Source organism: Pseudomonas sp. sp1636, assembly GCF_030376615.1.
In the GTDB taxonomy this organism is placed as follows: Bacteria; Pseudomonadota; Gammaproteobacteria; order Pseudomonadales; family Pseudomonadaceae; genus Aquipseudomonas.
Genome location: NZ_JARRAB010000011.1, coordinates 112,359 through 164,998, shown reverse-complemented (window position 1 = coordinate 164,998; position 52,640 = coordinate 112,359). Strand labels below are relative to the sequence as shown.

45 protein-coding genes and 3 pseudogenes (1 of these 48 only partly in view) are annotated in these 52,640 nt (G+C 56.2%); 36 read left to right on the top strand and 12 right to left on the bottom strand.

Annotated elements, in window-relative coordinates:
• Together P8H27_RS13050 and P8H27_RS13045 are read left to right on the top strand one after the other, a co-directional pair.
• Positions 1-558: calcium-binding protein (locus tag P8H27_RS13050; protein WP_289638003.1), on the top strand; the 558-nt coding region annotated here is incomplete at its 5' end.
• A 423-nt stretch (positions 559-981) separates the two neighbouring features.
• Positions 982-2,253 (top strand): Wzz/FepE/Etk N-terminal domain-containing protein, encoded by a 1,272-nt coding sequence (locus P8H27_RS13045; RefSeq protein WP_289638002.1) that lies wholly within the window; start codon positions 982-984, stop codon positions 2,251-2,253.
• Between the two features lie 279 nt (positions 2,254-2,532).
• On the opposite strand, the gene P8H27_RS13040 is transcribed toward P8H27_RS13045, so the two are convergent.
• Both P8H27_RS13040 and P8H27_RS20685 read right to left on the bottom strand, forming a co-directional pair.
• Positions 2,533-2,811: a helix-turn-helix domain-containing protein gene (locus P8H27_RS13040; protein ID WP_289638001.1), complete on the bottom strand. Its 279-nt coding sequence runs from the start codon at positions 2,809-2,811 to the stop codon at positions 2,533-2,535.
• Complete coding sequence (locus P8H27_RS20685) at positions 2,808-3,008, bottom strand: type II toxin-antitoxin system RelE/ParE family toxin (RefSeq protein ID WP_374761350.1); 201 nt, start codon at positions 3,006-3,008, stop codon at positions 2,808-2,810. Before P8H27_RS20685 ends, P8H27_RS13040 begins: the two co-directional genes overlap by 4 nt.
• A gap of 579 nt (positions 3,009-3,587) precedes the next feature.
• On the opposite strand from P8H27_RS20685, the gene P8H27_RS13030 reads away from it, so the two are divergent.
• From P8H27_RS13030 to P8H27_RS12895, 29 genes and pseudogenes are all read left to right on the top strand, one after another.
• A complete protein-coding gene (locus P8H27_RS13030; RefSeq protein ID WP_289638000.1) occupies positions 3,588-4,121 on the top strand; it encodes a transposase in 534 nt (177 codons plus the stop codon).
• Positions 4,122-4,800: 679 nt separating this feature from the next.
• A complete protein-coding gene (locus P8H27_RS13025) occupies positions 4,801-6,102 on the top strand; it encodes a Wzz/FepE/Etk N-terminal domain-containing protein (RefSeq protein ID WP_289637999.1) in 1,302 nt (433 codons plus the stop codon).
• A 220-nt stretch (positions 6,103-6,322) separates the two neighbouring features.
• Positions 6,323-6,745 (top strand): nucleotidyltransferase substrate binding protein, encoded by a 423-nt coding sequence (locus P8H27_RS13020; protein WP_289637998.1) that lies wholly within the window; start codon positions 6,323-6,325, stop codon positions 6,743-6,745.
• The gene (locus tag P8H27_RS13015; RefSeq protein ID WP_289637997.1) at positions 6,742-7,062 is read left to right on the top strand and encodes a nucleotidyltransferase domain-containing protein; all 321 of its coding nucleotides are present in this window, start codon (positions 6,742-6,744) and stop codon (positions 7,060-7,062) included. Before P8H27_RS13020 ends, P8H27_RS13015 begins: the two co-directional genes overlap by 4 nt.
• A 117-nt stretch (positions 7,063-7,179) precedes the next feature.
• The gene (locus P8H27_RS13010) at positions 7,180-8,643 is read left to right on the top strand and encodes an MBL fold metallo-hydrolase RNA specificity domain-containing protein (RefSeq protein ID WP_289637996.1); all 1,464 of its coding nucleotides are present in this window, start codon (positions 7,180-7,182) and stop codon (positions 8,641-8,643) included.
• Between the two features lie 269 nt (positions 8,644-8,912).
• Positions 8,913-9,434 carry a transcription/translation regulatory transformer protein RfaH gene (gene rfaH / locus P8H27_RS13005; RefSeq protein ID WP_289637995.1) on the top strand — a complete coding sequence of 174 codons (522 nt, stop codon included), beginning with the start codon at positions 8,913-8,915 and terminating at the stop codon, positions 9,432-9,434.
• Positions 9,435-9,698: 264 nt separating this feature from the next.
• On the top strand, positions 9,699-11,246 hold the full coding sequence (locus P8H27_RS13000) for a hypothetical protein (protein WP_289637994.1): 1,548 nt from the start codon (positions 9,699-9,701) through the stop codon (positions 11,244-11,246).
• A gap of 30 nt (positions 11,247-11,276) precedes the next feature.
• Positions 11,277-11,720, top strand: a complete 444-nt coding sequence (locus P8H27_RS12995) for a hypothetical protein (protein WP_289637993.1) — start codon at positions 11,277-11,279, stop codon at positions 11,718-11,720.
• 110 nt (positions 11,721-11,830) lie between these two features.
• Entirely contained in the window at positions 11,831-13,108 is a 1,278-nt protein-coding gene (gene tviB / locus P8H27_RS12990; protein WP_289637992.1) for a Vi polysaccharide biosynthesis UDP-N-acetylglucosamine C-6 dehydrogenase TviB, read from the top strand.
• Between the two features lie 133 nt (positions 13,109-13,241).
• Positions 13,242-14,267 (top strand): NAD-dependent epimerase/dehydratase family protein, encoded by a 1,026-nt coding sequence (locus P8H27_RS12985; RefSeq protein ID WP_289637991.1) that lies wholly within the window; start codon positions 13,242-13,244, stop codon positions 14,265-14,267.
• A gap of 14 nt (positions 14,268-14,281) precedes the next feature.
• Positions 14,282-15,424 carry a dTDP-glucose 4,6-dehydratase gene (rfbB, locus tag P8H27_RS12980; protein WP_289637990.1) on the top strand — a complete coding sequence of 381 codons (1,143 nt, stop codon included), beginning with the start codon at positions 14,282-14,284 and terminating at the stop codon, positions 15,422-15,424.
• The gene (rfbA, locus tag P8H27_RS12975; protein WP_289637989.1) at positions 15,421-16,293 is read left to right on the top strand and encodes a glucose-1-phosphate thymidylyltransferase RfbA; all 873 of its coding nucleotides are present in this window, start codon (positions 15,421-15,423) and stop codon (positions 16,291-16,293) included. The genes rfbB and rfbA overlap by 4 nt, the downstream gene beginning before the upstream one ends.
• Positions 16,290-16,688 (top strand): FdtA/QdtA family cupin domain-containing protein, encoded by a 399-nt coding sequence (locus P8H27_RS12970; RefSeq protein ID WP_289637988.1) that lies wholly within the window; start codon positions 16,290-16,292, stop codon positions 16,686-16,688. The genes rfbA and P8H27_RS12970 overlap by 4 nt, the downstream gene beginning before the upstream one ends.
• Positions 16,685-17,863 carry a formyltransferase family protein gene (locus P8H27_RS12965; protein ID WP_289637987.1) on the top strand — a complete coding sequence of 393 codons (1,179 nt, stop codon included), beginning with the start codon at positions 16,685-16,687 and terminating at the stop codon, positions 17,861-17,863. Before P8H27_RS12970 ends, P8H27_RS12965 begins: the two co-directional genes overlap by 4 nt.
• A 2-nt stretch (positions 17,864-17,865) precedes the next feature.
• Positions 17,866-18,999 carry a DegT/DnrJ/EryC1/StrS aminotransferase family protein gene (locus P8H27_RS12960; RefSeq protein ID WP_289637986.1) on the top strand — a complete coding sequence of 378 codons (1,134 nt, stop codon included), beginning with the start codon at positions 17,866-17,868 and terminating at the stop codon, positions 18,997-18,999.
• Entirely contained in the window at positions 18,996-20,243 is a 1,248-nt protein-coding gene (locus tag P8H27_RS12955; RefSeq protein WP_289637985.1) for an O-antigen translocase, read from the top strand. The genes P8H27_RS12960 and P8H27_RS12955 overlap by 4 nt, the downstream gene beginning before the upstream one ends.
• A 446-nt stretch (positions 20,244-20,689) precedes the next feature.
• A pseudogene (locus P8H27_RS20680) lies at positions 20,690-20,842 on the top strand (DapH/DapD/GlmU-related protein); the annotation flags it as partial.
• 155 nt (positions 20,843-20,997) lie between these two features.
• Positions 20,998-21,516, top strand: a pseudogene (locus P8H27_RS12945) (transposase); the annotation flags it as partial.
• Positions 21,517-21,983: 467 nt separating this feature from the next.
• A pseudogene (locus P8H27_RS20675) lies at positions 21,984-22,415 on the top strand (transposase); the annotation flags it as partial.
• Between the two features lie 281 nt (positions 22,416-22,696).
• Positions 22,697-23,596, top strand: coding sequence for a glycosyltransferase (locus tag P8H27_RS12940; RefSeq protein ID WP_289637983.1), 900 nt, complete (start codon positions 22,697-22,699; stop codon positions 23,594-23,596).
• 336 nt (positions 23,597-23,932) lie between these two features.
• Positions 23,933-25,204 carry a hypothetical protein gene (locus P8H27_RS12935; protein ID WP_289637982.1) on the top strand — a complete coding sequence of 424 codons (1,272 nt, stop codon included), beginning with the start codon at positions 23,933-23,935 and terminating at the stop codon, positions 25,202-25,204.
• Entirely contained in the window at positions 25,204-27,090 is a 1,887-nt protein-coding gene (asnB, locus tag P8H27_RS12930; RefSeq protein ID WP_289637981.1) for an asparagine synthase (glutamine-hydrolyzing), read from the top strand. The genes P8H27_RS12935 and asnB overlap by 1 nt, the downstream gene beginning before the upstream one ends.
• A complete protein-coding gene (locus P8H27_RS12925; RefSeq protein ID WP_289637980.1) occupies positions 27,087-28,244 on the top strand; it encodes a glycosyltransferase in 1,158 nt (385 codons plus the stop codon). Before asnB ends, P8H27_RS12925 begins: the two co-directional genes overlap by 4 nt.
• 6 nt (positions 28,245-28,250) lie before the next feature.
• Positions 28,251-29,459 (top strand): glycosyltransferase family 4 protein, encoded by a 1,209-nt coding sequence (locus P8H27_RS12920; RefSeq protein WP_289637979.1) that lies wholly within the window; start codon positions 28,251-28,253, stop codon positions 29,457-29,459.
• Positions 29,456-30,052, top strand: a complete 597-nt coding sequence (locus tag P8H27_RS12915; protein ID WP_289637978.1) for a sugar transferase — start codon at positions 29,456-29,458, stop codon at positions 30,050-30,052. The genes P8H27_RS12920 and P8H27_RS12915 overlap by 4 nt, the downstream gene beginning before the upstream one ends.
• On the top strand, positions 30,049-30,669 hold the full coding sequence (locus tag P8H27_RS12910) for an acetyltransferase (RefSeq protein WP_289637977.1): 621 nt from the start codon (positions 30,049-30,051) through the stop codon (positions 30,667-30,669). The genes P8H27_RS12915 and P8H27_RS12910 overlap by 4 nt, the downstream gene beginning before the upstream one ends.
• Positions 30,670-30,680: 11 nt before the next feature.
• Entirely contained in the window at positions 30,681-31,853 is a 1,173-nt protein-coding gene (locus tag P8H27_RS12905; protein WP_289637976.1) for a DegT/DnrJ/EryC1/StrS aminotransferase family protein, read from the top strand.
• A gap of 447 nt (positions 31,854-32,300) precedes the next feature.
• Entirely contained in the window at positions 32,301-34,229 is a 1,929-nt protein-coding gene (locus P8H27_RS12900) for a polysaccharide biosynthesis protein (RefSeq protein WP_374761351.1), read from the top strand.
• A gap of 181 nt (positions 34,230-34,410) precedes the next feature.
• Positions 34,411-34,857 (top strand): transposase, encoded by a 447-nt coding sequence (locus tag P8H27_RS12895; protein ID WP_289637974.1) that lies wholly within the window; start codon positions 34,411-34,413, stop codon positions 34,855-34,857.
• 266 nt (positions 34,858-35,123) lie between these two features.
• On the opposite strand, the gene P8H27_RS12890 is transcribed toward P8H27_RS12895, so the two are convergent.
• The 6 genes from P8H27_RS12890 to P8H27_RS12865 all read right to left on the bottom strand — a co-directional run bounded on the left by P8H27_RS12890 (position 35,124) and on the right by P8H27_RS12865 (position 42,013).
• Positions 35,124-36,767: a BatD family protein gene (locus P8H27_RS12890; RefSeq protein ID WP_289637973.1), complete on the bottom strand. Its 1,644-nt coding sequence runs from the start codon at positions 36,765-36,767 to the stop codon at positions 35,124-35,126.
• Positions 36,764-38,515 carry a VWA domain-containing protein gene (locus P8H27_RS12885; protein WP_289637972.1) on the bottom strand — a complete coding sequence of 584 codons (1,752 nt, stop codon included), beginning with the start codon at positions 38,513-38,515 and terminating at the stop codon, positions 36,764-36,766. Before P8H27_RS12885 ends, P8H27_RS12890 begins: the two co-directional genes overlap by 4 nt.
• Positions 38,512-39,543: a VWA domain-containing protein gene (locus P8H27_RS12880; protein ID WP_289637971.1), complete on the bottom strand. Its 1,032-nt coding sequence runs from the start codon at positions 39,541-39,543 to the stop codon at positions 38,512-38,514. Before P8H27_RS12880 ends, P8H27_RS12885 begins: the two co-directional genes overlap by 4 nt.
• Positions 39,536-40,030, bottom strand: coding sequence for a DUF4381 domain-containing protein (locus P8H27_RS12875; RefSeq protein WP_289637970.1), 495 nt, complete (start codon positions 40,028-40,030; stop codon positions 39,536-39,538). The genes P8H27_RS12880 and P8H27_RS12875 overlap by 8 nt, the downstream gene beginning before the upstream one ends.
• Entirely contained in the window at positions 40,027-40,968 is a 942-nt protein-coding gene (locus P8H27_RS12870; protein ID WP_289637969.1) for a DUF58 domain-containing protein, read from the bottom strand. The genes P8H27_RS12875 and P8H27_RS12870 overlap by 4 nt, the downstream gene beginning before the upstream one ends.
• Positions 40,969-41,053: 85 nt before the next feature.
• Positions 41,054-42,013 carry a MoxR family ATPase gene (locus P8H27_RS12865; RefSeq protein ID WP_289637968.1) on the bottom strand — a complete coding sequence of 320 codons (960 nt, stop codon included), beginning with the start codon at positions 42,011-42,013 and terminating at the stop codon, positions 41,054-41,056.
• Between the two features lie 515 nt (positions 42,014-42,528).
• On the opposite strand from P8H27_RS12865, the gene P8H27_RS12860 reads away from it, so the two are divergent.
• Entirely contained in the window at positions 42,529-47,391 is a 4,863-nt protein-coding gene (locus P8H27_RS12860; protein ID WP_289637967.1) for an NAD-glutamate dehydrogenase, read from the top strand.
• A 182-nt stretch (positions 47,392-47,573) separates the two neighbouring features.
• On the opposite strand, the gene P8H27_RS12855 is transcribed toward P8H27_RS12860, so the two are convergent.
• Positions 47,574-47,849, bottom strand: a complete 276-nt coding sequence (locus P8H27_RS12855; RefSeq protein WP_289637966.1) for a hypothetical protein — start codon at positions 47,847-47,849, stop codon at positions 47,574-47,576.
• Positions 47,846-48,067, bottom strand: coding sequence for a DNA-binding protein (locus P8H27_RS12850; protein WP_289637965.1), 222 nt, complete (start codon positions 48,065-48,067; stop codon positions 47,846-47,848). The genes P8H27_RS12855 and P8H27_RS12850 overlap by 4 nt, the downstream gene beginning before the upstream one ends.
• 130 nt (positions 48,068-48,197) lie before the next feature.
• Here P8H27_RS12850 and P8H27_RS12845 point away from each other — a divergent pair, with 130 nt between their 5' ends.
• Entirely contained in the window at positions 48,198-48,593 is a 396-nt protein-coding gene (locus P8H27_RS12845; protein WP_289637964.1) for a helix-turn-helix transcriptional regulator, read from the top strand.
• 63 nt (positions 48,594-48,656) lie between these two features.
• On the opposite strand, the gene P8H27_RS12840 is transcribed toward P8H27_RS12845, so the two are convergent.
• On the bottom strand, positions 48,657-49,547 hold the full coding sequence (locus P8H27_RS12840) for a DUF6685 family protein (RefSeq protein ID WP_289637963.1): 891 nt from the start codon (positions 49,545-49,547) through the stop codon (positions 48,657-48,659).
• Between the two features lie 150 nt (positions 49,548-49,697).
• Here P8H27_RS12840 and P8H27_RS12835 point away from each other — a divergent pair, with 150 nt between their 5' ends.
• On the top strand, positions 49,698-49,919 hold the full coding sequence (locus tag P8H27_RS12835) for a DUF2835 family protein (protein WP_289638008.1): 222 nt from the start codon (positions 49,698-49,700) through the stop codon (positions 49,917-49,919).
• Between the two features lie 351 nt (positions 49,920-50,270).
• Positions 50,271-51,299: a quinone-dependent dihydroorotate dehydrogenase gene (locus P8H27_RS12830; protein WP_289637962.1), complete on the top strand. Its 1,029-nt coding sequence runs from the start codon at positions 50,271-50,273 to the stop codon at positions 51,297-51,299.
• A gap of 150 nt (positions 51,300-51,449) precedes the next feature.
• On the opposite strand, the gene rmf is transcribed toward P8H27_RS12830, so the two are convergent.
• Positions 51,450-51,665, bottom strand: a complete 216-nt coding sequence (gene rmf, locus P8H27_RS12825) for a ribosome modulation factor (protein WP_079201465.1) — start codon at positions 51,663-51,665, stop codon at positions 51,450-51,452.
• A 441-nt stretch (positions 51,666-52,106) separates the two neighbouring features.
• Between rmf and rlmKL the strand changes: the two genes are divergently transcribed.
• Positions 52,107-52,640 carry the 5' portion of a bifunctional 23S rRNA (guanine(2069)-N(7))-methyltransferase RlmK/23S rRNA (guanine(2445)-N(2))-methyltransferase RlmL gene (gene rlmKL, locus P8H27_RS12820; protein WP_289637961.1) on the top strand. It continues 1,734 nt past the right edge of the window, so only the first 534 of its 2,268 coding nucleotides appear in the window; the start codon lies at positions 52,107-52,109; the stop codon falls past the right edge of the window.

Sequence of the window (52,640 nt, the reverse complement as noted above, 5' to 3'; positions counted from 1 at the left end):
GTTGGCAATGACGCCTACAGGGTCGATAACGTTGGTGATGTGGTAGTTGAGCTTGCCAATGAAGGCACCGACATCGTTCGCACTACTTTATTGAGTTATACGCTGGGTGCCAATGTTGAATACCTGTCGTACTTGGGGACTGGTGCATTTACCGGTATTGGTAATGGGCTGGATAACTTGATAAACGGCAGTTTAGGGAATGACAGTCTCAGTGGTGGTGCTGGCAACGACCGGCTCACTGGTAGCGCTGGGGATGACATACTCGATGGCGGTGCCGGTGCCGACATTATGGTCGGTGGTGTCGGCAATGATACTTTCATGTTCGCCGCCGGCTTCGGGAACGACTTGATCATAGACTTTGATCCCGATCCAGTCGGAGGCCAGGATCAACTCAATATTGCCGCATTAGGTGTTACTGCAGCGAACTTCACCGCTAACGTGACCATCGCCGATATTGGAGCCGACACCTTGGTGTCGGTCGGTGGCGGCTCCATTCGCTTGGTAGGTATCGCCGATGCGACCACCATCACCCAAACCGACTTTATCCTGGCAGTGTAAGGAGGCTGCCAACAAAAATGGAAAGAGGCATTAACAGCGGTGGTATGGGGTGGCTTGCCGCCCCATACCACGTTTTTATTATCGTAGTGTGCAGCGACAGTACGGGCTAATGGGTCGTCAGCAAGCTGGCGCCCACAAATCCACCACACTCTATCTACCCATACCGTTGAGGTTACAGTTGCAAGGGGGCACGACGAGGCTGCCCAAATAGTAGGGGAGGAGATTGACTGGGCGCGGCAGAGGTGACTCTGCCTTCCCGGTTCGGCGGTGAACAAATCTGCCAGGCGATTGTCACACCCACCTGGGCACAAGGGATGCACCTGCTATTGCCGGTACCAGATGGGCAGAGCATCCAGGGAGGGGGGTTAAAAGTGATCGCACGCCATGCGATAGACTTCTTTTTTGACGGATCCTAACCGACTTATGTCTGAGCAACTTCAACGACTTACCTATAGCAACGATGAAATCGACCTGGTCGAGCTATTTCGATCACTGTTCCGACAAAAGTATCTAATTCTAGCTGTCGCCTGCATGGTCACTATGGGGGCGGTAGCCTATGCTTTCCTAGCCACGCCGCACTATCAGGTGCAGAGCGTGCTGCGCCCGGTGGATCGGGGCAGCCTCGATGAACTGAACGGTACCGGTGTCTACGAGCTGACCCCGGCCGAGGCGTTGAGTCGCGTAGGGGCAGGACTGTCGTCCTATGAAAACCGTCTCGCCTTTTTTCGTGAGAATCAGGTGCTTTTCAGCGGGCTGGTCACCCCGGGCAGTTCGTTGGAGCAGGCCTTTGAAGAGTTCAATCGTTCGGCGTTCACCATGCTGCAAGTAGACCCGAAAAGACCGAACAGCTTGAGCGAGTTTGTCGGCATATCGCTGACTTACCCCCGGGGCGTGGAAGGCGTGGCGGTCGTCAATGGCCTGGTGGCTGCCGTGCTGGAGAGCGAGCGGGCGCGAATCGCCACAGACCTGAAGGTGCTGATCAGCAATCGCTTATTCAGCCTCGAGCAAAAAACCGAAGCAGCGCGGGCCAGTTATGAGGCAAGTAAAGAAGCACGAATAGCCACTTTGCTCGAGGAGGATGCTTTGCAGCGAGCTCGGCTGCAGGACGAGTTGCAAGCCTTGCGTGGCGAATTGAAAACGCGTCGAGAGAACCGCATCAAAAGTCTTGACGAAGCCATCCAGATAGCCGAATCACTTGGCATCGAGAAACCCACCACCCCTTCGGCCATGGCTGATGCGCAGCGCCAGGGGCAGGTCGTGCGTACCGAAGTCAATAGCCGAGAAATTCCACTCTACTTCATGGGCAGCGAAGCCTTGAAGGCCGAGCGCGAAGCTTTAAGCGCACGCCGTTCGGACGATTTCAGCGAACCACGGATTGCCGAGATCGAGAAGGAGCTGGCGTTGCTCGGCAATAATCGGCAAGTGGAAATCCTCGAGAAGCGCCAGAATGAAGACCTCTACCTAAAGGATCTGGCGGAATGGCGCCAAGAGGCAGCCCAACTCAAAGGGATTAAGCTCGATACCAGCGGATTGCAGTTGGTTCGGTTGGATCAGCAAGCACTCGAACCACTCGCACCAGTCAAGCCGAAGAAAGCGCTGATCATCGGCCTGGGCGGAGTCGCCGGCCTGATGCTCGGAGTCTTCGCAGCAATGCTGCGCAACCTGCTGCGTCCCAGGCAAACCGACAAACCGTAGGGCGTACTCGCGCAGCAGTACGCCGTTGACTCCCCAAGTTCATGGGCCGCGTGACTTTATGTAGGAGGCGCGCCCCGCGGCGATGGCGGACAACGTCCGCCCCAAAGCTCAAGCACCGCGCCGGGGCGGCCCTCCTACAGGAGCGGCGGACACCGCATTTGATTGTGACTTATGACGTGGTGTCGGGCGCGGCATCACCCCGTAGGGTTCGCGCACAAAAATCCCCGCAGTGCGCGGCCCATACACTTTCTGCGGGCTCACATTATCTGCAATTGACACTTAGGCTGCTTGAGCGATTTGCAGCTCTACATGCAGTCCGGCGGTGGCCAACATGTTGATCAGCGTGTCGATGCTGAACAGAGTGATCTTGCCGCGAAGCAGATCAGAAATGCGCGGCTGAGTGACGCCGAACAACTTGGCGGCATTCGCTTGCGACAAGCCTTCAGCCTCAATGCGCTCTTTCAATGCGATCATCAAGGCGGAACGAACCTTCATGTTTTCGGCTTGAGCTGGGGTGTCCTCAACGGCACCCCAGACACTTTGGAAACGTTGGTTCATGGGCCTAACTCCTTCATCAAGTCCTTCAGTCGTTGGGCGGCCAGCGCGACGTCCTCGCGTCTGGTTTTCTGTGTTTTTTTCTGGAAGCAGTGCAGCACGAAAATGGCGTCTTCGAACTTCGCCACATAGATCACTCGGAAAGCTCCAGAAGCCTCACGGATGCGTATTTCACGAACACCAACGCCGATGCTTGCCATTGGCTTTCAATCGTCCGGTTCGCAGCTTGCTGAACCTGATCCACTTGGTGGCCAGCCTCTCGCCGAGCATCTTCTGGAAAAGTGCGCAGGTCACTGAGGGAGCTGCCGCAAAACTCAATGGGCTTGTGGTTTTGTTTCATGAACCGATAAATACAAAATTTTGTATAATCACGCAAACGCCTTTTGTCAATCAGGCGTAGGCTTGTTGGAGGGCAGAGGTTGATGGGGTCGCCGGCTCCGACAGCCGCATCGTGTGCATCCAGGAACAGCTTCCAGCTTTCAATATCCGACTACACTGGACTGTCGCTGAATAGATGGACAAAGCCATGTTGATTGGATGCGTCCGCGTTTCCACCGCCATCCTGGGCGGACTGATACTGCTCCGTGAGTACGCCCTACGGTCGTGCATTTGCGAACGCCACGACGGCGCCACTCAATCCGTAGGGCGGACTCAGGAGCGTAGCGAACAGTCCGCCATGGTTCGATTTTTTGGGTGGTGTGCTGTTCGCATCGTGGTATCGCTGGCATTCTTGGATAGACTCTCGAGCATCGCCAATACCGTCAAGGATGACGCCTACCATGCCCAACTACCGCCGCGTCTGGTGCCCAGGGGGTACCTTCTTCTTCACCCATGCCCTGCGGGTACGCCACGGTAACGACCTGCTAACCCGGCACATCGACATCCTGCGTGACTCCGTGCGCATCACCCGCCGACGCCACCCCTTCGAGATTCATGGCTGGGTAGTGTTATCGGATCACCTACACTGCGTGATCGAATTGCCCGCGGGCGAATGCAACTTCGCCCTGCGTTGGCGACTGATCAAATTGCTGTTCTCCCGTGCGGTGCCGGCTGATGAATGGCGCTCGAAAATCCTGCTGCGGCGCCGCGAGCGCGGCATCTGGCAGCGTCGTTATTGGGAGCACCGCATCCGCGACCAGGACGACCTGAACCGCCATCTCGACTACCTCCACAACAATCCGCTCAAGCACGGTTTGGTCAGCCGGGTGCGCGACTGGCCTTACTCCACCTTCCATCGCATGGTGGCGAGTGGCATCTACCCGCCCGATTGGGCAGGCAGCGGACAATCCGACGGCTTGCCCTGCGATGATTGAGCGTCCTGTAGGGCGTACTGCTTCGCAAGTACGCCCTACGCTCATGCATTCGCGGACGCCACGACGGCGCCACTCAATCCGTAGGGCGGACTCAGGAGCGTAGCGAACAGTCCGCCATGGTTCGATCTTTCGAGTGGCGTACTGCTGCGCAAGTACGCCTTACGCTCATGCATTCGCGGGCGCCACGACGGCGCCACTCAATCCGTAGGGCGGACTCAGGAGCGTAGCGAACAGTCCGCCATGGTTCGATCTTTCGAGTGGCGTACTGCTTCGCGAGTACGCCCTACGCTCGTGCATTCGCCTGCAACGGCGGTGCCGCTCAGCCCGTAGGGCGGACTCAGGAGCGCAGCGAACAGTCCGCCATGGGTTACAGCCGATCAAGCGGCGTACTGCTTCACGAGTACGCGCTGCAACCAAAGCCACAGGGCGAGGCGACTATGATATGCGTCACAAAGTTCCCGTCCGTCTGTCAGTAACTGCAAATTGGTTGTCAAGACTTGTAATGTCGTACGCTGCTGGCACAATGCCGCGAAATCTCTGTCAATGGGATGGGCGCAAGCCCTTTAAACCCTGTGCTCCAGCGCGAGTACCGAGCGAATGGGACAACAATGAGATTCCAGGGAGCGTTGTTCCCCGTTGGTGAATTAGTGATGCCCTCTATAGAAGATGGATCTTGACTGTGAATGCGATCTCCCCCCCGATACAACAAACCTCTAGTGATGAAATCGACCTGGCTGCGTTATTTCACTCGCTCTGGGAACAGAAGCTGCTGATTGCCTTGGTGACCTTTCTGGTCGGCATGCTGGCGGCCGCATACGCCTTCCTGGTAACCCCTGAATACCAAGTGCAGAGCGTGCTGCGTCCGGCGGCGATCAAGGATCTCGATGCCCTGAGCCGTACCGGCGTTTACAAACTTACCCCTGCGCAGGCCATGACGCGTGTGGGGGCTACCTTGGAGTCTTACGACACTCGCCTGGAGTTTTTTCGTACCAACCAGGGCTTATTCGAGGTATTGCGCCAGCCTAATCGCAGCCTTGAACAAACCTTCGAACGCTTCAACCAAGAAGCTTTCAAGATGCTCCTGCCTGACCCGAAGAAAGCCGATAACCTGAGTGCCTATGTCGGCATTCAACTGACCTATCCGCAGGACGTCAATGGTGTCGCCCTGGTCAATGGCTTGGTCGAGTATGCCTTCCAGATTGAGCGCGAGCGTATCGCCGCCGATCTGGCGGTAGTCATCCAGAATCGTCTGAATCAACTCGATGCGCAGATGGCCGCGGCCCGTGCAAGCTACGAAGCGAGCAAAGAGGCCAAGATCGCTAAGCTGTTGGAAGCCGACAACCTCAAACGTGCAAATCTGCAAGACGAACTCAAGGCCTTGCGCCAGCAACTCAAAACCCGCCGTGACAATCGCGTTGCTCAGCTGGATGAAGCCATTCGCATCGCCAAGGCGCTGGGTATTAGCAAGCCCGCCACGCCGTCTTCTTTGGGCGAGGGCGAGCGGGTGACGCAAGGTAGCGTGATCCGCACCGAAGTCAACAACCAGCAGATACCGCTGTACTTCATGGGCAGCGAAGCGCTGGAAGCCGAGCGCAATGCCTTACTGCAGCGTCGCTCCGATGACTTCACCGAGCCGCGTATCGCGCAAATCGCCAAGGAACTGCAGTTGCTGGCGAACAATCGCCAGATTGAAGTGCTCAACAAGCGCGAAAGCGAAGATTTGTTTCTCAAGGATTTGGCCAGCTGGCGTGGAGAGGCCGCTCGCTTGCGTAATATTAACGTCGATGTTTCCGGCCTGAAGTTGGTGTCCATCGATCAGGTAGCGCTGGAGCCCTTGCGCCCTATTAAACCGAAAAAAGCCTTGATTCTGGCCCTGGGCCTGGTGCTCGGCGGTATGCTGGGCCTGTTCATCGCCCTGTTGCGCAATATGCTGCGGCGGGCCTCTTGGAATGAATCCAGTCACTTGAACGTGTCAGCCTGACAGGGCTTGCTGTAGGAGCTGTCACCTGAGCACTTGTACCCGTAGGGTGCGCTTCGCGCAGCAGCAACCCAAACGATCCCGCTCGGTTGTGTGGGGTTCGGACGAGGTGGTTCAATGTGCCAGTGCGAACGCACTTTGCCTACGTATTAGCTTGGTAAGGCAGGTTTCACGGCCTGCCGATCGTAAAATAAACCGAACATGCGGAGAATAAAGGCGCAGCATGAGCAACGAAGACACTCGCTGGTTACAACGCCTGCAAAACTTCCGCAAGGCGCAGGCTCAGCTCGATGAGGCGATGGCTCTAATGCAGGCGCGCACCCTGTCAAAACTGGAAAAACAGGGTGTGATCCAAATCTTCGAATACACCTATGAACTAGGTTGGAACACCCTTAAGGACTACCTTGTTTGGCAAGGCATCACTGGCATCGTTGGTTCAAGAGATGCAATTCGCGAAGGTTTCAGCCGAGGGGTATTAGCTGACGGGAAAGGCTGGATGGACATGCTGATAGACCGTAACCGCACATCGCATACCTATAACGAAGAGATTGCAGAGAGCATCCTGCAAAACATCCAGCAGCGACACCATCCTCTGCTGAAGGCATTGGAAGAGACACTGCTCGAACGTGTCGTGAACGAATCATGAGCGAGGTGGAGGGCAGCGGCCTGCCGGCTGCAAGTATCAAGGCCATTCAGCAGGTGTTTCATCGTTACCCCGGTATCGGGCAAGCGATCCTCTACGGTTCGCGAGCCAAAGGAAATTTCCGCGCAGGTTCGGATATCGGCCTCACGCTCAAGGGTGATTTGACCTACCAGCAATTGCTGCGAATCGAAACGGAATTGGATGACTTGTTGCTGCCCTACAAAATCGATCTTTCCCTGTACGAGCTGCTGGATAATCCGGCCCTGATCGAGCACATCGACCGGGTGGGCAAGCTCTTCTACACGGCAAGCGATAGCTAAGGACACCCCGAACGCAGGGTGCGCCGTGCGCACCAAGGCTGCAAACGCAAGCAAAGGATCACGCCGGCCAAGCTCCAACTGCCGGCCATCGTTAATGGACTAACAAGGATCGATCACATGGGCTACCCCGACATCCTTCACCATGGCGCCAAGGACGGCGTGACCGGCTCCTGTCATCAATTGCTGATGGATGCCCAGCACAGTCTGCTGATCGACTGTGGTTTGTTCCAGGGCGCTGAAACCTCGGCCGAAGGCAAGTCCGCTTCTGACCGCCTAGCCATCGAGTTTCCCCTGGATACGATCAAGGCCCTGGTCGCCACCCACGTGCATATCGATCACGTCGGGCGTATTCCCTATCTGCTGGCTGCTGGTTTCAAGGGGCCAATCCTTTGCAGCGAGCCCTCGGCCAAGCTGCTGCCCATCGTGCTCGAAGATGCCTTCAAGCTGGGTTTCAGTCGCGATCAAAAACAGGTCGAGCGCTACATCAAGCTGATTGGGCAGCGCATCGTCGCCTTACCCTACAAGACCTGGTTCACCCTGCATAAGAGCGAAAGTCTGATCTGCCGCATCCGCCTGCAGCGCGCCGGGCATATCCTCGGCTCGGCCTATGCCGAGATCGACCTGCATTATCCCGAGTCCGGTGCGAAGAAGCGCATCGTCTTCTCCGGCGACCTGGGGGCGCCGCATGCGCCGCTGTTGCCGGCTCCAAAACCGCCATACCGCGCCGACATCCTGGTGATCGAGAGCACCTACGGCGACCGCATGCACGAAGACCGGCGCACTCGTCGTAAGCGTCTGGAAAACGTCATCGAACAAGCACTGGCCAATAACGGCACGGTGCTGATCCCCGCCTTCAGCATCGGCCGCACCCAAGAGCTGCTCTACGAACTGGAAGAGATCATCCACAGAAAACTCAATGCCGATGGGAAAGGGCGAGGGAGCAGTGACAGCAAAATCGACATCAACTGGCCGACACTCCCGATCATCCTCGACTCGCCCCTGGCCAGCCGCTTTACCCAGGTCTATCGCGAGCTCAAGCCCTTTTGGGACAACGAAGCGCTGCAGCGCGTCAAGCGGGGGCGTAATCCACTCGGTTTCGAGCAACTGCTGACCGTCGACAGCCACCAGGCCCATCTGGCCATGGTGCGCCACCTGACAGCTACCGCTCGTCCGGCCATCGTCATCGCCGGGAACGGCATGTGTAGCAGCGGTCGAATTGTCAATTACCTGAAAGCCATGCTCCACGATCCTCGACATGACGTGCTCTTCATCGGTTACCAGGCGCAAGGCACGCCGGGCCGAGCCATCCAGATGTATGGTGGGCGCGGTGGTTACGTCGATTTAGACGGGGAGCGCTACAAGATTGGCGCCAAAATCAATACCATAGGCGGCTACTCGGCCCATGCAGATCAGAAAGGTCTGCTCGGTTTTGTGACACGTATGCGCGACTGGCCCAGCCATGTACGCATCGTCCATGGCGAAACCAGCGCCAAGCATGAACTCGGCGAACGCCTGAAAGCGCTTTACAAGCAGAGCCAACGCAACCTGGAGCTATTGATCCCCAGCGGCGCCAACGAATGATTATTGTAGGAGCCGGCTTGTGACCCACATGGATGGGAGAAATGCAGTAAGCCGTAGGGAACGGCTACTGTCTGGCGATCCAACAGGCCGCCACATAACCAGCACCTGACTACACATATAAATGTGGCCTCAACGCCCCAAAGTCCTTCCTATCCATCCCAGCGGTTGGCTAGGCTGAAACGAATCCTGCAACCGGCTCAACTAGGCCAGCTGCAAACAGGAGTGAACTGTCGGTCTGCAGATGTTGCACCGATTTGCTTGTTATCCATATGAATGTAAGCGCTACGAATACCATCAGCATTGCAGGCACGGCCCCGGCCTGGTACCTCGTGCACTGCAAGCCTCGCCAGGATGAGCGTGCAGAAGAGAACCTGCTACGCCAGGGCTACACCTGCTATCGGCCGCAGCATAGCTGCGAACGGATAGTGCGTGGCCGACGGCAAATCATCGTCGAATCGCTGTTCCCCGGTTATCTATTCATTCAGCTGGCAGCCGATGCCAATTGGGCACCCCTGCGTTCGACCCGTGGGGTCAACCGCATCGTGGGTTTTGGCGGTATGCCCCTACCACTCGACAACAGCCTGATTGCGCGCCTGCAGCAACGCACGGCAGCAACCGTTACACCGGCTCTCGAGTCTGGGGATAGCGTGCGCATTACCGAGGGTGGCTTTGCCGAACTGGACGCCATCTTCGTCGCCATGGACGGCGAGCAGCGGGTGATACTACTGCTCAATATGCTCAACCGTCAGCAGCAGATCAGCATGCCGCTGATGAGCATTGTCAAGAACTGAATATGCCTCGGCGCGGGCTGAGATAAAGGTTACACCCTGGCAACGCCAGTAAAACTTGATGATTGTGACGTTCTCAGGAAACCAACGGTAAATCTTGGGGCGGTAGCGTGCCTGGTGTTGCTTGCTGGAGGCTTTGGGCTCAGCAAATCGGCGTCTCCCGCGGACGGCTAAGATGTGTAAAGTCGCAGTTACACCACACAATAAATCGCACCATCCACATTTTATCTGCGCCCTATTAGGCGCCTACATTGCAATGGAGTTGTCGTGAATTCAAATGTGAGAATCCCCAGCGAGGCTGTTCACCACAGCAGTGGTGATATCGACTTGGGCGAGTTGATGATGCGCGTCTGGGCTGCGCGATCCCGGGTGGTGACCGCCCTGCTAATGGTATTTGCGCTTTACTGCAGCTATATCGCAGTCAGCTATTTCACTAGTGCAAAAACTGTGCGTTATAGTGCTGTGTTCGACCTCAATTTTGAAGGTTTGAGTATGGGAACCTTCCCCAACGGCTCGCTCTTTCTGATGAGCGATATTATCAACCCTGCGGTGCTCAACCGTGTCTACTTGGAAAACCAACTGGAAGAGCAGGGCTTAAAACTCGATGACTTCCGTCGTGGCGTTAATATCCAGCCTTATGCGCCAGACTACGCGCTGATTCGCAGTAAGTATGAGGCGCGTCTGAACGATAAAAAGCTCAGCACTGCAGAAATTGCCGATCTGCAAGTAAACATGACTACGGAACTCAAAGCCGCACGTAGCAGCAACGTGAGCATCAGCCTGCAGTTGCTGGAGAAGCACAGCCTGCCGGAGGTTGTGGCCAACAAAGTGTTGCTGGACATTGCCCAGGTCTGGGCCAACCGTGCCATCAATGAACAAGGCGTGCTCAAGCCCAGCATCCCGGTATATTCCGAACGCATCTTTAATAAAGAACGCTTCGAGAACCTCGACTACCTACTGGGCATAGACCTGCTGCTCAACAGTATTAAGTTGGTACGCGGCAATATTCAAACCTTGAAGGACGAGCCGAATGCCAGCACCTTGATCGATGATGAAAGTGGTTTCACCTTGGCCGATCTCGACAAGGCCATTGACGATGTAGCCCAGTACGACATCCGTCAGATCATCGACCCCATCAAAGAGCTAGGTATTTCGCGAAACCCCCAGGTAGTCGAGCTTTATTATTCACGCCGCTTGGGCGACCTGCAGCAAGAGGAAGCAATGTGGCAGTTGCGCGCTCAAGCCATACGTAATGCGTTAGGCAGTTACAGTAAGGATGCTAACAATGTATCAACAAACAACACGGCTAGCGGTGCGCAGAACAACATGGCACCACAGCTGGGCGATGCTTTTCTTGACCGTCTGTTGGAAGTTTCCCGTCAAGGCAGTGATCTTGAGTTTCGCCAAAAGTTGACCCAGGATGTCTTGGACTATGAGTACAAGGCCATTGATATCCAGCAGCAGGTTGCCGACATCCAACGCATTCTTGGAACTTTTGGCGGAGAAGAAACGCAGGCAAACGAATTGCGTGATTCTTATGTAAAAGTCGTTAAAGAGCAACTTCCTATTGTGTTGGATAACCTGCGTGAGTACACCCGTGTTATGGTGCGTATGTATGAAAAGCAGGGCAAGCAGGTCGCCGGTAATATCAGTCAATTAATTGATCCTCAGGGTGGCTCGTTCGACGTAGCTAAAGTTGGCTTGGTCAGTTCGCGAGATTTAAAAATATTCGCAGCACTGATGATTCTGACTATATTCACCAGCCTGTTCTACAGTCTGCTGATGGATTCAATCCGTCAGCGCAAACGTAGCTAAGTTGTAATAAATATTAAAGGGAATAACGGTATGTGGAAGCAAATGGTCGCAAGCGGTCTAGGTCTAATGGTGTTGGTCGGTTGTGATAACTCTAGTAAGCCTGAAACACTTGAGTCGCCAAGTTTAGCCTCTGAGGTACGAAATACTGAAACTAGTACAACGCTTTATCTACCTGGAGGCGCAGGGCTTGATTTTAGTAGGAGTCCGGTTGCTGTGGTTGAAAGTAAGTGGAAGGATAAAGATGTTATTACGTATGCGTTTGAGTTTGATGATGCTACTTATGAGGAGGTAGATGGTTCTATCTCTCCAATACTCCTCGGTGAGGGTTATGCTAGGACTGAGGCTGATAATCCTCAGCTTATAAAGTACACGACTTATAAGAAGGGGGATGCTGTTGTTGCCATTTCATACGCCGATAATGTACGTGATGGTTTTACCAAGAATCTTTTGCTGAAGGTTTGGTGGGTTAAGTGACTCGGAGTTGGTCGGTCGTTGCTTTTTCTCGCTAGGCAGTTCTTATGCTTTCTAGTCTTTATGTATGCATGTGACTAGTGAATGGGTGGTTCTTTAGATTGGAAATAAAAATGCTCAAATTGCAAGGAGTCAAACTCGCGGTAATTGGGTTGGGTTATGTGGGCCTTCCCTTGGCTGTTGAATTCGGCAAGCACCAAAAGGTTGTCGGGTTTGATATCAATCAAGCGCGTATCGATGCACTTCAGGCTGGTCATGACGCCACGCTGGAAGTCAGTGATGAAGAACTCAAACAAGCTACGCAACTTGCGTACAGTGCCGATATTGCTTATCTGAAGAGCTGTAATACGTTCATCGTCACAGTGCCAACCCCAATCGACGAGCATAAGAAGCCTGATCTCACCCCCCTTATCAAGGCCTCGCAAACCATCGGCAAGGTTCTAAAGAAGGGCGACATCGTCATTTACGAATCGACTGTCTATCCCGGCGCCACCGAGGAAGACTGCGTGCCGGTGCTGGAGCAGGTATCCGGTCTCAAGTTCAATGTGGATTTTTTCGCCGGCTACAGCCCCGAGCGCATTAATCCGGGGGACAAAGAGCACCGCGTTACTACGATCAAGAAAGTTACTTCCGGCTCTACGCCGGAGGTCGCCGAATTGGTCGATGCACTGTACCGGCAAATCATCACTGCGGGGACGCACAAGGCCAGCAGTATTAAGGTAGCGGAAGCAGCCAAGGTCATTGAGAACACCCAGCGCGACCTGAATATCGCCCTGATCAACGAATTAGCGCTGATCTTCAACAAGATGGGCATCGACACCGAAGCGGTACTAGAGGCTGCGGGCACCAAGTGGAACTTCCTGCCGTTCCGCCCCGGCCTGGTAGGCGGCCACTGCATTGGCGTAGATCCCTACTACTTGACCCACAAGGCGGAAAGTATTGGCTACCACCCGGAAATCATCCTGGCAGGTCGTCGGCTTAACGACAGTATGGGCGCTTATGTGGTGTCGCAACTGATCAAAGGCATGCTTAAGCGCCGCATCCATGTCGATGGCGCCCGCGTGCTAGTAATGGGCCTGACCTTCAAGGAAAACTGTCCGGATCTGCGCAACACCAAGGTGGTGGATATTGTCCGTGAGTTGACGGATTACAATATCGAGGTCGATGTCTACGACCCTTGGGTCAGCGTCGAAGAAGCGCAATACGAGTATGGAATTACCCCTATTTCAGAACCAGCGCTCAAGGCTTACGACGGCATAATACTCGCTGTAGCCCACAACGAATTCCGCGCCCTGGGCGCAGAAAACATTCGTAAGCACGGTAAGGCTGAACACGTGCTTTATGACCTTAAGTACCTGCTGAGCGCTGCAGAGTCCGACCTGCGCCTGTAAAAACACCGTGGGAGGCGCGACCTGCGGCGATAGGCGGACAAATTCCGCCCCAAAGCCGAAAACATTGCGACTATAACTTTCCCTCAAAAGCAGCGAGCACACTGGCCCGCCTCACACAAACAGAATTGAGCCTATGACGCCCTACGAGTCTTTGTTGCAAGAACTACCCACCACCCCCAAAACCTGGCTCATCACTGGCGTGGCCGGCTTTATCGGCTCCAACCTGCTGGAGACCCTGCTTAAGCTCGGCCAGCATGTAATTGGGTTGGATAACTTCGCCACCGGTCACCAGCGTAATCTCGACGAAGTTCAATTCCTCGTCACCGCCGAAGAATGGCAGCGCTTTGACTTTATCGAAGGCGACATCCGCAACCTGCAAGCCTGTCAAAAGGCCTGTGAAGGCGTTGATTATGTCCTCCATCAGGCCGCTCTGGGTTCTGTTCCGCGTTCTATCGCCGACCCGATAACCACCAACGACACCAATATCAGCGGCTTTCTTAACATGTTGGTCGCCGCCCGTGATGCTGAGGTGAAAAGCTTCACCTACGCCGCCTCAAGCTCCACCTACGGTGATCACCCTGGCCTACCCAAAGTAGAAGACATCATCGGTAAACCGCTATCGCCGTATGCCGTGACCAAGTACGTCAACGAACTCTATGCCGACGTCTTCGCCAAAACCTACGGTTTCAATACCACCGGCTTGCGCTACTTTAACGTATTCGGTAAACGCCAGGATCCAGACGGCGCCTATGCTGCGGTCATCCCCAAGTGGACCGCTGCCATGATCAACGGCGAAGACGTGTTCATTAATGGTGACGGTGAAACCAGCCGCGACTTCTGCTTTATCGACAACACAGTGCAGGCCAATTTATTGGCAGCAACTAGCGACAACCTGGCGGCGCGCAATCAGATATACAACGTGGCAGTAGGTGGGCGCACCGATCTCAATCAATTGTTTGCGGCGATCAAGCAAAGCCTAGCCAATAACGGCGTGAGTTACGCCAAAGCTCCGGTATATCGCGATTTCCGCACCGGCGATGTTCGCCACTCACAGGCTGATGTTGGCAAGGCAGAGCGTTTACTCGGCTATGCCCCACAGTTCGATATTCAGGCAGGTATCGAACGGGCGATGCCCTGGTACATCAGCTTCTTGAAATAGGCTTGTAATCATTCATGAAAATCCTCATCACCGGCGGTGCCGGATTTATCGGCTCGGCAGTCGTGCGCCACGTCATTGCTAATACCAGTGATCGGGTCGTTAACCTCGATAAACTAACCTACGCCGGCAATCTTGAGTCGCTTGAGATGGTCAGCGACAGCCTGCGTTACGCCTTCGAACAGGTCGATATCTGCGACCGTGCTGAACTGGATCGCGTATTTTGTGAGCACCAGCCGGATGCCATCATGCACCTGGCAGCAGAGTCCCATGTCGACCGCTCCATCGATGGCCCTGCCGAGTTCATAACCACCAATATCGTCGGCACCTACACCTTGCTTGAGGCCGCTCGCCAGTACTGGCAAGGGCTGGATGAGCAGCGCAAGGCAGCCTTCCGTTTCCATCACATCTCCACCGACGAGGTGTATGGTGATCTGGAAGGGCCGCAAGACCTCTTCAGCGAAACCACAGCCTATGCACCCAGCTCGCCTTATTCGGCGAGCAAGGCCAGCTCCGATCACCTGGTGCGCGCCTGGCGCCGCACTTACGGTCTGCCGACAATCATTACCAACTGTTCGAACAACTATGGGCCGTACCACTTCCCGGAAAAGCTCATCCCGTTAGTCATTCTCAACGCACTGGATGGCAAACCTCTACCGATCTACGGCAAAGGCAACCAAGTGCGTGACTGGCTTTACGTCGAAGACCACGCCCGCGCGCTTTATAAAGTAGTGACCGAAGGCCAAGTAGGGGAGACGTATAACATCGGCGGCCACAATGAAAAACAAAACATCGAGGTCGTCCATAGCATCTGCGACTTACTCGACCAACTACGTCCGCTAAATGACACCGTTGAGCATTGTAGGAGGGGTGACCTCGCCGCGATGCAGACCGCAGGTCTGCCTAATGAACAACCTCACTCTTACAAATCCCTCATCACCCATGTCCAAGACCGCCCTGGCCACGACCTGCGCTACGCCATCGACGCCAGCAAAATTCAAAAAGAACTGGACTGGGCTCCAGAGGAAACCTTTGAATCCGGCCTGCGCAAAACCGTCGAATGGTATCTGGCCAACCTCGAATGGTGCCGCCATGTACAAGACGGCAGTTATCAGCGCGAACGCCTTGGTACCACAGAACAAGGATGTATCCGTACATGAAAGGCATTCTCCTCGCCGGTGGCTCCGGCACCCGTCTGTACCCGATCACCAAGGGCGTTTCCAAACAGTTGCTGCCCATTTACGACAAGCCAATGATCTACTACCCCCTGTCAGTTCTGATGCTTGCTGGTATCCGCGACATCCTGCTGATCAGCACCCCGGAAGACATCAGTGGTTATCAGCGCCTGCTTGGTGACGGCTTAGAGTTTGGTATCAATATCAGTTATGCCGAGCAGCCTAGCCCAGACGGCCTTGCTCAAGCCTTTATTATTGGTGAAGACTTTATTGGGTCAGACCCAGTATGTTTGGTGCTGGGCGATAACATCTTCTATGGCCAGGGCTTCAGCCCCATGCTTAAGGCGGCGGTTAATCGGAGCAAGGGTGCCACCGTATTCGGCTATCAGGTGAAAGACCCAGAACGCTTCGGCGTAGTAGCTTTTGATGAACACAACAAAGCCGTCAGCATCGAAGAAAAACCACTCCAGCCAAAATCCCACTACGCTGTAACGGGGCTGTATTTTTACGATAATGATGTCATACAGCTTGCCAAGGCAGTGACGCCCTCCCACCGAGGGGAACTGGAAATCACCAGCATCAACCAAGTATATATGACGCGCGGCGACCTCAACGTCGAGCTGCTCGGCCGCGGCTTCGCCTGGTTGGACACCGGAACCCATGAGAGCCTGCTGGAAGCCGGGCTGTTTGTGGAAACCATCGAAAAACGCCAAGGCTACAAGATCGCTTGCCTCGAAGAAATTGCCTTCAACAATGGTTGGCTAAATCGCGAAGATCTACAGCGCATAGGCCTGTCATTAAGCAAGAACAGTTATGGGCAGTATTTGCTCCAATTGGCGGAGGGTAAACTATGAATTTGGTGCAATGGATTGAATTCCTTAAATTGGGCGATGACCGCGGCTCGTTAGTCGCACTGGAAGGTAACAAAAGCGTCCCGTTCGACATCAAGCGCGTGTACTACATCTTAGGCACCCAGCCCGGCGTGGCCCGTGGCTTTCATGCTCACAAAGCTTTGAAGCAAGTAGCAGTATGCGTCACCGGTAAATGCAAAATGCTACTGGATAATGGCACTGAAAAAGCCGAAGCCTGGCTAGATTCGCCAACCAAGGGCATTGTTATTAATCCAATGGTGTGGCATGAAATGCACGAATTCAGTCCCGACTGCGTGCTGCTGGTACTGGCCAGTGAGCATTATGATGAAAGTGATTATATTCGAGGTTATCGGGATTTTGTGGAGGCAATAGAGTGATTGTTATTGCTGGTAAAAACAATATTGCCGTTCATGGTCTTGAATTAGCATTAAAGTATTTCGACAGAAATGAAATAATTGCCATTGTTAACGCGAATGATACAGGTGAGGATGGGTGGCAGCGTTCACTTCTTGGTTTTGCAAAAAGTAATAAGGTGAGCATTAAAACTCTCGAGGAGGTGTATGACTTAGATGTTGATATTTTTCTGTCTTTAGAGTTCGATAAAATTGTCAGGCCTGAAAAAATACAGACAAGTAAAATCTATAATATTCATTTTTCCCTTCTTCCGAAGTATAAGGGTATGTATACTTCGGTGTGGCCGATTATTTATGGTGATCAGTCCTCTGGTGTTACTCTACATAGAATAGATCGTGGGATAGATACCGGAGATGTTATTGCTCAGAAGTCGTTTATTCTTAATCGTTCAGATAGAAGTCAGGACTGCTATAGAAAGTATATAGAAGCTTCCAAATTATTACTCGAAGAAAATTTTTCGCTTCTTATCAGTGATAATGAAATTATAGCGAGGCCTCAGCCTGCGACTATGTCATCATATTTTGCTAAGCAATCCGTTGATTTTTCGAAATTGAGCATAGATCTTAGGAAGACAGCATGGCAAATTCAGAGGCAGGTTTATGCATATAGTTTTAGACCTTATCAGTTGTTAAACTTTAATGGGAAAGCAATTTCGGATGTTTTGATCAGCGACAGAAAATCAGAAGCGCCTTCTGGGACTGTTGTTGAATATTTAGATGATCGTTTTGTTGTTGCGACAATTGATTATGATGTTGAGTTAATTTTTGACGATTTCGATTCGCAAATTTCGATATTGCCTAGTATGGATGTAGCGGATCTTTCTGAATGTATTTTAAAAATGCTTGGCGTAAGTGACAGGAACAGGAACGGTTGGTCTCCAATCATTGTCGCTGCTTATCACGGGCGTCTAGATTTGGTTGAGTGGCTTCTGGACAATGGTGCTGATGTGAATGATGTTAACTATAACGGCACTACGGTTCTAATGTATGCAAAGGATTTTTCATTGAAGAATAATAATTCAGAAATGGTTCGATTTTTGCTAAAAAAAGGTGCTAGGCCTGAACTTAAAGACTATAAGGGTAAGACTGTTATGGAGTATATTAATGCTTCTGAGGCTGAATTTTTAGGGTTATCATAAAAATGTCTAATATATCTTTCCTCGATCTAAAAAGCCTCAACACCCGATACCGCGAAGAGCTGATCGGCGCAGCTACCCGCGTGATCGATTCCGGCTGGTACATCCAAGGCCAAGAAATGAAAGCCTTCGAGCAGGAGTTTACGGATTACTGCGGCACCCGACACTGTATCGGAGTCGCCAACGGCTTGGATGCCCTTACGCTTACGCTACGAGCCTGGAAAGAGCTGGGCAAGTTGCAAGACGGCGACGAGGTGATTGTGCCGGCCAACACCTACATTGCCAGCATATTGGCGATCACCGAAAATCGCCTCAAGCCGGTGTTGCTAGAGCCAGACGAAGCGACCTACAACCTCTGCCCGGTAAAAACCGCCGCCGCCATTACCCCCAACACTAAAGCTATTGTGGCGGTTCATTTGTATGGCCAGTTGGCGCCGATGCCCGAAATTATGGCGCTGGCCGATCAGCACCAACTGCTGGTGCTGGAAGACTCAGCGCAGGCGCACGGTGCTAGCATCAATGGCAAAAAAGCAGGTAACTGGGGTCATGCCTCCGGTTTCAGCTTTTACCCCGGTAAAAACCTTGGTGCGCTGGGCGATGCTGGTGCCGTCACCACCAATGATGACGAATTGGCGCAAACCATCCGCGCACTGGGCAACTACGGCAGCCATAAGAAATACGAGAATATTTATCAAGGAGTAAACAGCCGCCTTGATGAAATGCAGGCGGCCATGCTGCGGGTAAAGCTTAAATATCTAGATGTTGAAAGCCAGCGTCGCAAGGAAATCGCTCAGGCTTATGCGCAGGGCATTAGCAACCCCGAAATTCAGCAGCCAATTGCAGCCAATAGCACGCTGGCAACGTTGGAACCGCATGTGTTTCACCTCTATGTGATTCGCACCAAGCGACGCGAAGCATTACAGACCCATCTGAATGCCGCAGGGGTGCAAACCCTGATTCATTACCCGATACCGCCGCACCGGCAACAGGCTTATAAAGCCTGGAATCAACAGAGTTACGCGCTCACCGAAGCGATTCACCAACAGGTGCTCAGCCTGCCGATCAGCCCGGTGATGAGTAAGGATGATGTGCAGCAGGTGATCGCCATCTGTAATGCCTTTCGGCCGGTTGACGTATGACTCTAATCAAAACCAGCCTGTTGAATGGTATCGCTGTTGTCATCAAAATGCTGACCCTGCTGGGCCTGAACAAGATTCTTGCAATCTATGTTGGGCCATCGGGCTATGCTGCGCTAGGGCAGTTCCAGAACGCTGTGCAGATGATTACTACTTTTGCAAGCGGAGCCATCAATACCGGCGTCACCAAATACACTGCCGAATACCATGTTGATGAAGCTAAACAGCACGCGGTTTGGCGTACAGCGGGCACCGTAGCGCTCATAGGCTCTCTGATCACCACTGTTTTAGTGATAGCGTTCAACCGCCAACTGGCCAGCTGGTTTCTCAAGGATGAAACTCTTGGCAGCGTGTTCATCTGGTTTGCTGCCACACTGATATTGTTTGTTTTCAATACGTTGCTGCTGGCAATACTCAATGGTAAAAAAGAGATTCGGCGATATGTCGTTGCCAACATTGCAGGTAGCCTGTTTGCGCTGGCAGTTACCTCGATCATGGCTATCCAGCTGGGTCTGTATGGAGCCTTAGTTGCCCTGGCGGTTTATCAGTCGTTAACGTTTTTTGTTACTTTATTGCTCATATATAGAGCGCCGTGGTTTAAATTGAGTTATCTGGTTGGTGGCATCGACAAACAAGCTGTCAAAAACTTGGCTAAATACACGGCAATGGCGCTCACTAGTGCTGCTTGTGTGCCATTAAGTCACATCCTTATTCGTAACCACTTGGGAGAAACCCTTGGTTGGGATGCCGCAGGCTATTGGGAGGCCATGTGGCGGTTAAGTGCAGCCTACCTGATGCTGGTGACCGCTCCATTGGGCGTTTATTACCTGCCGAAATTATCGGAACTGCAAGGCTCGGCTGACATCAAGCGGGAAATTTTACAGGGCTACAAAATTATCCTGCCCGTAGTGGCTGCCTGTGGCTTGGTGATATACCTGTTACGCGATTTTATTATACGAGTGCTGTTCAGCGCCGAATTCGCGCAAATGGAAGTGCTTTTTGCCTGGCAGATGGTTGGGGACACGCTGAAAATCGGCAGTTGGTTGTTAGGGTATGTTTTAACTGCCAAAGCCCTTCTAGGGCTATATGTCATATCTGAAATTACCTTTTCAGCATTTTTTTTTGTGATTGTTTATTTTACAGCGCAGTATTTTGGCGTGGAATCTGTCGCGATAGCACATGCTATAAACTATTTTGCGCACTTTCTTTTTATGTTCGCCGCGCTTAGGTTTAATAAAGTAATATGACTTATTATCTTAAAAAGATTAAAAAATTCGGTGTTAGGCGCTTGTTTGTGTATCTGGTTATAATGCTTTTGTGTAAGTTTAAAGCATTAGTACTAAGGTGTTTTTTTTCTGACCTGTCTCCCGTTTTAAATAAGACAAAAATATTGCAGGCAACACAATTTGTCGGGAAAGGAAGAGTTATATTGCAAGACTGCCAGGTTGGCGTATGGCCTTCGCCTGGTCTATTGAGTGGTGTGGGTTATATTGAAGCAAGAAATAGCAGTGCCGAGGTCTTTGTTGGGAGTAGGACTTTTATAAATAATGGGTTTGTTATTATTGCGGATAGAACAAGGGTGAGGATTGGAAGTAGGTGTTTGATTGGTGCAAATTTTTTTGTTACTGATTCGGATTTTCATGGTCTTAGTATTAAGGATCGATTAAATGGGAATTATACGTGCGCAGCAGTCATGATTGGGGATGATGTATTTATAGGTAATGATGTGAAAGTTCTGAAAGGTGTTAATATAGGCAATGGGGCAGTTATTGGTAATGGCTCATTAGTTACTAAAAATGTTGAGCCTTATGCGATTTATGCTGGTGTTCCTGCAAAGTTTATAAAGAATATCCCTGCCTGAGGGGATGCTGGGAAAAGCTGTGGTGAAGTTGTTTGTTGGTGCCTTGCCTTAGAGGTCTTTAACGCTGTCCGTTGATTTAGGGAGGGCTGAAATAACTTCCAAATCTGATGAAATATATTTATCTATTTTTTAGTTAACCAATGAAACAGATTTCCTTCGCCGATGCAGAGTACGCTGGTAAGCGTAAGCAAACCCGCCGTGAGCGCTTCCTGATCGAGATGGATCAGGTTGCCATTGAAAGGCTTGATTGCGTTGATTGAACCGCGTTACCCAAAGGGCGAAGGCGGACAGCCGTCATGTCCATTGAGGGGCATCTTGCGTGTGCATCTGATGCAGAGTTGGTTCGGCTACAGCGATTCGGTGATGGAAGAGTCGCTCTACGAGACTATAATTCTGCGCTAGTTTGTTGGGCTGCTTATGGAGCATATACCGGACGAAACCACCATCCTCAACTTCTGTCGCCTGCTGGAGAAACACGAACTGGCGAGCGGGATTCTGGGTGTCATCAATGGCTAACTCAGCGACCGCGGCTTACTGCTGCGCCACGGCACTATCGTCGATGACACGATCATCATGCGCCCAGCCCGACCAAGAATAAGGAAGGCAAACGCTACCCTAAGATGCATCAGATCAAGAAAGGCAACCTATACTATTTCGGCAGTGCGACCTGCAAGTTGCATGGGTTTCAGCTTCGTGGCCAAGTCCGACGAAACCGATTGTTCCTCCAATCGTTCTCTACCCAGACAGGCAAAGCCGTCAACGGCTTGGTCTGAAGCCCTGGGACAATGTAACCGCCGACGACGTCGGTAGGTTGAGCCGTGAGGCAAGACCGAATCTGTCAGTATCTAGGTAGAGAGGTGCTTGGGATGAACAGGTACGACCAACACATGTGAACCTTATATAAACGTCGTCACACTAGCCGAGCCAAAGATGCTGAGGCATATCAAGCTATGCAGCGCAGCGAACCCGTTCGACTCCGCGTGGATGCCTTACCTAGTGCGCCGAGGAGCGCACCGTCAGGCAGCCCGGTCTCGCCAGGCTGCTGGAAGGTTTGAGCCGTGTGAGGCGTGACTCTCACATACGGTTCTTAGAGGAGGCAGGTGTAGTAACACTCCTGCTTACCCGACTGAAAGCTCACTTCTGTGTGGATGACGAGTCGAGCTTGGTGCACAACGTAGCGGGCACAGCGGCCAACGTGCGGACGTGATCTGCCCGGATCGATCAGTTGCTACATGGTCAAGAGATCTATGCCTGTGGCGATGAGGGCTACAAGGAGGTCGAGAAGCGGCCCGCGCATGAAGGACGTTCGATGATCTGGTCGATTTCAGTCAGGCCCAGCAGCCATAAAAAAGATGGTGAGAAGAGCCTGTTGCGTTGCCTATAACGCAAGATTGAGTATGCCAAGCTACAGATTCTCGCTGAGGTCGAGCATCCGTTTCGTGTACTCAAGCGCCAGTTTGGCTACACTGAAAAGCGCTTTCGCGGCTTGGTAAAAAGCACGGCCCAGCACGGCCAGCAGGTCAGGCTGTTTGCGCTGTCGAACCTGTGGGTGACGTGAAAACAGGTACTGATTGCAGGAGGGATGCGCCCGTAATGGAGGGAACTAACCCTGCAAAGCGCCTCACAAGGGAAAAACCATACATTTGAAGGTTGAAATTGACCCTGTTTTCGATTGAGGCGCTGTTTTTTGAGCGCTCGAAAAAAGTGACTGAAAAATCGGGTCTGCTTCAGACCATCCTTAACTATGCATCACGTATAAGCAAAGAACTGAAGCTGTTTCAGTGCGACTGCTAAGCGTCAAGTTATTAGTTGACAACATTTATGTTAAAGGATTGTTGAATGTCCGTTAAAGATTTACCATTGGTCAGCGTGGCTGTTATTACCTATAATCAAAAGAAATTTTTACGCGAATGCATTGAATCAATTCTTGAGCAGGATTATCCAAATCTTGAAATCGTGGTCGCGGATGACGGTTCCATTGACGGCACACAAGAGATGTTGCGTGATTACGATGGGCAGTATCCGGGTAAGTTTGTGCTGAAGTTGGCTGAAAAAAATCAGGGCATTACTGCCAACTCAAACGCAGCGCATTTTGCCTGTACAGGAAAATATATTGCATGGATGGGTGGCGATGACTTGATGTTGCCGGGAAAAGTAAGGAAGCAAGTCAAGTATATGGAAGCTAATCCGAACTGCACAATTTGCTATCACGACTTGGATGTTTTTGATAGCGACTCCAATACGATACTATATTATTTTTCTAAGAGAAATAAACCACGCCAAGGTGATGTGCGGACGTCTATTAAATATGGCGTTTTTAATGGTGCTTGCTCAACTATGGTTAGAAGTGATAAGGCGCCTGTGCATGGTTACAATCTATTGTTGCCGGTTGCTTCAGATTGGTGTTATTGGGTAGAGTCACTTGTCAATGGCGGCAGCATTGACTATCTAAATGAAGTTCTGGGTCGTTATCGCAGGCATTCTGGCAATGTGACGAATAAAGCCATGCATATTGGTCAGAATGTAATTGATCATCTAAATACTTGCAATTTTATAATGGCTAAATATCCAGCGTATTTTAAAGAGGTTATGCATTGTTACGGGGTTAATATAAGGACGCAGCGAAGATATCTCCCTTATGTTAGGTCGCTTTTGACATCCTTTAAGTTATCCGCTGATTTTAAATCATTAGGTGCCTTGGTTGTGTATATTTTGACGATAGGGTTGATTAGAATATAGGAGGTGTCTTGAGTTTTTACGGTATGTGGCAATTTTTCGTGCTTTATTGAGCGACTCTATAATATGTATTTTTTGATCAGGTGTGAAAATTTCGGATCTGAATGCTCTTTGTAAGGTATGCCAGTTTTTGGAAATTGCTCTTGTTTTATCGGTATAGATAAGGGCTGTTTTATTCCGGGCGGCTGGGAGGGATGCGCGTTATCAGGCATGCATGGTTCCATACAGGAACCTTTGATTGCTGTAGGGCTATTTTCAGATATTTATTTAAAACTTTCTACGTTTGGACGTATTTTACGTTGATGACAATGGGTTTTCGTAAGGCAAGGGGCTGAATTTTTGAATTCAATTATGGCGATACCTTCTGGTTTAAATAAGCTTTTTCTTGTGGTGGTATTTATATTTATAGTTTTAAATCCGTATACCGTTTTTGGGAATGTGGCTTATTTCGCCATGATTCCTTTTTTATTGGCTAGCGTGATTGGTAGGTTTAGATATTTAAGTGCTGATGGTTTTTATCTTCTTGGGCTTATGATATTGATTTCGATGGTGGGTGTTTTTGTTTCTTTTGTAAATAATATTGGTCAGTTTGTTCATCTGAAAGTTGCCGTTAGTTTGTTTGTCTATTTTTTGGTGGCGCATGGTGTTTTTGCTTTCTTTAGCAAGCGTGGCTTTGTTTTTAATGATTTTATTTATTGTGCATTGTTGGCAGTAGTTATTAATGGGTTAGTTATTGTTGCGGAGGTTTTTTTTCCTGTTTTTCGTGATGTGATAGAAGGTTTTCTGGTTGCGAGTGGTAATGTAGATTGGCAGGAAGGATTTAGGTATCGAGGTCTTGCGTCGGGCGGAGGCGCTGCTTTATCGGTTTTGGTGCCGGTTGCTGTGGTTATGGCGTTGTACCTGTATAAAGAAAAGTATATCGGTAATGTTGTGTTGGTCTCTCATCTTTCTATTCTGATTTTTTCGTTGGTCTTTATCGGAAGAACAGGGGGTGTGTTGCTACCGTTGGTTTTTATATCTTTTATTTTCTTTAATTTTCGCCGGTATTTTCTGCGGGTAATCGGAGTATTATTTTTGATGGCTTTGGTTGTGGGGTTCGGGTACGAATATTTCAAGCAAGTAATTATTGATCGATATGGTATTGGCTTCTTTAATTATTCGCTGGGCTTTTTATTAGAAGGTTCGGGTGGGATGAAAAGTGAAGGTACTGTTGATGTTATATTGGGTTTCTTGAAAGTTCTTCCTTCGACTTTTCCTGAGGTTTTAATCGGTTATGGGTTTTACGGGGAGGGAGAGTTTTATCCTTGGACCGACTCGGGTTACAGTAGAATGTTTCTTTCTGTTGGTTATTTTTTTGGTTTAATGTTCTATGTTTGTTTTTTGTTATTATTCAGGAGCGTTTTTTTCTATAAGCCTTTTTTGTATTTGACTATTGGCTTGTTGTTGTTTGTGGCTGAAACAAAAGAGCCATTATTGTTTTCTGGTTATTCCTCGCGAACCTACTTTTTGCTGTTGGTTTTCGGCTTGATTGATAAGAGAATCAATAATCAGGCCAATTTAATTGGCGTGAAAGATATTCAATCCGATGCTTTAATTTCAAGGCATTCTTAATGTGTGGCTTATCCGGCTTTATCTCATCTAGTTCGCTCGCTGATAGCGCAACTCAGCTCCTACAATCCATGATCGCCGCCATCACTCACCGTGGTCCTGACGATTCCGGCACTTGGTACGATGCACAAGCTGGTATTGGCCTTGCCCATACTCGTTTATCCATTGTCGATCTGTCGCCCGCTGGACATCAGCCGATGCGCTCGGCTTGTGATCGTTATGTGATTGCCTTTAATGGTGAAATCTACAACCATCTGTCATTGCGGAAACAGCTAGAGCACCAACAGTTGGCTCCGGCATGGCGTGGCCATTCCGATACCGAAACGCTGCTAGCGTGTTTTGCGGTTTGGGGAGTTGAGAGAACTCTGCAAACCACGGTGGGTATGTTCGCTATTGCCCTGTGGGATAAGCAGGAGCAGGTGTTAACCCTGGCCCGCGACCGCATGGGTGAGAAACCGCTGTATTGGGGCTGGTGTGGCGATACCTTGTTGTTCGGCTCTGAGCTGAAGGCGTTAAAGGCGCATCCGGCGTTTAATTCGGATATAGATCGTAACGCACTGGCGCTACTGTTACGACATAACTGTATTCCTGCCCCGCATTGCATCTATCAGGGCATCGAAAAACTACGTGCAGGTTATTTTGTTCAGCTTAAACCGGGGCAACAGCGTCAGGATGTTGCCTCCACGCCTTATTGGTCGCTGAAAACCGTGGTGGAAGCGGGTCTGGCAAACCCATTCAACGGCAGTGATGCCCAGGCGGTTGACCTGCTTGAGCATCAGTTGAGAGAGGGCGTCAGCCTGCAAATGCTGGCGGATGTGCCCTTGGGCGCGTTCCTCAGCGGCGGGGTAGACAGCAGCACCATTGTTGCGCTAATGCAGCAACAAAGCGCCCGCCCGGTGCAAACCTTTGCCATTGGTTTTAATGAGCCGGGCTATAACGAAGCCGAATACGCCAAAGAGGTGGCGGCGCACCTGGGCACCGAACATACCGAACTGTACGTGGGGTCGGCTGAGGCCTTGGCGGTGATCCCCAAGCTACCGCAGATCTATTGCGAGCCCTTTGCCGATAGCTCTCAAATACCCACCTATCTGGTCAGCCATATGGCCAAGCAACAGGTGACGGTAGCGTTGAGTGGCGATGGTGGCGATGAACTGTTTGGTGGTTATAACCCCTATCAATTTGCCCCCAAGGTATGGCGAGCGATTAGTAAATTGCCCCTTGCCCTGCGCAAGATCGCGGTCAATGTGCTTTCTGGTTTACCGCTGCCGGGCAAACTGCACAAGTTGCTGAGCGTACTGCCCGTCAGCGACCGTGAAGCCTTTTACGCGGCGCTGATGAGCCACTGGCAGCAGCCGGAGCAGGTGGTGATCGGTGCTGGGCATTCGTCCACGGCGATCAATACGCCAGCGGCCTGGCCGCAGGTTGACAACTTCGAGCATTGGATGATGGCAATGGATGCCCAGCAGTACATGGCCGATGACATTCTAGTGAAAGTAGATCGCGCCGCCATGGCCTCTAGCCTGGAAACCCGTGTGCCGCTGCTCGATCACCGTGTAGTGGAACTGGCCTGGCAACTGCCGCTGCATTTGAAAATCCGTGAAGGCAAGGGCAAATGGGTACTGCGTGAAGTGCTTTACCGCCATGTGCCGCGTGAATTGATCGAACGACCGAAAAAAGGCTTTTCGATTCCGCTTGACCAATGGCTGCGAGGCCCGTTGCGTGATTGGGCAGAGGCATTGCTGGCTGAAAGTCGATTGCAGCATGAGGGATACTTCAATGTGAAACCCGTTCGTGTACTGTGGCGCGAACACTTGGCAGGCAAGCGCGATAATGCATTGAAGCTTTGGAGTATTTTGATGTTTCAGGCGTGGCTGGAGCATCAGATTTGACTAATCCACATGTAATTAAAAAAGTATTGCACATTATCACTGGTTTGAATGATGGCGGCGCGGAAGGGGTATTAACCCGTCTGTGTTTACACAGTCAACAGGCCGGCCATGTAGTTGTTTCGCTGATGGATGAAGGCAAATACGGCCCGGTATTGCAGCAAGCCGGTGTGCCTGTGCATTGCATAGGGATGAACCCTGGAAAGCCAAGTATCAGTCGGTTCTACCACTTGATTAAGCTGATACGCACAGAGCAACCTGATGTGGTGCAAACTTGGATGTATCACGCGGATTTTTTGGGCGGTATCGCCGCGAGGTTAGCGGGAGTGCAGCGGGTGTTTTGGGGTGTTCGACATTCAACCCTGGAAAAGGGAAAATCGAAACGATCTACGATTATGATCGCTCGTTTGTGTGCACTGTTGTCGAGATGGGTGCCTGAAAAAATAATTTGTTGCGCCAATAAGGCATTAGAGGTTCACGCCAATATTGGCTATGTACCGTCAAAACTACTGGTAATACCGAACGGTTATGATCTGTCGCGCTTCAAGCCGGATGGGGCCGTTGGTGCCGAAGTACGCAGCGATCTGGCGTTCGGTGCTGGCGAATTTGTCATCGGCAAGGTTGGTCGCTTCGATCCGCTAAAGGATCATTTCAATCTCCTGCGAGCGTTGTCGCTGGTGGTGGAGCGACAGATTAATTTCCGCTGTTTGTTAGTGGGTAAAGGGTTGTCACCCGACAACGTTGCCCTCGTGGCTTATATTACCGAGCTGGGCCTGCAAGATAGGGTGATGTTAGCCGGGCAACGCACGGACATTCCCGCAGTGATGAATGCGCTGGATCTGCATGTGCTTTCCAGCTGTTCGGAGGGGTTCCCGAATGTGCTTGCAGAAGCCATGGCCTGTGGTACGCCCTGTGTATCAACCGATGTAGGTGATGCGCTGGAGATTCTAGGCGATGCAAGGGCATGTTGTCCGGCACAGAACCCAGAGGCTCTGGCCGATGTAATTATCAAAATGGCAACGGAATGGCAGCGCGACCCCGCGGCTTGGCAGGCGCGACGAGCGGCAAGTACCCTGCGGATTGCGGATAGGTTTTCCATTGAAGGCATGGTTGATGCCTATGAGGCTTGCTGGGCTGGTTCTGAGCGACAAGCATAACTGGCAGTGTTATTTGTGGAATGTGTTGATGTTTTAGGCGTGGCTGGAAAGCCGATAATAAAAAATAGCGAGTTTTCTTCTACTTTCAGGCTTACTATGAAGTTTTTGTTAATTGCTAGTTATCCGGATTCTTTGTTGAACTTTCGTGGGCCGTTAATTGATGCGCTTTTAGCGTGCGGGCTTGCTGTTCATGTTGCTGCACCGGATTTGCTCCCTCATAACGAAGTTCGCCGGCAGCTCGAAGCGAAGGGTGTGCATGTTCACGATATTCCGCTTCGTCGCACCGGCATGAATCCGATTGCTGATATTAATGCACTGTACAGCCTCTGGGGGTTAATGAGGCGAGTTCGCCCCGACTACGTGCTTGGTTACACAATAAAACCGGTTATTTATGGCAATTTGGCAGCCTTGTTTGCCGGGGTGCCCAAACGTTATGCGTTGATTACCGGCCTGGGGTACGCGTTTCAGGAGGGAACTGGTGAGAGGCGTTTGCTGAAGCGCTTAGTGCAAAATCTCTATCGCGTTGCGTTGGCTAAAACACGCAAAGTATTTTTTCAAAACCCAGATGACCAAGCGCTGTTCAAATTTCTGAGGATTATGGCGGAAGGTAGTGTCTCGGTTGTGGTTAATGGCTCCGGTGTGGATGTTACCAACTTTATGGCGGCCCCGTTACCGGAGAAGCCACGATTTTTACTGATTGCCCGCTTATTGGGCGATAAGGGTATAAGGGAGTATGTACAGGCAGCTGCGATAGTGAAATCGAAATACCCACAATCTGAATTCGGATTGGTCGGTTGGATTGATGGTAATCCCGATGCTATCACCCAGGTGGAACTTGATACTTGGGTGGCAGAAGGCACAGTTGTTTATCATGGTCGGTTAAGTGATGTGCGTCCGGCGATTGCTGATTGCTCGGTGTATGTGTTGCCTTCTTACCGCGAGGGTACGCCGCGCACTGTGTTGGAGGCCATGGCAATGGGCAGGGCAGTTATTACCACTGATGCACCTGGCTGCCGTGAGACGGTGGTGGATGGCGACAACGGTTTTTTGGTTCCGGTTAAAGCGGTGAATGAGCTTGCTATGGCTATGATTCGCTTTATTGAGCAACCGGCGCTGATTAGTGCCATGGGCCAGCGCTCCCGAGAGATTGTCGTACAAAAATATGATGTGCATAGTGTTAATAAGCATATGCTGAGTGAAATGGGGATTTTGTGATTAAACGCCTCTTCGATATTTTTGCCTCCGCGATAGGCCTGCTGTTGCTCTTGCCTGTTATCGCGGTTGTCGCTTGGCAGATCCGCCGCAAACTTGGTTCTCCTGTACTGTTCCGTCAAATGCGTCCCGGCCTGAAGGGCAAGCCATTCGAGATGATCAAGTTCCGCACCATGCGTGATGCTGTGGATGCCGCAGGCAACCCACTGCCCGATTCTGAGCGCATGACGCTGTTTGGCAGCTTCCTGCGCTCCAATAGCCTGGACGAGTTGCCCGAGTTGTGGAATGTGCTCAAAGGCGACATGAGTCTGGTCGGCCCACGCCCGCTGTTGATGGAATACTTGCCACTATATAGCCCTGAACAATACCGCCGGCATGAAGTACGCCCTGGTGTTACCGGCTGGGCTCAGATCAATGGCCGCAATGCCCTGAGCTGGGACGAGAAGTTCAAGTTGGATATCTGGTATGTGGACAACCGTTCATTCTGGCTGGATCTGAAAATTATCCTCCTCACCATCAAGAAGGTAGTCGTGCGCGATGGCATCAGTGCGGATGGGGAGGCGACCATGGCCAAATTCACTGGCAGAAAGTCGTGATGAAACTGGCCATCCTCGGGGCTAGTGGGCATGGCAAAGTGGTCGCTGATACCGCTGAATGCTGTGGTTGGCAATCCGTCGAGTTCTTTGATGATGCATGGCCAGGGCTGCAAAAAAATGCTGTTTGGTCGGTTGTGGGCGATACGGCAGCTTTGATGGAGCGGCTAGTTGACTTTGATGGCGTTGTGGTTGCTATTGGCAATAATCGTATTCGTCACGCCAAGTTGCTTGAGTTGCGTACGGCGGGTGCACTTCTGGTGACACTGGTGCATCCCGCTGCCACCGTCAGTCGTTACGCCGTTATTAGTGAAGGGGCGGTGGTATTCGCTGGAGCGGTGGTGAATGCCGAGGCATTGATAGGTCAGGGCACCATTCTCAATACTGGCTGCAGCATCGATCATGATTGCGTGTTGGGCGATGCCGTGCATGTCAGTCCCGGCGCACGACTAGCAGGTGGTGTGCAAGTGGGTGACTTGAGCTGGGTCGGTATTGGCGCCAGTGTGCGACAACTGGTTCGCATCGGTCAGCGCGTGATGGTAGGCGCCGGTTCGGTGGTCGTCACTGATATTCCCAATGATGTAACCGTGGCTGGCGTGCCGGCTAAAAGGATGAGGTAACCAGAGGTTTTATGCTTAACACACCGTTTTCTCCTTGGCCCTCATTCTCTGAAGCAGAGGCCAATGCTGTTCGTGATGTAATTCTCTCCAACAAGGTTAACTACTGGACCGGGCAGGAATGTCGTGAGTTCGAGAAGGAGTTTGCGGCATGGGCCGGCACCGAGCATGCCATCGCCTTGGCCAATGGCACTGTTGCGCTGGATCTGGCTCTGCAGGCATTGGGCATAGGTGCTGGTGATGAGGTTATCGTTACACCGCGCACCTTCCTCGCTTCGGTGTCAAGCATCGTCAATGCCGGCGCGATACCAGTCTTTGCAGACGTCGACAGCGAGTCGCAGAACATCACCGCCGAAACCATCCGCGCCGTGCTTACTCCACGTACTCGGGCGGTAATTTGCGTGCATCTGGCGGGCTGGCCCTGCGATATGGATTCGATCATGGCGCTGGCCGTCGAGCATGATTTTAAAGTGATCGAGGATTGTGCCCAAGCGCATGGCGCGCACTACAAGGGCCGCCCGGTTGGGTCGATTGGTCATATCGGTGCCTGGTCGTTCTGCCAAGATAAAATTATGACCACCGGTGGTGAGGGTGGCATGGTTACGACTAATGATCGCGCCCTGTGGTCGCGGATGTGGTCTATCAAGGATCACGGAAAATCGTGGGAGGCAGTTTACGAGCGTCAACATGCACCGGGCTTTCGTTGGTTGCATGAGAGCTTCGGCACCAACTGGCGGATGATGGAAGTTCAAGGTGTTATTGGCCGGATCCAGTTGCAGCGCATGCCGGCTTGGCACGCGAAGCGCTTGGCCAATGCTGAGAGTATCTGGTCGGCTGCGCGAGCGCTTGCAGGATTGCGTGTGCCAGAGGTGCCGGCTGAGGTCACACATGCTGCTTACAAATGTTATGTATTTGTCGACTCTTCTGATTTGAAGCCGGGTTGGGATCGTGACCGTATCCTCAATGGAATTACCGCTAGAGGCGTTCCTTGTTTCTCGGGTTCTTGCTCAGAGGTTTATTTAGAGAAGGCCTTTGATGACACCGGCTGGCGCCCTGCAGAGCGTCTGCCGGTTGCTAAAGCACTGGGCGAAACCAGCTTGATGTTTCTGGTTCACCCGACGCTTACAGAAACGGAAATTAATAAGACGTGTGAGGTTCTGGCTCAGGTAATGCACGAAGCCTGTTGAGCTTGGTTTTGCTGAAGCTACCGGCGTGTAGTTGCCGATGGGCAGGTTTGCGTATTAGGAACGGTACTGCAAGCTGATGTGTTGGCTGGTATTTAGATTGCGATCTTGAGAAACAGGTGCGGCCTTCCACAGGAGATTGCGGTGCTTGCTGTTTTTGTGGAAGGGCCAATCCGGCGCGATGTTTTTTGGGGGCGTACTATGTCCGCCATCGCCGCGAGGTCGCGCCGCCTACAGGGGAGCGGCGGTGTGGTGTGCTTTTGTAGCTGGCGTGCACTTGCTGTAGGTTTGTCCATCAATGGACATGTTTATTTACCCGGCGGGGGAGCTTCGCCTCGCTGTTTTTCATGCTCCAAGGATTGAGGTGTTGTTGTGTTAAGACTTGCCGAGAAGCTGCGCAGCCGTCTGGTCAAGCTGCCACGACGTCATAAACGACTGATTCAGGTCAGCATGGATGTGGTATTGGTCTGGCTTGCGCTGTGGCTGGCATTTGTCGTGCGTTTGGGTGACACGAAAAGCATTGAGCCGTTTGCTGGGCATGCCTGGCTTTTTGTTGTGGCGCCGTTGATAGCTATTCCTATGTTTGTGCGCTTCGGCATGTACCGGGCGGTGATGCGTTACTTTGGCAACGATGCGCTGCTGGCCATCGTCAAGGCAGTCACGCTCTCTGCTTTGATTCTGGCGCTGGCGGTGTACTGGTATCAGGGGGCTCCCAAGCTGATTCCACGCTCGATGGTGATCAACTACTGGTGGCTGAGTCTGTTGCTGATTGGTGGGCTGCGGCTGGTGATGCGCCAGTACTTTATGGGCGATTGGTACTCACCGGAGCAACCGACCCGGCTCAAGGGCCGTGATGCCAGTTTGCCGAAGGTGGCGATATATGGCGCCGGCGCGGCGGGCAATCAGCTGATCGCAGCGTTGAGACTGGGCCGGGGTATGCGGCCGGTGGCCTTCATCGACGATGACCCCAATATCGCCAACCGGGTGATCGCCGGGCTGCGGGTCTACACCTCCAGGCATATCCAGCAGTTGATCGATGAAACGGGTGCCGACGAGATTCTGCTGGCGATCCCTTCAGCCAGCCGGGTTCGTCGTCGCGAGATTTTGGGGTTGCTGGAGCAATATCCGCTGCATGTGCGCAGTATCCCCGGTTTTATGGATCTGGCCAGCGGCCGGGTCAAGGTCGATGATGTACAAGAAGTGGACATCGCCGACCTGCTCGGGCGCGATGCGGTGCCGCCGCAGCAGGCGTTGTTCGAACGTTGCATTCGTGGCCAGGTGGTAATGGTGACCGGCGCGGGTGGCTCTATTGGTTCGGAGTTGTGCCGGCAGATCGTAACCACCGGGCCGACCACCTTGTTGTTGTTCGAACACAGCGAATTCAATCTCTACAGCATTCACAGTGAGCTGGAGCAGCGCATTCGTCGCGAATCACTGCCTGTGCGCCTAGTGCCGATCCTGGGGTCGATTCGCAATGCCGGGCGCTTGTTCGATGTGATGCGTACCTGGGCGGTGAATACGGTGTATCACGCGGCGGCGTACAAGCATGTGCCGATGGTTGAGCACAATATCGCCGAGGGCGTGCTGAACAATGTGCTCGGTTCCACCCTTACCGCCCAGGCAGCGGTGAAGGCCGGGGTTGAGCACTTTGTGCTGATCTCCACCGATAAAGCCGTGCGTCCGACCAATGTAATGGGCAGCACCAAACGTTTGGCCGAGATGATCCTGCAAGCCTTGAGTGCGGAGCCCGCTCCAGTGCTGTTCAAAGATGACGAAGGAGTGCATCGGGTCAATAAGACCCGTTTCACCATGGTGCGTTTCGGCAATGTACTGGGGTCTTCCGGCTCGGTGATCCCGCGCTTCTACGACCAGATTCGGCGGGGCGGTCCGGTGACAGTGACCCACCCGAATATCACCCGCTATTTCATGACCATTCCCGAAGCCGCGCAGTTGGTGATTCAGGCCGGCGCCATGGGGCAGGGTGGCGATGTGTTCGTGCTGGACATGGGCCAGCCGGTGAAGATCGTCGAACTGGCGGAGAAGATGATCCACCTCAGCGGCCTCAGCGTGCGCTCGAGCAAGAACCCGCACGGCGACATCTCCATCGAGTTCACTGGCTTGCGCCCAGGCGAGAAGTTGTATGAGGAGTTGTTGATCGGCGATAACGTCAGCCCGACCGATCACCCGATGATCATGCGTGCCAACGAGGAATGCCTGTCTTGGGAGGTCTTCAAGAAGGTCTTGGCCGATCTGCTTAATGCGGTCGATAAGGACGACTACGACCGCGTGCGCCAACTGTTGCGCGAAACCGTGAGCGGGTACGCGCCGGAAGGTGAGATTGTCGATTGGATCCACCTGCAACGGCGGATTGAGCCTTAGTCAGCGGATTTTCGGTGCAGGTGTTTTGGGGCCGAGTTCGGTGTGATGTTTTTGATTATGGAGCGGACTATGTCCGCTGTCGCCGCGAGGGCGCGCCTCCTACAGGGGATTGCGGTGCTGGCTGTTCTTGTAGGAGGGCCGACCTCGGCGCGATGCTTTTTTTGACGGAAAGGATTCCATCATGTGCAAGGACAGTTCACCAGCAGCTCGGCGGTTACGTGTGGGGCGTTGGTCTGAGGTTGGGCAGATCTATCTTGTTACTACGGTAACTCGTGATCGTCTCCCGCTCTTCGAGGACTTCGATCGGGCGCGGATGCTGATAGGCATCATGCGAGCGGATCAGGCCAGAGGGTCACATCAGACCTTGGCGTTTGTGCTAATGCCGGATCACCTGCATTGGTTGTTGCAGTTGAAGCAGGGATCGCTTTCGCATTTGGTCGGCCGGGTAAAGTCTTTGGCGGGGAAGCGAATCGGGCGATCCGCCTGGCAGGATGGTTTTCATGATCGAGCCCTGCGCCGAGAGGAGGACTTGCCGGCTGTGGCGCGTTACATCGTTGCCAATCCTGTGCGTGCCGGCCTGGTGGAGCGCGCTGGGCTGTATCCGCATTGGGATGCGGTTTGGTTGTAGTGGCTGCTTCTGTAGACGGCCGGCCTCGGTGCGATGTTATTGATTGTAGAGCGGACGTTGTCCGCTATCGCCGCGAGGCGCGTGATCCACATGGATGTGGGAAATGCCGCTAGCCCGTCAGGAACGGGCGCGGCCCTCCTACAGGGGGTTGCGGTGCTGGTTGCTTTTGTAGGAGGGCCGACCTCGGCGCGATGCTTTTGATTGTTGGGCGTCCGCCAATCGCCCCGGGGTCGGGCCTCCTACAGGGGATTGCGGAGTTGTCCGGCTCAGCGTGGGTACAGCGGTGGCAGTGGGTTGCTTTCCTGGGTGGCGGTGGTGCTGCCGGCTTCGTTGTTGGGCAGGGTGCGGATGGCGCGCCAGAGGTCTTCGCCTTGCCAGTGCTGGCCGGTTTCGCTGTAGAGCGCGCCATTCAGGCCGTCGAGGGCGTCGGACAGGGGCACGAAGCGGGCGGCCATGGCGGCCAGGGTTTCCGGTTGTTGACGGGCCCAGGCGTCGAGGGCGTGGCGGGTGGCTTGCGAGTCGTTGGCCAGGCAGGCGCGTTTGAGGTCGTCGAGTAGGGTGCGTGGGCTGGGGCCGGTCTGGTTGGCGCGGGCGATGGCGGGTTGACGGCGGGCATGCCACCAGAGACCGAAGCCGAGCAAGGTGCTGACGCTCAAAATGGCGCTGCTCAGTTGCCAGGGCCACAGCGGCGGGCCTTGCACCCAGGTCTGGCTCGGCGCTTCGCTGGGCAGCGGCTCAGCCTCCAGGCCGGGGGCGGGCGCCACTTCGAGGCGGCGTGCCGGCAGGCTGGTGCGCTCCAGGCGGTCATCGGTGGTATTCCACCAGACGATTTCCACCGCTGGCAGTTCGAGTTGGCCGCTGCGATTGGGCACCAGGGCCTCGCGTTCCTCACGGCTGCCGATCATCCCGCGATCACTGACCTGATTGGCCAGTTGCGGTTGATCCGGGTAGCGCCGCAGCCCTTTGACCTCGGTCGCGGGCAAGGGCGCGAGCTGTGCGCTGGACAGCCCCTCGGCCTTGAGCAGCAGGCTGCGGGTCAGCGAATCGCCGACTTTGACGCTGTCCGGTTGCGGGCTCCAGGCTTCCACCAGGCTCAGCGCGCGGGCCGGTAGCCAGGGGGCGTCGCTGGGGTAGTCGGCAGGTTTGGCTTTGACCGTCAGCGGAATCTGCGCTGACTTGACCCGTGCAACTTTGCCGGGACGTGGGCCGAATGGTTGGTAGGCATTGTTGCTGGAGCGGTCGACCAAGGTGGCGCTGAACGCCTGGGCGGGAATGGTCAGCTCGCCGCTGCGTTGCGGGAAGATCGCGTAGCGCAGCTCGATCACGCCATGGCGGATGCCATTGATGTCTTTTTCGTAGGTACGCGGTTCGCCCAGTTGTTCGATGCGTGCTTCGGGCATTTCCAGTGGGCTCAGGCTGCTGTCGTCATACAGCGAGACCGAGTGGTAGATGCGCAGGGTCAGCACGCTTTGTGCCTGTACGTAGACGCTGGGCTGATCGAGGCTGGCGTCGATGAACACCGGTGCCAGTTTGCTGTTGGTGCGGTCGCCGCCGGCTTCCAGTACGTAGAGGCTGATAGGCGGGGTTTGCAGGTCGCCGAGGCGCAGTGGCGGCACTATCACATAGCCGCTCTGTTTCGGTTGCAGGGTGACGATCCAGCGGGTGATGGCGCGGGACTCGCCATTGAGCGTGGTTAGGCGATTGACCTGGCGGGTGCCGAGTACTTCGAACAGGGTGTCGAGCGGGCTGAGGTCGGGTTTGCCGAATTGAGTGGCGTCGTCGGATTCGAGGGTCAGTTCGAAGGTTTCGCTGGCATTCAGGCGGGCGCGGTCGATGCTCGCGGTGAAGCTTTGCGCGCTGGCCTGGAATGCCAGCAGGCTGAGGAGAAGGGTGCAGAGCAGGCGGGTCATCGAGTTCGTTCCTGACGCTGTTGCTGTTCGTACCAGAATTTACGCCGCAGCAGCTCGCCCGGCTCATCGGGGATTTGTCGCAGCCATTGTTCCAGGGCCTGGCGCCGCTCGCCATCGAGGGCCGTTGCGGCGCTGGCGATCTGTTCCTCGCCCTGCAGGTCTGCGTCCGGTTCGCTGGGCGTCGGCCTGTCGCTGTCGCCGGGCGTGGGTTGGCTGGGCGCTTGCTCGCGGTCTTCCGGGCCGGGTTGGCCGGCGGCGGGCGGCGGCTTGGCGGCATCAGGCTGCGCTGGCCCGGCCTGTGGTTGTGGCGGCGGGGCGGGGGTGCTGTCCGCTTGTTCTGACGAGTTTTGCTGCTGGTTTTGCTCTTGTTGGTTTTGCTCCAGCAGTTGTTCGATCAGGGTTTTGTTGTTCTGCGCCGGAAGCAGATCCGGTTGCAATTCCAGGGCTTGGTTGTAGGCCTCCAGGGCGGCCTCCAGTTCATTGCTGCGGGCCAGGGCGTTGCCGCGGTTGTAGTGGGCGACGGCGTTGTCGCCGCGGGCGAAGCGTTCGGCTGCGGCCGGGTAATCGCCCGCCTGGTAGAGCGCCAGGCCCTGCCACTGCGGATCGTCGAAGCGTGCGGCGGCTTCGCCTGGGCGTTGCGCTTCGAGCAGGCGCTGGCCTTGTTGGTCGGCGCGCCACCAGAGGTCGGCAAAACTGAAGGCGTAGCTGGTCTGCGGCACGCCGAACAGCAGCAGCGGCAGGCAGAACAACCAGCCACGGCGGCCGGCACAGGCGGCCAACAGCAACAGTGGCAGGAGCAGCCAGTAGCCTTGATCGGCCCAGACCTGCAGGCGCGTCTGTTCGCCGTCGCCGCGCAGTTGCTGGGGCAGGGCGAGCAGACCGAGGTCGCGCAGGTCGCGGTCATCCAGGCTGGCCTGGCGATAACGCCCACCGATCTGCCGGACGAAGCGGGCGAGGCCGATGTTGTCGAGGCGGGGGATGAGGATCGCGCCCTGGGCATCTTTGAGCAACGCCCCGTTTTCCTGAACGATAGGCGCGCCCTCGGCGCTGCCGATGCCGAGCATATGCAGGCGCGCGCCGCGGTTGCCGAGTGCCTGGCGGATGCCGAGGCGCTCCTGCTGATCCAGACCGCTGCCGATCAGGAGGATCCGGCCCTGGCCTTGACCGCCCTGTTCCAGCAGTTGCAGGGCCTTGTTCAGCGCCAGGTCGGCACGCCGGCCGGGCTCGGGCATGATCGAGGGCTTGAGCGATTCGAGCAGGTTGCGGCTGGTGGCCAGGTCGTCGGATAGCGGCACCAGGGTGTGCGCGCTGCCGGCGAACAGGACGATGGCGGTCTGCGCATCGCGGCGTGCCTGGAGCAGGTCGAGCAGCTTGCGTTTGGCCTGTTGCAGACGGTTGGGCGGGGTGTCGCTGGCAAGCATCTGCGGGGTCAGCTCGAGCATGATCACCAGCGGGTCGGCGGGCTTCAGGTTGCTTTGCTCCAGGCGTTGCCAGCTTGGCCCGAGCAGCGCCAGCAAGGCCAGTAGCCAGGCCAGGCCGAGGGCGATCCAGGGCAGGCGGCTGCTGCGGCCTCGGCCGCCGCTGAGCAACGCCGCATGAAACGCCGGGGGCAGCAGCAGTTGCCAGCGTCCGGCGCGTTTTTCCCGGTGCCAGAGTTGCCAGAGCAGACCCGCCAGCAGCGGTACCAGCAGTAGCCAGTAAGGGCGTAACCAGTGGGGCCATACGCCCGCGAACCAGTGTTCGATCATGGCTGTCTCCGCCAGGGCCGTTGTGCCAATAAGCGCAGCCGTTGCCGCAGTGGCGTCCAGAGTTCGCGGCCCACCAGCAGCATGCTCAGCAGCAGCGCTGCGCTCAGTGGCCAGGCATACAGCGCCTGCGCCGGACGCGCCAGGGTCGGTTGCTGCGTCACCGGCTCGAGGCGGTCGAGCTGCTGCTCGATGGCCCGCAATTCCTGGCTGTCGCGGGCGCGGAAATATTCGCCGCCGGTCAAGTCGGCGATTGCGCGCAGGCTCGGTTCGTCCAGATCCAACCCCGGATTGAGGCCGAACAGGCCGGCGATCCCGCCTCGTTGCGGATCCGCGCCTATGCCGATCGGATAGATCTTAATCCCTTCCTCGGCGGCCAGGCGTGCTGCGATCATCGGTTCGATCTCCCCCCCAGTATTGGCGCCATCGGTCACCAGCACCAGCACGCGGCTATCCGCCGGGCGTTGGCGCAGACGCTTGACCGACAGGCCGATGGCATCGCCGATGGCGGTGTTTTTGCCGGCGATGCCGATCACCGCTTCGTCGAGCCAGGTGCGCACGGTGCGCCGGTCGAAGGTCAGCGGCGCCTGCAGATAGGCCTGGCTGCCGAACAGGATCAGGCCGACGCGGTCGCCCTGGCGGCCTTCGATGAAGTCGCCCAGCAGGTGTTTGACCAGGGTCAGGCGGTCGACTTCCTCATCTTGCCAGCGCATGTCGGCGTAAGCCATGGAGCCGGACACATCCACCGCGAGCAGCAGGTCGCGGCCGCTGGCGGGAATCGGCAGCGGTTCGCCGACCCATTCCGGGCGGGCGGCGGCGCCGAGCAGGAGCAACCAGAGCAGGGCGAAGGGCACCTGCTGGCGCCAGGCCGGCAGGTTGGCCCGCGCCCGGCGCCCGGCCAGGCCTTCCAGTTCGCCGAGAAAACTGACTTTCAGGGCCGCCTCGCCGCTGTCTGCCGCGGGCAACAGCAGGCGCAGTACCCAGGGCAGCGGCGCGAGCAGGATGAGCCAGGGCCAGGCGAACTCAAACATGCTTGCGAATCCAGATGGCGACTGCCTGGTTGAGTCCTTCGATGGCCTTGTCGTCGAGGGTGCAGTGCGGGCGGTAGGCGCCTTCGACCAGGATCATCCAGCGGGTCAGACCGGCCGCCGGGCAGCGATTGTCGAGAAACGCCAGCCAGCCGCGACTGCTCAGGGTGTGGCTGTGACTGTGCGGGTAGTGCTGGCGGCACAGGCGCTTGAGCAGGCCGTTGAGCTGTTGCAGCCAGGGGCCGGCGGGGGCGCCGTCGTAGGGTTTGACCAGTTGCCCGAGCTCTGCCAGGGCGGCCGCCCGCAGAGGGTCGAGGGCATGCTCGCTGACCCTCGCTGTGCGCGTGCGGCGTAGGCGTTGCAGCAGGCGCCTCAGGCCCCAGAGCAGCAGCGGCACGAGCAAGGCCAGCAGCCACCAGCCAGGCGCGGGCGGCCACCAGCCGATCGGCGCCGGGGCGATCAAGGGCTCGAGCTGATCCAGCGGGTTCATAGGCGTTTACCGGGGCGTTGCGCGTTGAGGTGGTCGCGCAGTTGCTCGATCATCTCACGCTGGGTGTTCAGTGCCAGCAAGGGCACGCCGAGCTTCTGCGCCAGGCGTTGCCAGCGCGCCTGCCGCGCCTCGCCCTGGGCGTGGTAGGCCTGGCGCAGGCCGGCGTCATGGGTGTCGAGTTCCAGTTGTGCGCCGCGCTCGGCGAAGCGCAGCAAACCGGCGGCCGGCAGGGCATGGTCGAGCGGGTCGCTGATCGGCAGCAACAGCAGGTCGGTGTGCCGCGCCAGCAGGTTCAACTGTTGTTCGCTGCTGTCGCCGAGGGTGCGTTCGTCGCAGATGATCACCGCCAGGCTGCCGGGGCGCAGCACTTCGCGGGCGCGACGCAGGGCCAGGCCGAAGCTGTCACGGCCGGCTTGGCCGTCGCCGGACAGCGCCTGGTTGGCGCGGGCCAGGCGATTGAGCAACTGCAGCAGGCTCTGTTTGCTGCGCCGCGGCTTGATCTCGTGCTGCTCCTGAGCGCCGAACACCAGGCCGCCGATGCGGTCGTTGTGGCCGAGGGCGGCCCAGCCGATCAGGCTGGCGGCCTGGGCGGCGAGCACCGATTTGAACATCAGCCCGGAGCCGAAAAACAGCCGCTGGCTCTGTTCCACGAGGATATAGATCGGCCGTTCGCGTTCTTCATGGAACAGCTTGGTGTGCGGCTCCTGGGTGCGCGCGGTGACCCGCCAATCGATGGTGCGCACGTCGTCGCCGGCCTGGTAGACCCGCACCTGGTCGAAGTCCACGCCGCGCCCGCGCAGCTTGGAGTGGTGCAGGCCGATCAACGGGCTGCGTTGCGCCGGGGTGGAGAACAGCTGCACTTCGCGCACGCGGTGACGCATCTCGATCAGCTCGGCGAGATTGACCCGGATTCCGGGTTGGGTGGGCTGGTTGTGCATGCGCTTTAGTGGCTAGCCCGGAGGCAATCCGGGGGCGTTGTGCGGCGCTTCCCGAATTGCCTCCGGGTTACATGGGCGCTGGACATCAGGCGACTGCCACCACATCGAGGATGCGTTGTACCACGCGATCCTGGTCGATGCCGGCCGCTTCGGCCTCGAACGACAGGATGATGCGGTGGCGCAGCACGTCGAACAGCACCGCCTGGATGTCTTCCGGGCTGACGAAGTCGCGGCCGGCCAGCCAGGCATGGGCGCGGGCGCAACGATCCAGGGCGATCGAACCGCGCGGGCTGGCGCCGTAGGCGATCCACTCGGCCAGCTCCGGGTCGAACTTGGCCGGCGTGCGCGAGGCCATCACCAGTTGCACCAGGTATTCCTCCACGGCATCGGCCATGTACAGGCCGAGGATTTCCTTGCGCGCGGCGAAGATCGCCTGCTGGCTGACCCGGTGCTCGGGTTTGGTTTCGCCGTGCAGCGCTTCGCCGCGGGCCTGGGCGAGAATCTTGCGCTCGACGTTGGCATCCGGGAAGCCGACGGTCACGTGCATCAGGAAACGGTCGAGCTGGGCTTCGGGCAGCGGGTAGGTGCCTTCCTGCTCGATCGGGTTCTGCGTGGCCATGACCAGGAACAACGGCGACAGCACGTAGGTGCTGCGGCCGACGCTGACCTGACGTTCGGCCATGGCTTCGAGCAGCGCCGACTGTACCTTGGCCGGCGCGCGGTTGATTTCGTCGGCCAGTACCAGGTTGTGGAAAATCGGCCCCTGCTGGAACACGAAACTGCCGGTCTCGGGGCGGTAGATTTCGGTGCCGGTGATGTCGGCAGGCAACAGATCCGGGGTGAACTGGATGCGATGGAATTCGGCTTCGATGCCTTCGGCCAGCTCCTTGATCGCCTTGGTCTTGGCCAGCCCGGGCGCGCCTTCGACCAGCATGTGGCCATCGGCGAGCAAGGCGATCAGCAGCCTTTCGATGAGTTTTTCCTGGCCGAGAATCTGGGTGGAAAGAAAGGTTCGCAGCGCGAGCAGCGCTTCACGGTGTTCCATCGTTGGCTATTCCTGGCGGGATTGGCGCGTCGGGACCTACGGTCGCCACAGCAGGGTGACACTTTAATGCATAAGGGGAAGGGCCTGCTATGCGCGATAGCGCAGGTTGATCTGGATAACGAGGCCGAGCCCCACAGCTGCTCGAAAAGCGACAGCATCGCGCCGGGGCGGCCCTCCTACAAAGGGCCGCCAGCGATCACCTGTAGGAGGCCCGACCCGGGGCGATGGCAGACAATGATCTGCTCGGAAAGCGACAGCCTCGTGTCTGGCACATGCTTGTGGCGGGGTTTTGTCTGGTCGGGTATCAGGGGTGAAAGAAAATGTCGCAGCGCGGCAAGCGCGGCAAGGGGTTCCCTCGTTAAGCTCATGCGGCAAATGTGACCAGCGAGTCGTTACCGTCGCCAGAACAAGGGCACGCATTTTAAATGCAAATATTGTTCCTTGGGCTAACGTTGTTGCGTCAGTCAAGACTCGCGACTGCCCCTGTCGAATCACAAGCCAATTGGAGCTCAACCATGGCGTTCTTTACGGCGGCCAGCAAAGCCGACTTCCAGCATCAACTGCAAGCGGCCCTGGCGCAGCACGTCAGTGAACAAGCATTGCCACAAGTCGCGCTGTTCGCCGAGCAATTCTTCGGCATTATCGCGCTTGACGAACTGACCCAGCGCCGGCTTTCCGACCTGGTCGGCTGCACCCTGTCATCCTGGCGCCTGTTGCAGCGCTTCGATCATGGCAAGACTGAAATTCGCGCCTTCAATCCCGATTACGAGAAGCACGGCTGGCAGTCGACCCATAGCGCCGTGGAAATCCTGCGCAGCGATATCCCCTTCCTGGTCGACTCGGCACGTATGGAGCTGAATCGCCGCGGTTACAGCATCCACACCCTGCAGAACAGCGTGTTCAGCGTACGCCGCAACAAGCAGGGCGAGCTGCTGGAGATTCTGCCCAAGGGGACTCAGGGTGAGGGCGTGTTGCAGGAAGCGCTGATGTTCCTCGAGATCGACCGTTGTGCCAGCGCCGGCGAACTGCGAACCCTGGAAAAAGCCCTGCATGAAGTCTTTGCCGAGGTGCGCCTGAGCGTCGTCGATTTTCAACCGATGAAGGCCAAGGCTCAGGAGCTGCTGGCTTGGCTGGGCAGCGCAAAACTCAATGTCGAGGCCGCCGAAGTCGAGGAAATCAAGGTTTTCCTGAGCTGGTTGCTGGATGACCATTTCACCTTCCTCGGCTACGAAGAATTCAGCGTGGTCGATGCGCCGGATGGCGGCACCATCGTCTACGACGAGCAGTCTTTGCTTGGCCTGTCCAAGCGCTTGCGCAGCGGCCTCAAGAGCGAGGATCTGAACATCGAGGCGGAAGCGCTCGGCTACCTGCGCGAGCCGCTGCTGTTGTCCTTCGCCAAGGCTGCGGTGCCGAGCCGCGTGCACCGTCCGGCCTATCCTGATCTGGTGTCGATACGCGAGCTGGACAGCGAAGGCCGGGTGATCAAGGAATGCCGCTTCATGGGTCTGTACACCTCGGCGGTGTACGCCGAGAGCGTATGGAACATCCCCTACATCCGCCGCAAGGTGGCGGTGATCGAGCAACGTGCCGGTTTCGACAGCAAGGCGCACCTGGGCAAGGAACTGGCCCAGGTATTGGAAGTGCTGCCGCGTGACGACCTGTTCCAGACCCCGGTCGACGACCTGTGCGATACCGCCATGGCTATCGTGCAGATCCAGGAACGCAACAAGATTCGCGTGTTCCTGCGCCGCGACCCGTACGGGCGTTTCTGCTACTGCCTGGTCTATGTGCCGCGCGACGTCTATTCCACCGAGACACGGATGAAAATCCAGCAGGTGCTGATGGAGCGTCTGCAAGCCACCGATTGCGAGTTCTGGACCTTCTTCTCCGAGTCGGTGCTGGCGCGGGTGCAGTTCATCCTGCGCGTCGACCCGAAGAACAAGGTGCAGATCGACCCGGTGCGCCTGGAGAAGGAGGTCATTCAGGCCTGCCGTTCGTGGAAGGACGATTACGTCAGCCTGATGGTGGAAAGCTTCGGCGAAGCCCAGGGCACCAATGTGCTGGCGGACTTCCCCAGTGGTTTCCCGGCCGGTTACCGCGAGCGTTTCGCCCCGCATTCGGCGGTGGTGGACATGCAGCACCTGCTCAGCCTGAGCAGCGAGCGGCCGCTGGTGATGAGCTTCTACCAGCCTTTGGCCCAGGCCGGTCAGCAGTTGCATTGCAAGCTGTACCACGCCGACACGCCGTTGCCGCTGTCGGATGTGCTGCCGATTCTGGAGAACCTCGGCCTGCGCGTGCTCGGCGAGTTTCCTTACCGCCTGCACCAGCAGAATGGCCGCGAGTTCTGGATCCACGATTTCGCCTTCACCTACGCCGAAGGCCTGGACGTCGACATCCAGCAGCTCAACGACACCCTGCAGGATGCCTTCGTCCACATCGTCGGCGGCAACGCCGAGAACGATGCCTTCAACCGCCTGGTGCTGACGGCGGCCATGCCCTGGCGTGACGTGGCGTTGCTGCGCGCCTATGCGCGTTACTTGAAGCAGATTCGCCTGGGCTTCGGCCTCGGCTATATCGCCAGCACCCTGGTCAACCACGCCAACATCGCCAAGGAATTGGTGCGGCTGTTCAGAACCCGCTTCTACCTGGCGCGCAAACTCGGCGCCGAAGACCTGGAGAGCAAGCAGCACAAGCTGGAGCAGGCCATCCTGGCTGCGCTGGACAATGTGGCGGTGCTCAACGAAGACCGCATCCTGCGGCGCTACCTGGATCTGATCAAGGCCACCCTGCGCACCAACTTCTACCAGACCGATGCCGCGGGGCAGAGCAAGTCCTACTTCAGCTTCAAGCTCAACCCACGGGCGATTCCGGACATTCCCAAGCCGACGCCCAAGTTCGAGATATTCGTCTACTCGCCGCGTGTCGAAGGCGTGCACCTGCGCTTCGGCGATGTCGCCCGCGGCGGCCTGCGTTGGTCGGATCGCGAAGAAGACTTCCGCACCGAAGTGCTTGGCCTGGTCAAGGCGCAGCAGGTGAAGAACGCCGTCATCGTGCCGATGGGCGCCAAGGGCGGCTTCCTGCCGCGACGCATGCCGGTGGGCGGCTCGCGTGACGAGATCATGGCCGAGGGCATCGCCTGCTACCGGATCTTCATCAGCGGCCTGCTCGACATCACCGACAACCTCAAGGAAGGTGCGGTGGTGCCGCCGGCCAACGTGGTGCGCCACGATCAGGACGATCCCTATCTGGTGGTTGCCGCCGACAAGGGCACCGCGACCTTCTCCGATATCGCCAACGGTATCGCCGCCGACTATGGCTTCTGGCTGGGCGATGCCTTCGCCTCCGGCGGTTCGGCCGGTTATGACCACAAAGGCATGGGCATTACCGCCAAGGGCGCCTGGGTCTCGGTGCAACGTCACTTCCGCGAGCGCGGCATCAATGTGCAGCAGGACAGCACCACGGTGATCGGTATCGGCGACATGGCCGGCGACGTGTTCGGCAACGGTCTGCTGCTGTCGGACAAGCTGCAGCTGGTCGCGGCCTTCAACCACCTGCACATCTTCATCGACCCCAACCCGGATGCGGCCACGAGCTTCGTCGAGCGCCGACGTCTGTTCGATCTGCCGCGCTCGAGCTGGGCCGATTACGACACCTCGCTGATTTCGGCGGGGGGCGGGATCTTCCTGCGCAGCGCCAAGAGCATTGCCATCAGCCCGCAGATGCAAGAGCGTTTCGATATCAGCGCCGACAAACTGGCGCCGACCGAACTGCTCAATGCGCTGCTCAAGGCGCCGGTGGATCTGATCTGGAACGGCGGCATCGGTACTTACGTCAAATCGAGCAAGGAAAGCCATGCCGATGTCGGCGACAAGGCCAACGATGCGTTGCGCGTCGACGGTCGCGAGCTGCGGGCGAAAGTCATGGGCGAGGGCGGCAACCTCGGCATGACCCAGCTGGGTCGCGTCGAGTACGGCCTCAATGGCGGGGCGAGCTTCACCGATTTCATCGATAACGCCGCCGGGGTGGACTGCTCCGACCATGAGGTGAACATCAAGATCCTGCTCAACGAGATCGTCGCCGCCGGCGACATGACCGGCAAGCAGCGCAACAAGTTGCTGGTCGAGATGACCGATGCGGTGGGCGGTCTGGTGTTGGCCAACAACTACAAGCAGACCCAGGCGCTGTCGCTGGCCGAACGCCGTGCGCGCGAGCGTCTGGGCGAGTACAAACGGGTCATGGCTGGGCTGGAGGCGGCGGGCAAGCTGGATCGCGGCCTGGAGTTCCTGCCGTCCGACGACGAGCTCAACGAGCGCGCCGCCAAAGGCCAGGGCCTGACTCGTCCGGAGCTGGCGGTGTTGATCTCCTACAGCAAGATCGATCTGAAAGAGTCGCTGCTCAAATCCCAGGTGCCGGACGATGAGTACCTGGCGCGCGAGATGGAAACCGCCTTCCCGCCGCTGCTGGCGCAGAAGTTCGGCGAGCAGATGCGCCGCCATCGCCTCAAGCGCGAGATTGTCAGCACGCAGATCGCCAACGACCTGGTCAACCACATGGGCATCACCTTCGTGCAACGCTTGAAGGAGTCCACCGGCATGAGTTCGGCCAACGTCGCCGGGGCCTATGTCATCGTGCGCGATGTGTTCCGCCTGCCGCATTGGTGGAAGCAGATCGAGGCACTGGACTACCAGGTGCCGGCCGAGCTGCAACTGCAAATGATGGATGAGCTGATGCGTCTGGGGCGTCGCGCCACCCGTTGGTTCCTGCGTAGCCGCCGCAATGAGCTGGATGCGGCGCGCGATGTCGCGCATTTCGCCCCGCGCATCGAAGCACTGGCCATGAGCCTCGACGAGTTGCTCGAAGGCCCGGCGCGCGAACAGTGGCTGGCGCGTTTCCAGGCCTATGTCGAGGCCGGTGTGCCAGAGGTGCTGGCGCGTATGGTGGCCGGTACCAGTCATCTGTACACCCTGTTGCCGATCATCGAGGCCTCGGATGTCACCGCCCAAGAGCCGGCCCGGGTTGCGGCGTCCTACTTCACTGTCGGTGGGTCGCTGGAGCTGTCCTGGTACCTGCAGCAGATCACCGGTCTGACCGTGGAAAGCAACTGGCAAGCCCTGGCGCGGGAGTCCTTCCGTGACGATCTGGACTGGCAGCAGCGGGCGATCACCGTGTCGGTGCTACAGATGGTCGAGGGGCCGGTGGAGATCGAAGAGCGGGTGGTGGTCTGGTTGGAACAGCATCGTCGACTGGTCGACCGCTGGAAAACCATGCTCGGCGAGTTGCGTGCGGCAACCGGCAGCGATTACGCCATGTATGCGGTCGCCAACCGCGAGTTGATGGATCTGGCACAAAGCGCCCAGCGTGGGGTCTGCGTGCCCTGAGTCGCGCCTGAGCCGAATCCGAGCCCCGCCTAGTGCGGGGCTTTTTGCTAGGAGGCTTGCGGCAGTGGCTGTCGCTGTTCGGGTTGGGCTTTCGCTCATCATTCGCCCCGGAATCGGGGGGCGTTGGCGCCTGACCGCAGCGACCCCATCACATGGGCGGAGCCCCGCACGGAGCCGTGCAGCTATGTCTGCTGCTGTGGGCACTCGCGTTGCGGCAGCTTGAAATGCTGCAGATTGTCGGGCAGCCAGCGGTAGTAGAAATAGAATTCAAAGAGCGCGGGGTGGCGGCAGGAACAGAGGGTGAGGGCCGTGGTGTGTGCATTGGGCCTGAAGTTCAAATAGCCAATCGCCCAGAAAGGCTCGAAGATGGCGCGTTCTTCTGCCTGTAGCTGAATAACCTTGCCCCGCACGAGGTCGGCGGCATGTAGGCACACTTGTGAGAGGCAGACGGGCTTCATCCTTGAGTCTCCTGGGTTGGATCCAGGCGCTGGAGCAGCGCCTGCATGTCGATCAGACGGTGCCGGCCAAAGCGACGAGTAGGCACAATCCCCTCGTTGCACCAGCGAATCAGCATCTTCTCTTGTTCCTGCAACCCCGCCAGTTCGGCGAATCGTTGTTGGGTCAGGTAGCGGGGGCAGCCAGCGAACAGGTCGGGGGTCAGTTCTTCCACTTTCATGCGGCTTCCTGCACCATTACGACCTCCTCGACCAGCCTGTTCCTGCGGGCGGTCTTTTTTGTTTTGGGCTAAATTACTAGCTGTTAGTAATTTAGTGGTGTGCGAGTTGTCCGTCAAGGCTGGATCAACGATGACGAAGAAGCGTTTTCTGTTTACTGCTGGCGAGCGACTCCGAGGCTTGCGTGAGCTGATGGGGTTGAGTCGACCAGCTTTCGCAGAAATCGTCGGAATAAAACCCAAGCGCTTGGAGAACATAGAGAACGGCTGGCAGAAGATGCACGACGAAGACTTCGAGAAGGTCTGCAGTGTGTTCGAAGAGTTCAGTCGCTGGATTGCCTATGAAGGGCCGGTCGACCGACAGCCGCTGGAGCTCAAGGTGGCGGACTCCGCGCAGAAGGCGGCGGTTTATCTGGTCAAATGCAATCCCGAGTTGCTCAAGAGCAGCGGCATTTCCCTGGAGGAGTGGTGCAGTCGCCACCAGGCAGTGCTGGATGAGTTGCAGGACAGTGACGACGCCGCGAGCTAAGCCGGCCGCAATAGCGTTGGGGCAAACGCTAATCAGGTGGTCTTTCGCGTTTGCCTCGGTTGATTACGCCGCGCTTCGCGCTGCCAGCCCCTGCAGGTGGCGCACCACATCCGGCGCACCGGCCAGGCGCAGGCCTTCACCCAGGGCGCTGGCTTCGGCAGAGTGTTTGGGCAGCAGGAGAAATTCCGGCGCGCCGGCAGTGCGCAGCAGTGACAGGCGGGCATAGGGCAGGCCGTTATCCAGCAGCAGGCTCATGAACGCAGGGTCGCTCCAGGCCGCGCCGGGCATGGCGAGGACGTGATAGCGCTGTTGCAGTTGCGTCAGACCGCTGTTGCTCAAGCGGTAGCTGGACAGCTCGGCGGGCAGGGCGATCTCCAGCTCGCGGCGGCGCGCATAGGCGACGGCGCAGGCGAAGGCTTCGCTATGTTGCTCGCCGGCCCAGAACACCCGATCGCCATGCCAGCTGGCTTGACGCAGGCTGATGCATTCGCCGGCGAGGAAGCGGGGCAAGGCCTGGCTGATGGCTCTGACGAAGTCTTTGTAGCTGATGATGCGTATTCGCTGGCAGGCTGCGCTGGCGGCGTAATCCTCGAAGCTGGTGAAGGGGGTCTGCTCGGGGTCGCAGTTGCTCAGCCCGTCGATCAGGCGCAGGTCGAACGACTCCAGACGTTGCTGTTGCAGTTCGACGACGTGGATCAGGATGGCGCGGGCCTGGGCCTTGTCTTCCTGCACCGGCCCGGAGAGGGCGCCGCGCGGCAGCTCGACCAGGCGTTGCAGTGGCGGGCCTTCCAGCCAGCAGATGCTGTCACGGGTCGCGGGCAGGGCGTGGAAGGGCAACTGCAGGCGGCTGGCGCGCTCCAGTATCAGGCGCGACGCACGGCCACTGGGGCCCAGGCGCTGGATCAGGGCAGCAAGGCATGAACTGAGGGGGGAGGGGTGATCGAACAGACTCATGACCGGATACGAACTCCAGAGACACTGGCGCAAGTGTGGCAGAGCCGCAGGGCGGTTGCACAGGCTTTGCCGGTCAAATTGACGGGGTCAGCACAGGGCTTGGCTGTTGCTTGTGGCAAGATTGCCGTATTTATTAGCAAAGGTGCCTCTATGGCCAGTCTGCTACTGGATCTTGCGTTATCAACCGAGCGCATGCGCGCGGTTTATCAGGGGCGGGCCAACCGGATTCTGGTACAGAGCCGTGACGGCAGACGGGTCAGCGTGCCGGCCCATCATTTTCGGCCGTTTTTGACTCACGCAGGCCTCTACGGTTCCTTTGCGCTGGAGTTTAGCGCGGCGGGCCAACTAATCAGCCTGCGCCGCCTGGATTGATGCGCTTCCAGCCTGCCAGCGGCCTGATCGATTAATCCGTTTACCCATGGACTCAAGCCTGTCCGGAGCCTTGTAGGAGGCGCGCCCCGCGGCGAATGCAGCCCGCAGGGCTGCCAGGTTGTGGGGTCGCGCTGCAGGACAACGACTTCGCCCCGAGGTCGGGCCTCCCACAGATAAGACTAAACCGGCGAATTTGAGCTAATCAACTAGCCGTACAGGCCGCTATGCCCTGGCGCACGCTCGCGGCAGGCGTCTGCCAGGGCGCTTGCTCGACCTTCGCTCGCTAGCTGTTCCCCCGGCCTGTATAATCGCCGCCTTTCCGACTTCGCCATTATCGAGCTAAGCCTGCCCATGTATACCCTGGCCCGCCAGCTACTGTTCAAACTCTCCCCGGAAACTTCCCACGAGCTGACCATCGATCTGCTTGGTGCCGGCGGACGTTTAGGTCTCAATGGCCTGCTGTGCAAGGCGCCGACGAGTTTGCCGGTCAAGGTGATGGGGCTGGAGTTCCCTAATCCGGTCGGTCTGGCCGCCGGCCTGGACAAGAATGGCGACGCCATCGACGGTATCGCTCAGTTGGGTTTCGGCTTCGTCGAGATTGGCACCGTGACTCCGCGTGCGCAGCCGGGCAATCCCAAACCGCGGCTGTTTCGTTTGCCGGAAGCCGAGGCAATCATCAACCGCATGGGCTTCAACAACCTCGGCGTCGACCATTTGTTGGGCAGGGTGCAGGCGGCCAAGTACAAGGGCGTGCTGGGCATCAATATCGGCAAGAACTTCGATACCCCGGTCGAGCGCGCGGTGGACGATTACCTGCTGTGCCTGGACAAGGTCTATGCCCACGCCAGTTACGTGACGGTCAACGTCAGCTCGCCGAATACCCCGGGCTTGCGCAGCCTGCAGTTCGGCGACTCGCTCAAGCAGCTGCTCGAAGCCTTGCGCCTGCGCCAGGAAGACCTGACTCGACAGCACGGCAAACGCGTGCCGCTGGCCATCAAGATCGCCCCGGACATGAGCGACGAGGAAACCGTCGAGGTGGCCAAGGCGCTGCTGGAGGCCGGCATGGATGCGGTGATTGCCACCAATACCACCCTCGGCCGCGAAGGCGTCCAGGGCCTGGAGTTCGGCGACGAGGCCGGCGGTTTGTCGGGGGCGCCGGTGCGCGACAAGAGTACCCATATCGTCAAGGTGTTGGCTGCGGAACTGGCCGGGCGTTTGCCGATCATCGCGGTAGGCGGCATCACCGAAGGCAAGCACGCCGGCGAGAAAATCGCCGCCGGGGCGAGCCTGGTGCAGATTTATTCCGGGTTTATTTACAAGGGACCTGAATTGATCCGCGAGGCGGTGGATGCGATTGCCGGGTTGCCGCGCAAGGCTTGAGCGGCATTGGCTGTTGCCGGGTATGGTTAGCGCGTTGGGTCTCGCAGGCAATAAAAAGGGCTCCCTGAAGGAGCCCCTGGGCTCTCGCCCGCCGCCCGGATGGGGCGTGCATGTGAAGTCGGTAGTTGCCTCGGGTTAGTGAGTAGCCTGTTAGCCGACAGCGTGGAGTTCGTTGAGTCGATGGATACCGGCGGTGCCGGTCAGTCCGTCCCAGTTGTCACCGCGACCTTCGCGCCAGCCGTTTAACCAGGCTTGACGCACGGAAGGAAGAGTAAAAGGACACATTTCGCGGGATTTGCCATGGATGCCGTATTGGTAGCCGCGCAAAAAAGCTTTTTCTAACGGATCGCGCTTAAGTCTTCTCATAGGGTGCTGCCCTCAATGTTGACTGTTATGTCCCTTAGACCTCGACGACCTCGTCGCGAGGTCAGGCAGAAAGAGTTCTGCCAGAGGAGAAGTCCGCTGCCGGCGTGGCGGTTCTGCCTCGTGCCTCCGTCGTTGCAACGCAGGCCTAGGGAGATTTCTATCGAATGCTTGGATGCCTGGGAATGATCGTTTTGTCATAAGGAAGTAACACTTTTACCGATCAGGCCATAAGGCAAGGCGGTAAAGATTGGCTTTCTTCTGGCCGCCACCGATGGTACGGGCGTTTGCAGCGTGCGTACTGGTGTTTTGCCACTGCGAATTAATCGCGGTGGCACGCTCTGTCTATTCCGATGAAGGGTCGCCTTGCGGCGTTTTGTCACTTATTTTGGCCGTGTTGACTCGTTCGCCTGCCGTTTACTGCCTTAGGCACTGGATATTCCCATGTCGGATCGTTACGAACTCTTTCTCACCTGTCCCAAAGGCCTGGAGGGCTTGCTGCTTGAAGAAGCCGGTAACCTGGGGCTCGAGGAGGCGCGCGAGCATACGTCTGCCATTCGGGGGGTGGCCGAGCTGGAGACGGCTTATCGCCTGTGCCTGTGGTCGCGCCTGGCCAACCGGGTGTTGCTGGTGCTCAAGCGCTTTCCCATTCAGGATGCCGAAAGCCTGTACGAAGGCGTGCTGGAGGTCGACTGGTTCGAGCACCTGGAGCCCAACGGCAGTCTGGCCGTGGAGTTCAGCGGCAATGGCTCGGGGATCGACAACACCCACTTCGGTGCGTTGAAGGTTAAGGATGCCATCGTCGACAAGTTGCGCCAGAAGGACGGTACGCGGCCGTCGATTGACAAGCTCAATCCGGACATGCGCGTGCACCTGCGCCTGGATCGCGGTGAGGCGATTCTCTCCCTCGACCTGTCCGGGCATAGCCTGCACCAGCGCGGTTATCGCCTGCAGCAGGGCGCCGCGCCGCTGAAGGAA

Bases quoted from the DNA above. Each gene is read 5' to 3' on its own strand.
- P8H27_RS13045 (WP_289638002.1), top strand. From the start codon at position 982: ATGTCTGAGCAACTTCAACGACTTACCTATAGCAACGATGAAATCGAC.
- P8H27_RS13040 (WP_289638001.1), bottom strand. From the start codon at position 2,811: ATGAACCAACGTTTCCAAAGTGTCTGGGGTGCCGTTGAGGACACCCCA.
- P8H27_RS20685 (WP_374761350.1), bottom strand. From the start codon at position 3,008: ATGGCAAGCATCGGCGTTGGTGTTCGTGAAATACGCATCCGTGAGGCT.
- P8H27_RS13030 (WP_289638000.1), top strand. From the start codon at position 3,588: ATGCCCAACTACCGCCGCGTCTGGTGCCCAGGGGGTACCTTCTTCTTC.
- P8H27_RS13020 (WP_289637998.1), top strand. From the start codon at position 6,323: ATGAGCAACGAAGACACTCGCTGGTTACAACGCCTGCAAAACTTCCGC.
- P8H27_RS13015 (WP_289637997.1), top strand. From the start codon at position 6,742: ATGAGCGAGGTGGAGGGCAGCGGCCTGCCGGCTGCAAGTATCAAGGCC.
- P8H27_RS13010 (WP_289637996.1), top strand. From the start codon at position 7,180: ATGGGCTACCCCGACATCCTTCACCATGGCGCCAAGGACGGCGTGACC.
- rfaH (WP_289637995.1), top strand. From the start codon at position 8,913: ATGAATGTAAGCGCTACGAATACCATCAGCATTGCAGGCACGGCCCCG.
- P8H27_RS12995 (WP_289637993.1), top strand. From the start codon at position 11,277: ATGTGGAAGCAAATGGTCGCAAGCGGTCTAGGTCTAATGGTGTTGGTC.
- tviB (WP_289637992.1), top strand. From the start codon at position 11,831: ATGCTCAAATTGCAAGGAGTCAAACTCGCGGTAATTGGGTTGGGTTAT.
- P8H27_RS12985 (WP_289637991.1), top strand. From the start codon at position 13,242: ATGACGCCCTACGAGTCTTTGTTGCAAGAACTACCCACCACCCCCAAA.
- rfbB (WP_289637990.1), top strand. From the start codon at position 14,282: ATGAAAATCCTCATCACCGGCGGTGCCGGATTTATCGGCTCGGCAGTC.
- rfbA (WP_289637989.1), top strand. From the start codon at position 15,421: ATGAAAGGCATTCTCCTCGCCGGTGGCTCCGGCACCCGTCTGTACCCG.
- P8H27_RS12970 (WP_289637988.1), top strand. From the start codon at position 16,290: ATGAATTTGGTGCAATGGATTGAATTCCTTAAATTGGGCGATGACCGC.
- P8H27_RS12960 (WP_289637986.1), top strand. From the start codon at position 17,866: ATGTCTAATATATCTTTCCTCGATCTAAAAAGCCTCAACACCCGATAC.
- P8H27_RS12955 (WP_289637985.1), top strand. From the start codon at position 18,996: ATGACTCTAATCAAAACCAGCCTGTTGAATGGTATCGCTGTTGTCATC.
- P8H27_RS12940 (WP_289637983.1), top strand. From the start codon at position 22,697: ATGTCCGTTAAAGATTTACCATTGGTCAGCGTGGCTGTTATTACCTAT.
- asnB (WP_289637981.1), top strand. From the start codon at position 25,204: ATGTGTGGCTTATCCGGCTTTATCTCATCTAGTTCGCTCGCTGATAGC.
- P8H27_RS12905 (WP_289637976.1), top strand. From the start codon at position 30,681: ATGCTTAACACACCGTTTTCTCCTTGGCCCTCATTCTCTGAAGCAGAG.
- P8H27_RS12900 (WP_374761351.1), top strand. From the start codon at position 32,301: ATGGATGTGGTATTGGTCTGGCTTGCGCTGTGGCTGGCATTTGTCGTG.
- P8H27_RS12895 (WP_289637974.1), top strand. From the start codon at position 34,411: ATGTGCAAGGACAGTTCACCAGCAGCTCGGCGGTTACGTGTGGGGCGT.
- P8H27_RS12890 (WP_289637973.1), bottom strand. From the start codon at position 36,767: ATGACCCGCCTGCTCTGCACCCTTCTCCTCAGCCTGCTGGCATTCCAG.
- P8H27_RS12885 (WP_289637972.1), bottom strand. From the start codon at position 38,515: ATGATCGAACACTGGTTCGCGGGCGTATGGCCCCACTGGTTACGCCCT.
- P8H27_RS12880 (WP_289637971.1), bottom strand. From the start codon at position 39,543: ATGTTTGAGTTCGCCTGGCCCTGGCTCATCCTGCTCGCGCCGCTGCCC.
- P8H27_RS12875 (WP_289637970.1), bottom strand. From the start codon at position 40,030: ATGAACCCGCTGGATCAGCTCGAGCCCTTGATCGCCCCGGCGCCGATC.
- P8H27_RS12870 (WP_289637969.1), bottom strand. From the start codon at position 40,968: ATGCACAACCAGCCCACCCAACCCGGAATCCGGGTCAATCTCGCCGAG.
- P8H27_RS12865 (WP_289637968.1), bottom strand. From the start codon at position 42,013: ATGGAACACCGTGAAGCGCTGCTCGCGCTGCGAACCTTTCTTTCCACC.
- P8H27_RS12860 (WP_289637967.1), top strand. From the start codon at position 42,529: ATGGCGTTCTTTACGGCGGCCAGCAAAGCCGACTTCCAGCATCAACTG.
- P8H27_RS12855 (WP_289637966.1), bottom strand. From the start codon at position 47,849: ATGAAGCCCGTCTGCCTCTCACAAGTGTGCCTACATGCCGCCGACCTC.
- P8H27_RS12850 (WP_289637965.1), bottom strand. From the start codon at position 48,067: ATGAAAGTGGAAGAACTGACCCCCGACCTGTTCGCTGGCTGCCCCCGC.
- P8H27_RS12845 (WP_289637964.1), top strand. From the start codon at position 48,198: ATGACGAAGAAGCGTTTTCTGTTTACTGCTGGCGAGCGACTCCGAGGC.
- P8H27_RS12840 (WP_289637963.1), bottom strand. From the start codon at position 49,547: ATGAGTCTGTTCGATCACCCCTCCCCCCTCAGTTCATGCCTTGCTGCC.
- P8H27_RS12835 (WP_289638008.1), top strand. From the start codon at position 49,698: ATGGCCAGTCTGCTACTGGATCTTGCGTTATCAACCGAGCGCATGCGC.
- P8H27_RS12830 (WP_289637962.1), top strand. From the start codon at position 50,271: ATGTATACCCTGGCCCGCCAGCTACTGTTCAAACTCTCCCCGGAAACT.
- rmf (WP_079201465.1), bottom strand. From the start codon at position 51,665: ATGAGAAGACTTAAGCGCGATCCGTTAGAAAAAGCTTTTTTGCGCGGC.